This is a genomic window from Nocardioides sp. Z50_6 (assembly GCF_058215755.1).
Window position 1 is genome coordinate 1 of the sequence record NZ_JBZAJB010000003.1, and the last position, 57,671, is coordinate 57,671.

Consider the following 57,671-nt stretch of genomic DNA (forward strand, 5'->3'; position numbering starts at 1 on the left):
ACCGACGACGAGGTTGCCGAGGCGGAGGCCTGGATGGAGCTGCGGGAGTCGCTGTTCATGGGCAACACGCTGCGGGGCCTGCTCCTGTACGGGTACGCGTTCGCCACGATCGGCACCATCGCCGGGTACGCCGCGATCGCCGCCTTCGTGGGCGCTGCTCTCTTCCTGATCCTGGGCCTGCTCGGTCTCGCCCACTCGCGCAAGGTTGCCAGCGCGGAGGCCTGAGCGGTTCGGAAGGAACGGCTCGTCCCCTCGGGGACGGGCCGTTCTGCGTGTCCGGAGCCTCTAGACTCCCTCCTCATGCCGCTCCCCGTGAACAGGCGCAGGCTCCCACCGCTGCTCCCCGTGGTGCTCGTGCTGGCCGTCCTCCTCGCCGCCTGCAGCTCCCCGGGCCCGGCGACGCAGGAGCCCCGGGGGCGGGCGGACGAGGCCGTCCCCGAGGCGGGCGTCCTGGCCGCCGCGGAGCCCTCGGCCGCCGAGGCCCTCGGGCTCGCCGAGGGGTGGGGTCCTACGGCGGCCGAGCTGGACCACGCCGCCACCCTGGTGGCGGGGCTGAGTACCGCCGAGCTCGCCGGCCAGGTGATGGTGGTGCCCTGGTCGGGGGTCCGCGCGCCCACCCGGCTGCTGCGCCGCCACCATGTCGGTGGGTTCATCTGGTTCTCCGACAACGTCGTCTCCGTGGCGCAGGTGCGCCGGGTCAACCGGGCGCTGCGCCGGGCCTCTGGCCGGGAGTGGCCCCTGTTCCTCGGGATCGACCAGGAGGGGGGAGCCGTGGCCCGTCTCGAGCGCGGCGTGACCCGGCTGCCCAGCTTCATGACGGCCGGTGCGGCCCGCCGCCCCGGGCTGACCCGGGCGGCCGCGGCAGCCGGCGGGCGCGAGCTGAGGGCTTTGGGGTTCACCGCCAACTTCGCCCCGGTCGCCGACGTCACCGTGGGTCCCGCGGACCCCACCATCGGCGCCCGGTCGGCCTCGTCCTCGCCCGCCCAGGTCGCGGTGCAGGCGCTGGCCGCGGTCCGCGGGCTGGGTGACGCGGGCCTGGTGGCCCCGCTCAAGCACTTCCCCGGGCACGGGTCGGTGCGCGGCGACAGCCATCTCACCCTGCCCCGGCAGGAACGCCGCCTGGCGGCGCTGCGCCGCGCCGACCTGAGGCCCTTCGCCGAGGCGGTGCGCGCCGGCGCCCCCGCGGTGATGACCGGCCACCTCGACGTGCGGGCGGTGGACCCCGGCACCCCCGCCTCGCTGTCACGTCGCGTGGTGCACGGGCTGCTGCGCCAGCAGCTCGGCTTCGACGGCCTGGTCGTCACCGACTCGCTGAGCATGGCGGCGGTCACCCGCACCCGGTCGCCGGAACAGGCGGCGGTCCAGGCGCTGCGCGCGGGGTCCGACGTGCTGCTGATGCCGGCCGACGTGGGCCGGGCTCGCGCCGGGATCGTCCGGGCGGTGCGCCGGGGCCACCTCTCCCGCACCCGGCTGGAGCAGGCTGCGGCGCGTCAGGTCGCCCTGCTCCTGCACCACCGCCGGGCCACGGGCGCGCCGCCCGGGTCGGCCCGGTCCGCGGCCCTGGCCTGGTCCCGGGCCGCGGTGACGGTCGCCTCCGGGCCGTGCCACGGGCGGCTGGTGGGGCGCCGGGTGACGCCGGTGGGCGACCGGGGCGCGGTCCGGGCCTTCCTGCCCGCCGCCCGGGCCGCCGGGCTGCGGGTGGGACCGCGAGGAGCCCGGGTCGCCTTCCTGCGCCCCGGGGCCCCCGCGCTCCCCGCGGCCGTGACGGTGGCGGTCGACGCCCCCTGGGTGCTGGCCCGGGCCCGGTCGCGGGTCCGGGTGGCGGCCTACGGCGACACCCCGCTGGCGATGCGGGCGGTGGCCGACGTGCTGGTCGGCCGGCGGCCGGCTCCCGGACGGTTGCCGGTGCCGGTTCCCGGGTCGCAGCGACCCGGCTGCTGAGCCCAGGTCGGGCGGCTCAGAACGGGCGCACCAGCAGTGCCCGGCCGACGCCGTCGACCCGGGTCAGCACCACCGTCGCCTCCTCGTCGCCGGTGAGCGCCAGTCGCTTGCGCAGCTGCTCGGGCACCACCTCGACGCCACGCTTCTTGATCGTCAGCGGGCCGATGTTGCGCGCGACCAGCGCGGCCCGCAGCTGCTTCTCCCGGAAGGGCAGCTCGTCGATGACGTAGTAGGAGCGCATGAAGGGGCTGCGGAAGGACTTGTCCGAGGTGACGTAGGCGATGTGGGGGTCGAGCAGGCCGCCCTCGACCCCGGCCGCGACCGCGGTCACCAGTCCGGCCCGGATGACCGCGCCGTCCGGCTCGTAGAGGTGCTGGCCCAGCGGGCGCACCGGGCGCTCCTGCCCGTCGTAGGGGTCGTCCTCGGCCGTCAGGGAGGCGAGGCCCGCCCCGGAGATCACCGTCGCCCGGCGGCTGGTGGTGGCCAGCGAGGACGACCAGAGCGCCGCTTCCTTGACCTCGCCCTCGTCGCTGACCCACTCCGCCTCGACGCCCTCGGGGACCAGGTCGTGACCGATGCCGGGGGCCACCTTGACCACGGCGCTCGCCGCCCGCCCGCCGGTGAGGAGGTCGGCCACGAACGACCAGGGCGGGGTCCATCCCTCCCGGTCGAAGACACGGCCGCGCGCGCCTCGTCGGGCGGGATCGGCGAAGACCGCGCCGAAGGTGCCGAGGTCCAGGGCCGTGGCGTCGGCGGCCATCACCGCGCCCGCGAGCCCGAGAGCGGCCAGGTTGGCCTCCGCCATCGCCACCCGGACCGGGTCGAGGTCGACCCCGGCGCTGACCAGCCCGGCGCGGGAGAAGGCGGCCAGGTCGCCGCCGATCCCGCAGCCGAGGTCGACCACCGACGCGGGCCGCGCCGCGGCCAGCCGGGCGGCCCGGTGGTCGGCGACCCGGCGCCGGGTCGCCTGCTCCAGCGCGTCGGGGGTGAAGTACATCGAGACCGCGTCCTCGCCGAACTTGGGCACGGCGCGGACCCTCAGCCCGACGGTGGTCAGGGCCGCGGCGGCCCGGTCGGGGTCGTGACCCAGCCGGCGGACGGCGGCGGCGGCGCGCAGGGGATCGCCCTCGGCGTCGGCATAGGCATGGGTGGCCTGCTCCAGCAGTCGCTGGCCGTCGTCGGTGAGCAGCCAGCGGAAGGTCTCCAGGTCCACGGACGACATAGTGGCAGGAGGGGACCTCTCTGGCACTCGGTCAGGGGGAGTGCTAACGTTTCCACTGGCACTCTCACCCTGAGGCTGCCAACACTCGTGAACGGTCCGTGATCCCCGCGACGGCGCTGGCCAGCCACGAGAACCCAGACAGTCCGCGCCCCGCGGGCGCACGCTACGTGGAGAAAGTGGAGGTCGGCACTGTGTCGGTCAACATCAAGCCCCTCGAGGACCGCATCGTCGTCAAGCCGCTCGACGCCGAGCAGACCACGGCCTCTGGCCTGGTCATCCCGGACACCGCCAAGGAGAAGCCCCAGGAGGGCGAGGTCGTGGCCGTGGGTCCGGGTCGCTTCGGCGAGGGTGGCACCGAGCGCATTCCCATGGACATCTCCGTGGGCGACAAGGTCATCTACAGCAAGTACGGCGGCACCGAGGTGAAGTACTCCGGTGGCGAGTACCTCATCCTCTCCGGCCGCGACGTGCTGGCCATCGTTTCCTGATCGTTCCCCGGTCCCGGACGCCCCGGCCCACCGTGCACCTGTGCCGGTCGGCCGGGCGTCCGGGTCCGTCCATTTGAGGAGGAGTCCACATGCCCAAGATCCTGGAGTTCGACGAGAACGCTCGTCGTGCCCTCGAGCGCGGAGTCGACGCGCTCGCCAACACCGTCAAGGTGACGCTCGGCCCGAAGGGGCGCTACGTCGTCCTGGACAAGAAGTGGGGCGCCCCCACGATCACCAACGACGGTGTCACCGTCGCGCGTGAGATCGAGCTCGACGACCCGTTCGAGAACCTCGGCGCCCAGCTCACCAAGGAGGTCGCCACCAAGACCAACGACATCGCGGGTGACGGCACCACCACCGCGACCGTGCTGGCCCAGGCGATGGTCCACGAGGGCCTGCGCGCCGTCGCGGCCGGCGCGAACCCGATGGGTCTCAAGCGCGGCATGGACGCCGCCGCCGAGGCGGTCGGCGACGCGCTGCGCGAGGCGGCCCGCGAGGTGGAGTCCAAGGAGGACATGGCCTCGGTGGCCACCATCTCCAGCCGCGACGCCCACATCGGCGAGCTGCTCGCCGAGGCCTTCGACAAGGTCGGCAAGGACGGCGTGATCACCGTCGAGGAGTCCAACACCATGGGCACCGAGCTGGAGTTCACCGAGGGGATGCAGTTCGACAAGGGCTACATCTCGGCGTACTTCGTCTCCGACCCCGAGCGGATGGAGGCCGTCCTGGACGACCCCTACATCCTCCTGGTGCAGAGCAAGATCTCCTCGGTCGCCGAGCTGCTGCCCCTGCTGGAGAAGGTCATCGCCACCGGGAAGCCGCTCTTCATCCTCGCCGAGGACGTCGAGGGCGAGGCGCTCTCCACCCTGGTGGTCAACAAGATCCGCGGCACCTTCAACGCGGTGGCCGTCAAGAGCCCCGCCTTCGGTGACCGCCGCAAGGCGATGATGCAGGACATCGCGACCCTGACCGGTGGTCAGGTCATCGCCGCCGAGGTCGGCCTCAAGCTCGACCAGGTCGGGCTCGAGGTCCTGGGCCAGGCCCGCCGGGTCGTGGTCACCAAGGACGAGACCACCATCGTCGACGGCGCCGGCGACAAGGCCGAGGTCGAGGGCCGGGTCAACCAGATCAAGGCCGAGATCGAGAACACCGACTCCGACTGGGACCGGGAGAAGCTCCAGGAGCGGCTCGCGAAGCTGGCCGGCGGCGTGTGCGTCATCAAGGTCGGCGCCCACACCGAGGTCGAGCTCAAGGAGAAGAAGCACCGGATCGAGGACGCCGTCTCCGCGACGCGCGCCGCGATCGAGGAGGGCATCGTCGCCGGCGGCGGCTCCGCCCTGGTGCACGCCGTCTCCGTGCTCGAGGACAACCTCGGGCTGACCGGCGACGAGGCGATGGGTGTGCGCATCGTGCGTCGCTCCGCCGACGAGCCGCTGCGCTGGATCGCGGAGAACGGTGGGATCAACGGCTACGTCGTGACCACCAAGGTCCGTGAGCTGGGCGTCGGCAACGGCTACAACGCCGCCACCGACGAGTACGGCGACCTGGTCGCCCAGGGGGTGCTCGACCCGGTCAAGGTCACGCGCTCGGCCCTGGTCAACGCCACCTCGATCGCCGGCATGCTGCTGACGACCGAGACCCTGGTCGTGGAGAAGCCCGCCGACGAGGACGAGGCTCCGGCCGCCGGCCACGGCCACGGCCACTGACCGACGCCTCACCACACGCTGCGGCCCGCCGCCCCCCAGGGGGTGGCGGGCCGTCGCCATTTCGGCGACCGCCCGTACGGTGTGGGGGTGGAGAAGCGTCAGGTCGCGGTCGTCGACATCGACGGCGTGCTCGCCGACGTGCGCCACCGCGTGCGTCACGTGACGTCCTCGCCCAAGGACTGGGGCGCCTTCTTCGCCGCCGCCCGGCACGACCCGCCGCTCGCCGAGGGGATCGAGGTGGTCCGCCGGCTGGCCGAGGTCTACGACATCGTCTACCTCTCCGGGCGCCCGGAGCAGTGCCGGCGCGACACCGAGGAGTGGTTCCGCCGCCACCGGCTGCCGCCCGGCGAGCTGCTGCTGCGCGGGAGCCGGGACCGGCGACCGGCTCGGGTGATGAAGGTCGGCGAGCTGCGGCGGATCGCCACGGAGGCCGAGGTCGTGGTGCACGTCGACGACGACCCGGAGGTGGTCGCGGCCTCCCGCGCCGCCGGCTTCGACGTGCTCCCCGCGACCTGGATGCCGGAGCAGGCCGACGAGGCCGCCGCCCTGCACCACGCCCAGGAGGCGGAGGGCCGGAGCTGAGCGCAGCCTCAGCAGCGGGGCCGGGGGACCGCCCGGTCCGCGGTCTTGAGGCGCCAGATCCGCTTGGCCATCCCGCACTCGGGCACCGTGACGTCGTAGCGGCTCTCCACCGCCTTGCGGAGCCGGTGGCCGGCCTCGGCATTCCAGACCTCGAACGGGGCCACCTCCACCAGCCAGGTCGGGGCGTCGGGCCCCTCCACCAGCGAGACGAGCTCCTCGTAGTCGGGGTCCAGCGTGCGCATCGGGAGGCTCCACATGTACGGGTACGGCGAGGGGAGGCCGCTGCCGGCCTGCACGTCCGCGCGTCCGCCGAAGACGGTCAGCGTGTCACCGGGCTCGGCGACCTCGGCCACCGAGGAGCCGGTGTCGTCCTCACCGGTGCTGCCTATCCAGCCCGGGTCGACGACCAGCCAGGCCGTCACGCAGACCAGGCAGGAGACCGCGGCCGCGATCACCGGGCCCGGCACGAGCATCGCGCCGCGCTCCAGGGTGCCGCAGAGCGCCGCGAGGGCCAGCGCGGTGGCCGGGACGAGGGCGAAGAGGTAGTCGCGCCAGAAGCTCCCACTGGCGACGAGGGCGTAGAGCTCGTAGGCGACCATCGCGGTGATGGCCGCGGTCAGGGCGGGATGGGCACGGAACAGACGGGGGAGTCGCGCGACGAAGAGGCTGAGGACCACCGCTATCCCGGAGAGGAACGCCACCGCGAGCAGCCCCAGCGCCCGCAGGTGGTTGGCGGCGGAGGGGCGCGCCTCCAGGACGGCGTTGGCGTCGGCGCGGAAGCCGACGACGGCGTAGGCCAGGGTGTCGAGGTCGACACCGGCCCAGAGCGCCCAGAGCACGGTGGCGACGGGCTGGACGGCCGCGCCGACCAGCCCCGCGGCGGCGAGCCGGGCGAACGAGGCCCCGCTGATCCGGTCGGTCGCCCACGAGGCGATCAGCAGCACCGCGGCGAAGACCAGGGACCCCAGCAGGCTCTGCTTGAGCCCCGTGGCCAGCGAGCCGGTCAGCCCCGCCAGCAGGGCCAGCGCCCAGGCGCCGCGGGTCGCCTCGCGGCGCAGTGCCAGGAGGGCGAGCCAGCAGCTCCCCATCACGAGCGGGATGCCGAGCACCTCGCCCTTGACGTCGACGGGGTCGATGAGCGGGTTGCCGAGGATGGCCGCGGTGCAGATCGCCACCCAGACCGGCGCCCTCTCCCCGGCGATGCTCCGGGCCGCGCCGGCCGCGAGGAGGACGACGAGCGCGCAGCCGACCGCTCCCAGGATGCGGACCGCGGTGATGCCACCGAGGGCGTCGAGCACCCGGAAGACGAGGATCAGCAGGGGCGGACGGTCCACGAAGTAGGGGCCGTAGAGGGAGTCGGGCGCAGGGTCCCAGCTGCGGGCCACCAGTGTGAAACCCGCCTCGTCCGCGCCCGGGGACTGGCCGACGCCGAGGAGGCGCAGGACGAGCACGACGAGTGCGCATCCACCGACCACCCAGCGGTGGTGCTGCTTGAGCGGCATGTCCCCCCTCGGGTGTGGTCTGCCCTGAGCCAGCATGCGGCTCGGATCCTGTGTGGTCAAAGTAGGATGGAGAGGTGGAGATCCCTGAGAAGTTCGCAAGCCTCGGCCTCACCTACGACGACGTGCTGCTGCTGCCGGGGGAGTCCGACCTCGCGCCCGACGAGATCGACACCACGACGCGGCTGACCCGGGAGATCTCCCTGCGCGTGCCCCTGATCAGCGCCGCCATGGACACCGTCACCGAGTCGCGGATGGCGATCGCCATGGCCCGTGAGGGCGGCATGGGCGTGCTCCACCGCAACCTGTCGATCGAGGACCAGGCCTACCAGGTCGACCTGGTCAAGCGGACCCAGACCGGCATCATCTCCAACCCCGTGGTGATCGGGCCGGACGCCACCCTGGAGGACCTCGACCGCATCTGCGGGGAGTACCGGGTCTCCGGGCTCCCGGTGGTCGACGGCGACCAGCGGCTCCTGGGCATCATCACCAACCGCGACCTGCGCTTCACCCCCCTGGCCGAGTGGGCGACCACCAAGGTCGACGAGGTGATGACCCACATGCCGCTGGTCACCGGCGAGGTGGGCATCTCGCGGGAGGACGCCACCGCACTGCTGCGCCAGCACAAGCGCGAGCGACTCCCGCTGGTCGACGCCGACGGCCGCCTGGCCGGGCTGATCACGGTCAAGGACTTCGTGAAGTCCGAGCAGTTCCCCCGCGCCTCCAAGGACGCCGACGGGCGCCTGCTCGTGGGCGCGGCCATCGGCTACTTCGGCGACGCCTGGCAACGCGCCACCACCCTGGTCGAGGCCGGCGTCGACGTGCTGGTCGCCGACACCGCCCACGGTCACGTGCACCTGCTCCTGGAGATGGTCCGCCGGCTCAAGGCCGACCCGGCGACCCGCCACGTCCAGGTGATCGGCGGCAACGTCGCCACCCGCGCGGGCGCCCAGGCCTTCGTCGACGCCGGTGCCGACGCGGTCAAGGTCGGCGTCGGCCCCGGGTCGATCTGCACCACCCGGGTGGTCACCGGCGTCGGTGTCCCGCAGGTCAGCGCCATCTACGAGGCGTCGCTGGCGGCGCGGCCCGCCGGCGTCCCGGTGATCGCCGACGGCGGGATGAAGCACTCCGGCGAGATCGCCAAGGCGCTGGTCGCCGGCGCCGACTCGGTGATGCTGGGCTCGCTGCTCGCCGGCTGCGAGGAGTCCCCGGGCGAGCTGGTCTTCGTCAACGGCAAGCAGTTCAAGTCCTACCGCGGCATGGGATCGCTGGCCGCGATGTCGAGCCGGGGCAAGAAGTCCTACTCCAAGGACCGCTACTTCCAGGCCGAGGTCACCAGCGACGACCAGATCGTGCCCGAGGGCATCGAGGGTCAGGTGGCCTACCGCGGCCCGCTCGGGGCGGTCGCCCACCAGCTGATCGGCGGCCTCAACCAGTCCATGTTCTACGTCGGCGCCCGCACCGTGCCCGAGCTCCAGGAGAAGGGCCAGTTCGTCCGGATCACCTCGGCGTCGCTCAAGGAGAGCCACCCGCACGGCGTCCAGATGACCGTCGAGGCGCCCAACTACTCCGGCCTGTGAGGTCGTGCCCGCCCACACCCGTGACCCGCTCGTGAAAGGCTGCACCCCGTGACCGAGATCGAGATCGGCAAGAACAAGCGTGCCCGCCGGGCCTACGCCTTCGACGACGTGGCCATCGTGCCCTCGCGCCGCACCCGCGACCCCGAGGAGGTGAGCGTGGCGTGGCAGATCGACGCCTACCGCTTCGACCTCCCGGTGCTCGCGGCGCCGATGGACTCGGTGATGTCGCCGGAGACCGCGATCGCCTTCGGGCGGCTCGGCGGGCTGGGCGTGCTCAACCTCGAGGGCCTGTGGACCCGCTACGAGGACCCCTCGCCCCTGCTGGAGGAGGTCGCCTCGCTCTCCGGCGTCGACGCGACCGCGCGGATGCAGGAGATCTACGCCGAGCCGGTCAAGGCCGAGCTGATCAGCGCCCGGCTCCACCAGATGCGTGACGCGGGCGTCACGGTCGCCGGCTCGCTCTCCCCGCAGCGGACCAAGGAGTTCGCCAAGACGGTGGTCGACGCGGGCGTCGACATGTTCGTCATCCGCGGCACCACCGTCTCGGCCGAGCACGTCTCCAGCCAGTCCGAGCCGCTCAACCTCAAGGAGTTCATCTACGAGCTCGACGTGCCGGTGGTCGTCGGCGGCTGCGCGACCTACCAGGCCGCCCTGCACCTGATGCGGACCGGTGCGGCCGGCGTCCTGGTCGGCTTCGGCGGCGGCGCGGCGCACACCACCCGCACCGTGCTGGGGATCGCCGTGCCGATGGCCAGCGCGGTGGCCGACGTCGCCGCGGCCCGCCGCGACTACCTCGACGAGTCGGGCGGGCGCTACGTGCACGTGATCGCGGACGGCTCGATCGGTCGCTCCGGCGACGTGGCCAAGGCGATCGCCTGCGGCGCCGACGCGGTGATGGTCGGCTCGCCGCTGGCCCGGGCCTCGGACGCGCCGGGGCGTGGGTTCCACTGGGGCACCGAGGCGCACCACGCCGACCTGCCGCGCGGGCAGCGCGTCGGCTTCGAGCCCGTCGGGACGCTGGAGGAGATCCTCTTCGGCCCCTCGCACGTGGCCGACGGCACGATGAACCTGATCGGTGCGCTCAAGCGGTCGATGGCCACCACCGGCTACACCGAGCTCAAGGAGTTCCAGCGCGTCGAAGTGGTCCTTGGCTGAGCCCTCGCGACTGCGGGCGTGAGGGGACGCCCGGTCGGCCGGCACCGGCCGTCCGGCAAAATGGAGGCATGGCCACTCCCATCGCACTGAACCCGGCCTCCCGCGCCGCCGCGCTCGAGGCGATGCAGTCCACCGAGCTCGACGTCCTGGTCGTGGGCGGCGGGATCGTCGGCGTCGGCGCGGCGCTCGACGCCGTCACCCGGGGCCTGAGCACGGCGCTGGTCGAGCAGCGCGACCTCGCCAGCGGCACCAGCAGCCGCAGCTCCAAGCTGGTGCACGGCGGGCTGAGGTACCTGGAGATGTTCGACTTCGCGCTGGTCAAGGAGGCGCTGGAGGAGCGCGGCCTGCTGCTGACCCGGCTGGCCCCCCACCTGGTCCGCCCGGTGCCCTTCCTCTACCCGCTGGAGCACGCCTGGCAGCGCCCGTACGTCGGCGCCGGCGTCGCGCTCTACGACTCGATGGCCATGGCCGGCAAGTACGACATGGGCGTGCCGAAGCACAAGCACCTGTTCCGCAAGCAGCTGGCCCGGATGGCGCCCGACCTGCGCACCGACGACCTGCACGGCGCGATCCGCTACTACGACTGCCAGGTCGACGACGCCCGGCTGGTGATGACCGTGGCCCGCACGGCGGCCAACAACGGCGCGCACGTCGCGACCCGGACCAAGGTGACCGGCTTCCTGCGCGAGGGGGACCGGGTGGTCGGGGTGAGTGCCCGGGACCTGGAGAACGGCGTCGACCTGGAGGTGCGGGCCAAGGTCGTGATCAACGCGGCCGGCGTCTGGACCGACCAGATCCAGGAGATGATGGGCGGCGAGGGAGCGCTGGAGGTGGACGCCTCCAAGGGCATCCACCTGGTGGTGCCCCGCGACCGGATCCGCTCCGAGTGCGGCTTCATCACCAAGACCGAGAAGTCGGTGCTCTTCGTGATCCCGTGGGGCCCGCACTGGATCATCGGCACCACCGACACCCCCTGGGACCTCGACCTGGCCCACCCGGCGGCCAGTCGCACCGACATCACCTACCTGCTCGAGCACATCAACCGGCTGCTCAAGGTGCCGCTCGACCTCGAGGACGTGGTCGGGGTCTACGCCGGCCTGCGCCCGCTGCTCAAGCCGCTGCGCAAGGTCGGCGCCGAGGCGGAGACCACCAAGCTGTCGCGGGAGCACACCACGATCAGCCCGGTCCCCGGTCTGGTGCTGATCGCGGGCGGCAAGCTCACCACCTACCGGGTGATGGGCAAGGACGCGGTCGACGTCGCCTTCGACGGCGTCGGGTCGGTGCTGCCCAGCATCACCGACCGGGTCCCGCTGGTCGGGGCCTACGGGTTCGAGACGCGGACCAACCAGCGGGTGGCCCTGGCCCGGGCCGCCGGCCTGCAGGTCGGACGGATCGACCACCTGCTGGGCCGCTACGGCGGCCTGGTCGACGAGGTGCTGGCCCTGGTGGAGGCCCGGCCCGAGCTCGCGGCGCCGCTGACCGGTGCTCCGGACTACCTGGCCGCCGAGGTCGTCTACGCGGTGACCCACGAGGGCGCCCGGCACCTCGACGACGTGCTGACCCGGCGTACCCGGATCTCCATCGAGACCTTCGACCGCGGGGTGCTCGCGGCCCCCGAGGCGGCCCGGCTGATGGCCGGCGAGCTCGACTGGGACGAGGCGACCACCGACTCGGAGGTCGACCACTACCTGCGCCGGGTCGAGGCGGAGCGCCGCAGCCAGCTGATGGCCACCGACCAGGAGGCCGACGAGGCGCGGGTGCAGGCCCCGGAAATCGTGGGCGGTCCGCCCGCCTGACCGGTCGCGGACCCCTGGGAGGCCGGTGCCTACTGCGGGGTAGCAGCGGAGACGTGGGTCACATACTCTCAGTACATGACTGCCAGCTCCCCCCGCGGCCCGCTGACCGACGGTCCCCGTGACCCCGAGCACGACCCGAGCGCCAGCTGGGCGCTCGAGCCCGACTACGTGGCGCGGCTGACGGGCCGGGTCGTCGCCTCCGGGTCGCGGACCCACGAGGTGCGCTCCCCGCTGGACGACGCACCGCTGGCCCGCCTGCCCCAGAGCAGCCCCGAGGACGTCGAGCTCGCCCTGGCCCGGGCGCGCCGCGTCCAGGAGTCGTGGGCCCGGACCCCGGTCGCCGACCGGGCGCGGATGCTGCTGCGGCTGCACGACCTGGTGCTGGACCGGCAGGACGAGATCACCGAGCTCATCTGCCTGGAGTCGGGCAAGGCCCGCAAGGACGCCTTCCTGGAGGTGGCGCACGTCGCGATGACCGCGCGCTACTACGCCCGCACCGGCGCCGGCCACCTCGCCACCCACCGGGTCCCGGGCATGTTCCCGATGCTCACCCGGGTCGACGTCAACCGGATCCCCAAGGGCGTCGTCGGAATCATCTCGCCGTGGAACTACCCCTTCACCCTGGCCCTGTGCGACGGCCTCCCCGCCCTGATGGCCGGCAACGCGGTGGTCGCCAAGCCCGACTCCCAGACCACGCTCACGGCCCTGCTGGGCCTCGAGCTGCTCGAGGCGGCCGGGTTCCCGGTCGACCTGTGGCAGGTCGTGGCCGGCCAGGGGGCCGAGGTCGGCACCCCGCTGATCGCCGGCGTCGACTACCTCTGCTTCACCGGCTCCACCGCTACCGGCAGGGTGATCGCCCAGCAGTGCGCGGAGCGGCTCATCGGCTGCTCCCTGGAGCTGGGCGGCAAGAACCCGATGCTGGTGCTGCGCGACGCCCAGGTCGAGCGCGCGGCCGACGGCGCGGTGCGGGGCGCCTTCTCCAACTCCGGCCAGCTCTGCATCTCGATGGAGCGCCTCTACGTCGCCGACCAGGTCTACGACCGCTTCGTGGAGCGGTTCGTGGCCCGCACCGAGGCGATGGCCCTGGGGGCCAGCTCCGACTGGGAGGTCGACATGGGGACGCTGATCAGCGCCCGCCAGCTCGAGGCGGTCACCGCCCACGTCGACGACGCGGTGGCCAAGGGTGCCCGGGTGCTGACCGGGGGCCGGGCCCGGCCCGACCTCGGGCCCTACTACTACGAGCCGACCGTGCTCGAGGGCGTCACCCCCGACATGGCCTGCTTCGGCACCGAGACCTTCGGCCCGGTGATCTCCCTCTACCGCTTCCACGACGAGGCGGACGCCGTCTCCCGCGCCAACCAGGGCGGCTACGGGCTGAACGCCTCGGTCTACACCGCCGACGGGACCCGTGGCCGGGAGATCGCCCGGCAGCTGCGCTGCGGCACGGTCAACGTCAACGAGCCGTACGGCGCGGCCTTCGGCACGCTCGCGGCCCCGATGGGCGGGATGCGGGACTCCGGGCTCGGCCGCCGGCAGGGCGCCGAGGGCATCCTGCGCTACACCGAGACCCAGTCGGTGGGCACCCAGCGCGGCCTGCCGATCCGTCCGCCGGCGGGGATGTCGGAGGAGGCCTACGCCCGGATGATGACCGTCAGCCTGCGCCTGCTCAACCGGCTCGGCCGCGCCTGATGGCGCGCCCCCGCGCCGTGGCCGCGCACTACGACGTCCTGGTCATCGGGTCGGGCTTCGGCGGCTCGGTCAGCGCCCTGCGGCTCTCGGAGAAGGGCTACCGGGTCGGCGTGCTCGAGGCGGGCGCCCGGTTCGACGACGCCGACTTCGCCCCCACCTCGTTCGACCTCAAGCGCTACCTGTTCATGCCCGGGGCCGGGCTCTACGGCATCCAGCGCATCGACCTGCTCAAGGACTGCCTGATCCTCGCCGGAGCGGGTGTGGGCGGCGGCTCCCTGGTCTACGCCAACACGCTGTACGAGCCGCTGGACGCGTTCTACCGCGACCCGTCGTGGGCCCACATCACCGACTGGCGGGCCGAGCTGGCGCCCTACTACGACCAGGCCAAGCGGATGCTGGGCGTGGTGGAGAACCCGCTGCGCACCCCCTCGGACGACGTGATGGAGCGGGTCGCGGAGAGGATGGGGGTGGGGGAGACCTTCCACCCGACCCCGGTCGGCGTCTTCTTCGGCGGCCCGGGGCAGACGCCGGGCGAGACGGTGGAGGACCCCTACTTCGGGGGCGCCGGGCCCGCCCGCAACACCTGCCTGGGGTGTGGGGAGTGCATGACGGGCTGCCGTCACAACGCCAAGAACACCCTGGTCAAGAACTACCTCCACCTCGCCGAGCGGCTGGGCGCGGTCGTGCACCCGCTCACCACCGTGACCCGGGTGCGGCCGCGCCCGGAGGGCGGCTACACGGTGCAGGCGCGCTGGACCAAGGCCAAGCTGTCGCGGCGCAACGCGGTCAAGGAGTTCACCTGCGACCAGGTGGTCTTCTCCGCGGCCGCGCTGGGCACCCAGAAGCTGCTGCACAAGCTGAAGGGCGACGGCGACCTGCCGCACGTCTCGGACCGGCTGGGGATGCTGGCGCGGACCAACTCCGAGGCGATCCTCGGGGCGCTCGCGCCCGACCTGGCCACCGACTACAGCCAGGGCGTGGCCATCACCTCCTCCTTCCACCCCGACGAGCACACCCACATCGAGCCGGTCCGCTACGGCAAGGGCAGCAACGTGATGGCGCTGATGCAGACGGTGCTGGCCGACCCGGTGCCCGGACGGTCCCGGGTCCGGACCTGGCTGCGGGAGCTGTGGCGGGAGCGGGCCAACGCCCTGGACCTCTACGACTTCAAGCACTGGTCGGAGCGCTCGGTGATCGCGTTGGTGATGCAGACCCTGGACAACTCGATCACCACGATCCGGGTGCGGACGCCGTTCGGCTGGCGGATGTCGAGCAAGCAGGGGCACGGCGAGCCGAACCCGACGTACATCCCGCAGGCCTACGAGGCGGCCCGCCGGATGGCCGAGGAGATCGGGGGCACGCCGGGGGGCAACATCGGCGAGCCGTTCGAGCGGCCGCTGACGGCCCACTTCATCGGCGGGTGCACCATCGGCGACTCCCCCGAGAACGGGGTCATCGACCCCTACCAGCGACTCTTCGGCCACCCGGGGGTGCACGTCGTCGACGGGTCGGCCATCTCGGCCAACCTCGGCGTCAACCCGTCGCTGACGATCACCGCCCAGGCCGAGCGGGCGATGGCCCTGTGGCCCAACAAGGGAGAGGCGGACCCCAGGCCGGCGCTGGGCGAGGCCTACCGGCCGGTGCCGCCCGTCGAGCCGCGCAACCCGGCGGTGCCGCGGACCGCCCCGGCCGCGCTGCGGCTGCCGATCGTGCAGGTCACCGGGGCGCCACGGGAGCAGATCGGACACGAAATAGTCCGATAGACGGGCATAACTTGGAGTGGTAGGGCATCGTTGTCCTTGAAGTGCAGGCCCGGCACTCCCTCCCATGAAAGCCGGGTCGACGTCCAGGTCCTTTCTCAGCGACGTGGACGATCAGGGCTCGGCCAACCTCCCTCCCCGGTCGGGCCCTGGTGCATTTCCGGTGTCGTCCGCCTCGCTAGAGTGCTGGCATGACTGCGCCTGCTGAGCACGACCTGGTCCTGGTGGTCGACTTCGGGGCGCAGTACGCCCAGCTGATCGCCCGCCGGGTGCGCGAGGCACGGGTCTACTCCGAGATCGTGCCGCACACCATGCCGGTCGCCGAGATGCTCGCCCGCAAGCCCGCGGCCATCATCCTGTCCGGCGGCCCCTCCAGCGTCTACGCCGAGGGGGCGCCCGGCCTGGACTCCTCCCTCTTCGACGCCGGGGTCCCGACGTTCGGGATGTGCTACGGCTTCCAGCTGATGGCCAGCGGTCTCGGTGGCGAGGTGGCCCACACCGGGGCCCGCGAGTACGGCCGGACGCCGGTGCGGGTGGTCGAGCCCGGCACCCTGCTGGCCGAGATCCCCGCCGAGCACAACGTGTGGATGTCCCACGGCGACTCGGTGCGGGCCGCTCCGGACGGCTTCACCGTGCTGGCCTCGACCGACGTCACCCCGGTCGCGGCCTTCGAGCACACCGAGCGCCGGCTCGCCGGGGTCCAGTGGCACCCCGAGGTGCTGCACTCCGAGCACGGCCAGCGGGTGCTCGAGCACTTCCTGCACGAGATCGCGGGCTGCCGCCCCACCTGGACGATGGTCAACATCGTCGAGGAGCAGATCGAGCGGATCCGCAACCAGGTCGGCGAGGGCGGCCGCGCCATCTGCGGGCTCTCCGGCGGCGTCGACTCCGCGGTCGCCGCGGCGCTGGTCCAGCGCGCCATCGGCGACCGCCTCGACTGCGTCTTCGTCGACCACGGGCTGCTGCGCAAGGGCGAGGCCGAGCAGGTGGAGCGCGACTTCGTCGCCGCCACCGGGGTCAAGCTGCACGTGGTCGACGCCGAGGAGCGGTTCCTCTCGGCGCTGTCCGGGGTCACCGACCCCGAGGAGAAGCGCAAGATCATCGGACGCGAGTTCATCCGGGTCTTCGAGGCCGCCGAGGCCGACGTGCTCGGCGAGGCGATGGAGGCGGGCGACAAGGTCGCCTTCCTCGTCCAGGGGACGCTCTACCCCGACGTGGTCGAGTCCGGCGGCGGCGCCGGCACCTCCAACATCAAGTCCCACCACAACGTCGGCGGGCTCCCCGACGACCTCGAGTTCGAGCTGGTCGAGCCGTTGCGCACCCTCTTCAAGGACGAGGTCCGCCTCGTCGGGGAGCAGCTCGGCCTGCCGCCCGAGATCGTCTGGCGCCAGCCCTTCCCCGGTCCCGGGCTCGGGATCCGGATCATCGGCGAGGTCACCCGCGAGCGGCTCGACCTGCTCCGCGAGGCCGACGCCATCGCCCGCGAGGAGCTCACCCGGGCCGGGCTCGACCGCGACGTGTGGCAGATGCCCGTGGTGCTGCTGGCCGACGTCCGCTCCGTCGGCGTCCAGGGCGACGGCCGCACCTACGGGCACCCCGTCGTGCTGCGCCCGGTGACCTCGGAGGACGCGATGACGGCCGACTGGGCCCGGCTGCCTTACGAGGTGCTGGAGCGGATCTCGACGCGGATCACCAACGAGGTGGCCGAGGTCAACCGGGTCACGGTCGACATCACCTCGAAGCCGCCGGGCACCATCGAGTGGGAGTGAGTCACGACGGGGGGAGGACCATGACGAGGCATGCCATCACCTCGGCACTGCTGGCCGGACTGCTGCTGGCGGCCGGGTGCAGCGCGTCGTCCGAGGGCACCGAGGAGGGGGAGACGCAGGCCAGGGAGGCCTCCTGCGAGCTGGAGGGCTCCTCGCCCGGCCGGGTCACGGTGGCCGAGGACGACGACGCCTACACCGTGACCTGGGAGGGCTACCCGGTGCCGGCGCGGAGCGGCTTCGACTACTCCGTGGTGCTGGCCGACGACGAGCAGGCCCTGGTCCAGCTCGTCCTGAAGTACTTCGACGGCGAGGTGCGAGACCACAGCGTCTCCGTGCTCGGCCCGGAGTACGCGAGGACCACGGTCGAGACCGAGCCGGAGGTGGACGGCGACCGGCTGGTCGCGGTCTTCCCCAAGGCCGAGGGCACGCCCGCCGGCACGGACGTGACCCGGTGGAACGCCGCCGCGATGAGCAGCGACCTCCAGACCGCCGGGCACTGCCCGCCGGACGACGGCTTCCTGCCTCTCGGCGGGGGCGGCGCCGGGGAGGATCCGTCGCCGTGACCGCTCCCCGGCGACTGATCGCACTCGTGCTCGGCCTCCTCCTCGCCTCGACGCTCTCCGCCTGCGTGCGGCCGGACCGGGCGGTGGTGGCGCTGCTGCTGGCCGGCACCGGGGCCGACCGCTGGGAGGAGATCGACGAGCCGGTCTTCCGCGCCCGGGTGGCGGAGACCTGCCGGGGGTGCGACTACCTCTTCTACCAGGCCGACCAGGACGCCGCCCGCCAGGAGGAGCAGCTCGCCGAGGCGCTGGAGGCGGGGGCGGACGTCGTCGTCCTCAACGCGGTCGACTCCGAGTCCGGCGAGCGGATGGTGCTGGAGGCCGGCGACGTGGAGGTGGTCGCCTACGACCGCTACGTGGCCGGGGCGGACTGGTTCGTCTCGGTGGACCCGACCACGATCGGCACCCAGATGGCCGAAGCGGTGGTCGACGCCGTCGGTCGCCGGGCCGAGGTGGTGGTGATCAACGGCGGCGCCGGCGACTCCAACGCCGCGGCCCTCCGGCCGGCCCTGGGCAAGGTCTTCGACGCGGCCGGCATCCGCGTGGTCGACGAGCTCTCACCCGACACCTGGGACGCGGACGAGGCACAGGAATTCATCGAGTCCCAGGGCTCCCGGATGCGCCGGGTCGACGCGGTGGTGGCCGCCAACGACACCCAGGCGGGCGGGGTCGCCGCCGCGCTGGCGGACCTGGACCTCCCGGGTCCGGGGCCGTTCCTCACCGGCCAGGACGGCCAGCTGGACGCCGTGCACCGCCTGGTCGCGGGGGAGCAGGGGGTCACGATCTACAAGCCGATCCCCGCCCTGGCCAGGCAGGCGGCCGACCTCTCGGTCAGCCTGCTCTCGGGCACGGAGGTGACCGGCACCGCGGACTACGAGGGCGTTGCCTCCTTCCTGCTCGAGCCGCAGCCGGTGACGAGCGCGACGATCAGCCGCACCGTGGTGCGCGACCAGGTCTTCACGCTCGACGAGATCTGCACGCCCGAGCTGGCCTCGGCCTGCGAGAGGCTGGCCCTGCGTTGAGCTGAGCGAGCTCAGGCGCGGTGCGCCTCACGCCCACCGTCGACGTGCTGGTCCTCGCGCTCGCCGTCGACTCCGTCCCGTGGCGGGATCGCTCCGGCAGGGGTGACCGACGCCGTCGGCGGGGTGCCGGTCGGTTCGAGCCGGCTGGGCCACCAGATGCGGGGGCCGAGGTCGAGGTTGATGGCGGTGACCAGGACGGACCGCACGATCATGGTGTCGAGGATGACCCCCAGCGCCACGGCGAACCCGAGCTCGGCGAGGAAGACCACCGGGATGGTGCCCAGCACCCCGAAGGTGGCGGCCAGCACCAGGCCCGCGGAGGTGATCACCCCTCCGGTGGAGGTGAGCGCGGCCAGCGAGCCGGCCCGGGTGCCGAGCGTCTGGGACTCCTCGCGCACCCGGGTCATCAGGAAGATGTTGTAGTCGATGCCCAGGGCGACCAGGAAGACGAAGGCGAAGAGCGGGAACGACGAGTCGGAGCCTGCGAACCCCAGCACGTACTCGAAGACGAGCGCCGAGATGCCCAGGGCGGCGCCGAAGGAGAGGACCACCGTCGCCACCAGGATCAGCGGCGAGACGAGCGCCCGCAGCAGCAGCACCAGGATCAGGAAGACGACCAGCAGGATGGTCGGGATGATCACCTGGTTGTCGCGGGCGGAGGCCTCCCTGGTGTCGAGGAGGAAGGCGGTCCCTCCGCCCACCAGGGCGTCCGCGCCCGGCACCGCATGGGTGGCGGTCCGGACCTCCTCCACCACGTCGAACGCCTCCGGCGAGGAGATGTCGTGGGTGACCACGCCCTCCACGAAGGCCACCCCGTCCTTGACCACCGGCTCGGAGGGCTCCCTCAGCCCCTCGATGCCGGTCATCGCCTGCCGCACCGCGGCTGCCTGGTCGGCGTCGGCGACCACCTGGACCGTGTTGGACCGGTCGACCAGGCCGTGCTCCTCGAGCACCTGCTGGCCGGTGATCGAGGAGAACTCCTCGGTGTAGGAGTCCTCGGTCGACAGGCCGCCGGAGTCGAGCCGGAACAGGCCGAGGCAGGCGATCCCCAGCAGGGCGGCGGTGACCACCCACACCTGCCGCGGCCGCGGCGCGATCCAGGACCCGACCCTGGCCCAGAAGCCCGTCCGCGTCGGCTCGGGGGAGCCGTAGGTGGGGCGCTTGGGCCAGAAGACCCAGCGCCCGCAGACCACCAGCAGGGCCGGGAGCAGCGTGATCTGGACCAGGAAGGTGACCGCGATGCCGATGGCCGCCACCGGGCCCAGCCCTGCGGTGGAGTTCATCTGGGCGAGCATCAGGCAGAGCATCCCGATGGTGACGGTGGCCGCGCTGGCCAGGATCGCCGGCGCGGCGCGGTGCAGCGCGAAGGCCATCGCCTCGTGCCGGTCCTCGTGGCGGCGCAGCTCCTCGCGGTAGCGCGCCACGATCAGCAGGGCGTAGTCGGTGCCGGCGCCGATCACCAGGATGGTGAGGATGGCATAGCTCTGCCCGTTGACCGTGAGGTCGGCGTAGCGAGCCAGGAAGTAGATGAGCGCCTGGGCGCCGAAGAGCGCCACCCCGGCGCAGATGATCGGCAGCACCCACAGCACCGGGCTGCGGTAGGTCAGCAGCAGGATCACGACCACGATGCCGAGCGTGGAGAAGAGCAGGGTGGTGTCGATGCCCCCGAACGCCTCGGCCGCGTCGGCCGCCTGGCCGCCCGGGCCCGCGACGTAGACGTCACCGCCGTCGAGGGTCGCGATCTCGCGCAGGTCGTCGGCGACGTCCGGCATCTGGTTCCATCCCTCCGCGCCGAGGTCGAAGGTGACGATCGTCTGCGCCACCTCGCCGTCCTCCGACGGGATCGGGCCGACCACCTCGCCCTCGACGTCGTCGAGCGCGGCGAACTCGTCGGCGTCGGCGGCGGCGGCGGCCAGATCGGCCTCGGTCAGCCCCGAGGACTTGTCGTAGACCACCACGGTGGGGATGGCGTCCGGGTCCTGGAACGCCTCCAGCTTGCTCAGGGCGCGGGTGGCCTCGGCGCTCTCAGGGAGCCAGGAGCTCGCCTCGTTGTTCTGCTCGTCGACCAGCTTGGCGGCGAAGACGGAGGAGCCCATGGTGATGCCGAGCCACAGGGCCAGCACGACCCACTTGGCGACGGGGCCGGTGAGCCGGCCGGCGATCTGACGGTTCATCCGTCCAGTGCAGCACCGCAGGCCCCCAGGCGCATCGGGGTTTTCCCCTAGGGCGCTCCGGGCTACCTCATCTGAGGCAGTGCGCCCGCCTGCCCGCGCGCCGTCCGCCAGGCGTCGAACGCCTCCGCGGTGGTGCGCGACGGCACGTACCCGAGCACCGTCTTGAGCCTGGTGTTGTCCAGGACCGGGCGGTGGGCCAGGAAGACGGTCTGCTCCGGACCGTAGGCGGTGAGGCCGAGCCGCTTGCCCACCGCCAGGACGGCGCGCAGCAACGGCTCGGGGATCGCCAGGGTGCTCTTGCCCAGCGCGGCCGCGATCTCGTCGATGGTCATCGCCCCGTCGCCGGCCACGTTGAAGACGCCGGTCACCTCACCGGTCGCGGCCCGCTCGATCGCGCCGACCACGTCGGTGTCCCAGATGAAGACGAACGGGGAGGCGCTGCCCCGGATCTTCAGCAGCCGCTTCTTCTCGAAGAGGGCGGTGATCTGGTTGTCGACCCGCTCGCCGAGGATCGTGCCGATCCGCAGCACCACCTGCTCCAGCTGCGGGTCGCTGACCCGCAGCCCGGCGAGCATCTCCTCCACCAGCCGCTTGTGGTGGCTGTAGGCGAACTCCTCGTTGCCGCGCACCGGGTCGTCCTCGGTGAGCCAGCCGCCGTGGGCGGCGCCGTTGTCGGGGTGGTAGCCGTAGGCGGCCCCGGAGGAGGAGACGACGACCCGGCGGACGCCGTGGGCCAGGCAGGCCTCCAGCACGTGCTGGGTGCCGGTGACGTCGACGGCGTGCTCGAGCTCGCGGGAGCTGTCCTTGCCGGGAGTGACGATCGAGGCCAGGTGGACGACCACCTCGACGTCGCGGCCGGCGAAGACGGCCTCGACGGCGCTCGGGTCGGTGACGTCCATGACCAGGTGCTCCACGCCCCCAGCGGGCTCCGGCGGCGTGCGCAGGTCGGCGCTGAGGACCCGGTGGCCGGCCTCGGCGAGCCCGCGCACCACCGAGGTGCCGAGGAAGCCGCTGCCCCCGGTGACCAGGATCGTGGTCATACCGCTGCCTCCTGGTTCCGCGGTGCCGTCGACCTGGACCGCCACCACTGGGCGACGGCCAGCCCGGCGATGATGTCCCAGATGCCCCACCAGGCGGCGACGAGCGCCATGCCGCCCAGCCCGTCGAAGTAGGAGAAGACCAGCAGCAGGCCGAGTCCGGCGTTGCGGATGCCGACCTCGAAGGTCATCGCCCGGGTGCTGGGGTCGGGGAGCCGGGTGGCCTTGGCGATGCCGTAGCCGAGCAGCAGGGCGAGCGCGTCGTGCAGGAAGACCGCGATCACCACCACGCCGATGTAGTCGACGAAGATCGACCAGTTGTTGGCGACGCCGACCACGATCACCGCGCCCAGGCCCAGGAAGGCGAGCGGCCCCACGACCTTGCCCGCCTTCGCGGCGACGACCGGCCAGAACCGGGCGATCGTGAGGCCCGCGACGAACGGCAGGCCGATCACCAGCGCGATCTCGGAGAGCATGTCCCAGGCGGAGAGCTCGATCTCCTCCAGCACCGCCTTGCCGGTGGGGTGCAGGGCGCCCCAGAACGCGACGTTGAGCGGCATCGCGAAGATCGCCAGCACGTTGCCCACCGCGGTCATCGAGACCGAGAGCGCCACGTCGCCGCGGGCCCGGTGGGTCAGGATGTTGGAGACGTTGCCGGGTGGGCAGCAGGCCACCAGGATCATCCCGAGCGCGACGGACCCGCGGACGTCGAGCAGCAGGGTCAGCCCGAAGGTCAGCGCCGGCAGCAGCAGGAACTGCGCCACCACGCCGATGGCGATCGTGCCCGGGCGCCGGGCCGCGAGCTTGAAGTCCTCCAGCGTGGTGTCCAGGGCGATGCCGAACAGGATCGCCCCGATGACGATCTTGAGGGTGGTCAGCGAGCCTTCCTCGAAGGCGATCCTGATGCTGTCCACGTCCGCGACGAGCGGGGTGAACTGGGCGATCACGAGGCTTGCTCCTTCTGCTGGAGGGTGGCGAGGGCCTCGCGGACCGCGGACCGGTAGGCGTCCTTGTTGACGTAGTAGCTCATCCGCTCCAGCCCGAGGTACTTGTAGCCGCCGGTGAGGTCGGGCGCCGGGCCGTGGACCTGCTCGCGCTCGAAGCGGGTCGCGCGCACCGGGTCGTCGCGCCGGGCGGCCAGGTAGGCGGCGACCAGGTCGGCCTGCTCGTAGCGGCCCTGCCAGCCCAGCCCGGATGCCTCGACCATCCCGAGGACGAACAGGCCGGGGGAGTTCCTGGCGAAGATGTTGAGGTGCAGGTCCGGGGAGGTGCCGCTGCCCGGGCCGGCCCAGTCGAGGAGCGCCGGGTCCAGGAAGGGGTAGTGCAGCCGGTAGCCGGTGGCCAGGACCACCAGGTCGTAGGCCGCGCGCTCGCCGTCCACGAACCGCACGCCGTCCCCGTCGAAGCAGTCCACGTCGCGGCGCACCGTGATGTCGCCGTGACCGAGGTGGTGCAGGACCAGCGAGTTCACCACCGGGTGGGACTCGTAGATCTTGTAGTCCGGCTCGGGCAGGCCGAACCGCGCCGGGTCGCCGGTGAACGCCTTGAGCACCCGGGTGTCGATCGCCTGCTTGATCCGCGGGGGGAGGGGCTTGCCCTGGTTGAGGGTGTCGGAGGGACGGCCGAAGAGGTACTTGGGGACGAAGTAGTAGCCGCGGCGCACGCTGAGGTCGACCGACGCGGCGTGGTGCACGGCGTCCACGGCGATGTCGCAGCCGGAGTTTCCGGCCCCGATCACCAGCACCCGCTTGCCGGCGAAGACCTGCGCCCGCTTGTAGGCGCTGGTGTGCAGCACCTCGCCGTCGAAGCTGCCGCGGAAGCTGGGCACGGCCGGCTCGCTGAGGGTGCCGTTGGCCACCAGGACGCCGGCGTGGCGCTCGGTCCGGGTGCCGTCGGGGCCGGTGACGGTCACCAGCCAGGCCTCGCCGTCCGGCTCCACCCGGGTCACCGTGGTCCGGAACCGGAAGCCCTCGCGGAGCCCGAAGCGGTCGGCGAAGGCGTTGAAGTAGGCCAGCAGCTCGCGGTGCCCGGGATAGTCGGCGACCGCGTCGTCCATCGGGAACTCGGCGAACTGCGTGGTGGTCTTCGACGAGATCAGGTGGGCCGACTCGTAGACGGTGCTGTGCTCGGCGTCGATGTCCCACAGGCCGCCGACGCCGTCGGCGCGCTCGTAGCCGGTCCACGCCAGCCCTCGGCGCTGGAGGGATCGGGCGGCGGCCAGTCCGCTGGGGCCGGCGCCGATCACCGCGTAGGTCGGTGCCTGCGCCCGTTCCTGCTTCACGTGCTGTGTCTCCGTTCTCGTTCCCGCTTGACGTGGAACGCCGGACCGCAGTAAATCACTCGATCTACTACGGTCCGGCGCCCGGGTGGTGCTGCCGACTAGCTGTAGAGCCGGTCGACCAGGTCGGAGTACTTGCGGTTGACCACGCGGCGCTTCAGCTTGAGCGTGGGGGTGAGCTCCTCGGACTCCGCGGTCCACTCGGTGCCGAGCAGCTCGAACGCCTTGACCTGCTCGGGCCGCGAGAGCCGCTCGTTGGCCTTGTCGACCGCAGCCTGTGCCATCGCCCGGATCTCCGGGCGGGAGGCGAGGTCGGCCAGGTCGGTGAACTCCAGGCCCAGCTGCTGGGCCACCACCGGGGCGACCTCGCCGTCCAGCGTCAGCACCGCCACGACGTAGGGGCGGCCGTCGCCGATCGCCATGGCGTGGCCGATGATCGGCGACTCCTTGAGGTAGTTCTCGATGTTGGAGGGCGCGATGTTCTTGCCCTGCGAGGTGATGATCAGCTCCTTCTTGCGGTCCACGATCGAGACGAAGCCGTCCTCGTCGATGGTGCCGATGTCCCCGGTGTGCAGCCAGCCCTCGGCGTCGATCAGGGCCCGGGTGGCGTCCTCCTGCTTGTGGTAGCCCGGCGTGTTGACCGGCCCGCGCACCAGCACCTCGCCGTCCTCGCCCAGCGTGACCTCCATGCCCGGGGTCGCCCGGCCGACGGTGCCCATCCGGAAGCCGCCCGGCCCGTTGGCGGTGACCGCGCCGCAGGTCTCCGTCATCCCGTACACGTCGAAGACCTTCAGGCCCAGGCCCGCCATGAAGCGGGTGGTCTCCAGCGGCATCGGGGCCGACGCGGAGCCGGCCCAGCGCACCTGGTCGAGGCCCAGGAGCAGCTTGAGGAAGCCCAGGATGGCCTCGTCGGCCTTGCGGTAGGCCTCCTCGACCTCGGGCGTCATCGTGCCCCCGACCTCCTGCGCCTCGACCCAGGCGAGACCGGCGGCCATCGACTCCTGGACCATCCGGACGTTGTCGGGGTTCGGGTCGGCCGCGAGCTTGGCCGCGATGCCGGTCTGGATCTTCTCCCAGACCCGCGGGACGCCGAAGAACGCGGTGGGGTGGACCTCGCCGAGGGTGGCGAGCAGCATCGACGGGTCGGCGATGCAGTACTGGTGGCTGCCCTGCATCTGGGGTCCGTAGACGCCGAGGATCCGCTCGGCGATGTGGGCCAGCGGGAGGTAGCTGATCTGGGTCTGCCGGTCGTCGACCAGGCCGGCCGCCTCCAGGGTGCTCACGGCCTCGAAGGCGACGTTGTGGTGGGTGAGCACCACGCCCTTGGGGTTGCCGGTGGTCCCCGAGGTGTAGAGGATCGTCGCCGGGCTGTCGGGGGTCAGCGCGCGGTGCCGCTCCTCGAGCTCGCCCGGGCGCTCGGCGCGCCTGGCCCGCCCGGACTCGACGAGCTCGTCCCAGGTGGAGAAGCGGTCGCCGCCGGGGGAGCCGGCGTCGATCAGCACGACCCGGATCTCGCCGTCGGCGTCCAGGGCCGACTTCCAGCGGGCGAGGTGGTCCTCGTGCTCCAGGATCGCGACCTTCGTGCCGGAGTGCTCGGCGACGTAGGCGACCTGCTCGGGGGAGAGGGTCTGGTAGATCGACATCGGGACCGCGGCGGCGTGCACCGCGCCCATGTCGGCGACCACGTGCTCGATCCGGTTGCTGGACATCACCGCGACGGGGTCGCCCGGCGCGACGCCCATCGCCGCCAGGCCCGCGGCGACGTCGAGGGCGAGCTCCCGGGTCTCGCGCCAGGAGAGGGTCCGCCACCCCTCCTCGACGCGGTGGCGGTCGGAGTACGCCGGCTCGTCGCCGTGCCTGTCGACGGTGTCGGCCAGCGCGTCGATCAGCGTCCGGCCCTCCACCTGCTGCTGGATCCGGTCGCGCTCGGCAAGGACGTCGGTCATTCAGATGCTCCCTCGGGTTGAGTGTGACGCGAGTCTCACCTACCGGGGGTATGTCCGCAAGCGGTTCGGCGCAGCGTCCGAACGTTTGTGGGCGCTGCGCGCAAGGTACGGGGGGCGCATGAGCCAGACACCGAACGAGCAGACCCCAGCCCCGGCCGACCACGACGACGTGGACCGGCGAGCCGAGCTGCTGCCCGAGGAGCGGGCGGCCGGCAGCGAGGACCCGGCCGGGCAGGCGCGGGTGATCCTCGAGGAGTCCGCGGGTCGCACCGAGGACCCCTCCCGCAGCCGCGCCGAGTCCAGCCAGACGCTGGGGACCGACGACCACGACGACGCGGGGGAGTAGCCGCGTCGTCGGGCCCGGGCCGGGTCAGATGCCGAGGCTGCGCCCGATGATCTCCTTCTGGATCTCGGTGGTGCCGCCGTAGATGGTGGAGATCCGGCTGTCGATGAACGCCCGGGCGATCGGGTACTCCATCATGTAGCCGTAGCCGCCGTGCAGCTGGACGCCCTGGGTGACCAGCTTGTTCTGCAGCTCGGTGGCCCACCACTTGATCATCGCGGCGTCGACGGCGGTCAGCTCCTTGGCCAGGTGCTTGCGCATGCAGTCGTCGAGGAACGCCCGGGCCACCCGGGCCTCGGTGGCCATCTCGGCCAGGAGGAACCGGGTGTGCTGGAACTTGCCGATCGGGCGGCCGAAGGCCTCCCGCTCCTTGGCGTAGGACAGGCACAGCTCCACGACGTGCTCGGCGGCGGCCACCGCCTGGGCGCCGATGATCAGCCGCTCCTGCGGCAGGTTCATCATCAGGTAGATGAACCCCTGGCCGGCCTCGCCGAGCAGGTTCTCCTTGGGCACCCGGACGTCGGTGAACGACAGCTCGGCGGTGTCCTGGGCGTGCATGCCGATCTTGTCCAGGTTGCGGCCGCGCTCGAAGCCCTCCATCCCGCGTTCGACCACCAGCAGGCTGATGCCCTGGTGGCCGGCCTCGGGGTCGGTGCGCGCCACCACGATGACCAGGTCGGCGTTGATGCCGTTGGAGATGAACGTCTTCGACCCGTTGAGCACGTAGTGGTCACCGGCGTCGACCGCCGTGGTCCTGATGCCCTGCAGGTCCGAGCCGGCGCCCGGCTCGGTCATCGCGATCGCGGTGATGATCTCGCCGGAGACGCAGCCGGGCAGCCAGCGCCGCTTCTGCTCCTCGTCGGCCAGGCTGACCAGGTAGGGGACGATGATGTCGGTGTGCACCGAGAAGCCGGGGCCGCTCGCGCCGACCCGGGTCGCCTCCTCGGAGACGATGACGTTGAACCGGAAGTCGTCGATCCCGGGGCCGCCGTACTCCTCGGGGACGTCGAAGCAGAGCAGGCCGGCCTGGCCGGCCTTGGCCCAGAGCTCGCGCGGCACGATGCCGTCGGCGTCCCACTGCTTGTGGTGCGGCACGACCTCCTTCTCCAAGAAGGTGCGCACGGTCGCGCGGAAGTCCTCGTGCTCGGCCTCGAAGACGGTGCTGGTGCTCATCAGGAGACCATCTCCTTGACCTGGGCCATCGTGGCCGTCGGGTCGGCGCCGACCGGGGTGATGTTGAGGTGGGTGACCCCGGCCTCCTCGAAGGCGGCGATCCGCTCCTTGACGTAGGAGGCCGGTCCGACCAGGTTGGCGGCCTCCAGCCAGTCGAGCGGGATCCGCGCCTCGGCCTCCTTCTTCTTGCCCGAGAGGTAGAGGTCCTGGATCTCCTCGGCCTCCTGCTCGTAGCCGTAGGCCTTGGCCACGTCGTTGTAGAAGTTCTTGCCCTTCGCGCCCATGCCCCCGACGTAGAGGGCGAACATCGGCCGCACGAAGTCGAGCAGCGCCTTGGTCTCCGGGCCCTCGCCGATGGCGACCATGCCCCCGGCGGTGATCTGGAGCGGGTCGAGGCCGGGCAGCCGCTTGGCCTTGCCGGCCTCCAGGGCGTCGCCCCAGACCAGGTGGGCCTTCTCGGGGTGGAAGAGGTGCGGGATCCAGCCGTCGGCGATCTCGGCGGTCTGGGCGACGCTCTTCTCGCCGAGCGCCGCGATCCAGATCGGGATCGAGGCCCGCTCGGGACGGGTCAGCAGCTTGAGGGCCTTGCCGAGCCCCGTGACCGCGCCGTGCTCCTTGTCCAGCGGCAGGTGGAAGAGGCCCTCGGAGGTGAGCGGCTGGCGCTCGAGGCCCCGCCGGACGAGGTCGATCACCTCGGCGGTCCGGGCCAGCGGCTTGCTGTAGGGCACGCCGTGGAAGCCCTCGATCACCTGGGGGCCAGAGGCGCCCAGGCCCAGGATCGCCCGGCCGCCGGAGACGTTGTCCAGGCCGGCGGCGGTCTGCAGCAGCGCGCCGGGAGTGCGGGAGTAGATGTTGAGGATGGCCGAGCCGATCTGCACGGTCTCGGTCTTGGCGGCGAGGTAGCCCATCAGGGTGGGCGAGTCGAAGCCGTAGGCCTCGGCCACCCAGACGACGTCGAGGCCCGCCTTCTCCCACCCCACCACCGTGTCGGCGGTGTCGCGCGGGTTGCCGTCGTACATCAGCTGCGTGGCGAGCTTCATCGGGTTCCTACTCCTCTGCGGACGAGACTGTGACAGCAACACTGTCACAGTTTGTCGCGGCCGGTGAAGACCCGCGCCCGAAATCTGTGAGCCTTGCGGTGCTCAGTCGCGCCCGTGCCAGGACTCCCAGAGGGCGGCGTAGGACCCGCCCGCGGCGACCAGCTCGTCGTGGGAGCCGAACTCGGTGATCACGCCGTCCTCCACCACCGCGACCCGGTCGGCGTCGTGGGCGCTGAAGAGCCGGTGCGCGATCGCCACCACGGTGCGCCCGTGCAGCACCGCGGCCAGCGAGCGCTCCAGGTGGCGGGCCGCGCGCGGGTCGATCAGCGACGTCGCCTCGTCCAGCACCAGGGTGTGCGGGTCGGCCAGCACCAGCCTGGCCAGCGCGACCTGCTGGGCCTGCGGCGCGCTGAGCGCCAGGCCGCCGGAGCCCACCTCGGTGTCGAGCCCGTCGGGCAGCGCCTCGACCCAGTCGAGGGCGTCCACCGCGTCGAGGGCGGCGCGCACGTCGTCGTCGGTGGCGGTGCGCCCCTCGGGCACCGCCAGCGCCAGGTTGTCGCGCAGCGAGCCGACGAAGACGTGGTGCTCCTGGGTCACCAGCGCCACGTGGCCGCGCAGGTCGGCCAGCGGGAGCTCGGTCAGCCCGACCCCGCCGACGGTCACCGAGCCGGTGCGCGGCGGGTGGATGCCGGCCAGCAGGCGGCCCAGCGTGGACTTCCCGGCCCCCGACGGCCCGACCATCGCGATCCGCTCGCCCACGCCGATGTCCATCGAGACACCGTGCAGCACGTCGCGGCCCTCGACGTAGGCGAACCGGACGTCCTCGGCCCGCAGCCGCTCGTCCACCGGTCGGGCGTCGGTCGCCTCGCGGTCGTCGGGGACCTGGGCGACGCCGAGGAGCCGGGCCAGGGAGGCGGCGCCCATCTGGAGCTCGTCGAGGATCGCCACGATCCGGTCCACCGGGTCGATGAGCATCTGCACGTAGAGGGTGGCCGCGGTGACCTCGCCCAGGCTGACGCTGCCCCGGGTGTAGAGCCAGCCGCCGAAGAGCAGCGTCGCGACGGTGGGCAGCAGGTAGGAGATCTCCATGCTGGGGAAGAAGCGGGTGCGCAGCGAGAGGGTGTAGCGCTCGGCGTCGAAGGAGTCCTTGCAGTCCGCGTCGATCCGGGCGACCCGCTCCTCGGCCAGGCCCAGGGCCTCGACGGTCCGGGCGCCCTCGACGGTCTCGGTGAGGGTGGAGTTGATCTGGGAGTACGTCGCGGACTCGCGCAGGTAGCCGTCCTTGGCCCGGGCCAGGTACCACCGCAGCCCGATCACCAGGGGTGGCAGCGCCAGCAGGCAGGGGAGCGCCACCCACCACCCGACGCTGATCGCCGCGGCCAGGGTGAGCACCGCGGTCACGGCCGCGATCGTCCACTCCGGCAGCGCCCAGCGCACCGACCAGCCGAGCTGCTCGACGTCGCGGCTGGTCCGGGTCATCAGGTCGCCCGAGCCCGCCGACTCCACGGTGCCGATCGGCAGCGCCAGGGCGTTGTCGACGAAGTCCTCACGCAGCTCGGCCAGCACCTGCTCGCCGAGGATCTGGCTCACCAGGCGGGCGTAGCGGGTCATCACCGTCTGCACGAGCAGGAAGCCGGCGAGCAGCAGGATGATCCGGTCGACGTGACCCACGGTGGTCCCGTTCTCGACCGCCTCCACCAGGTCGCCGAGCAGCCGGGGAGCGGCCAGCGCCGCGACCGCGGCGAGCACGTGCAGGGTCAGCGCCCCGACCAGGAGCCGGGGATGGCGGCGCAGGACCGAGACGGCATAGCGCCCGACCTCGCCGCTCTGCGCCACCGGCAGGGTGGTGCCCGCGCTCATCGGGTGGGCTCCGTCTCGGACTCGCGGGTGACCACGGCCCGGTAGTCCGGGCACGAGTCGAGCAGCTCGGCGTGCGTGCCGGTGGCCACCACGCGGCCGTCGGCCAGCAGCACCACCTCGTCGGCGGCGTCCAGCATCAGCGGGCTGGTGGTGGTGACCACGGTGGTCCGCCCGGCGCGGTGCCTGCGCAGTCGCGCCGCGATCCGCGCCTCGGTGTGGGCGTCGACCGCCGAGGTGGGCTCGACCAGGACCAGGACCTCCGGGTCGCCGGTCAGCGCCCGGGCCAGCACCAGCCGCTGGCGCTGCCCGCCGGAGAAGCTGCGCCCGCGCTCGGCGACCACCGTGTCCAGCCCGTCGGGCAGCGCTTCGAGCACGTCCTCGGCGCTGGCCGTGGCCAGGGCGGCGCGCACGGCCTGCTCCCCGCCCTGCCCACTGACGTCGAGCCGGTCGGCCAGCCGGCCGGAGAAGAGGGTCGCCCCGGTGTCGGAGACCACGATCCGCTCCCGGACCTCCCGGCGGCTCAGGGCGGGCAGCGGCACCCCGCCGAGGGTGACGTCGTGGTCGAGCTCCGCGGCCGCCATCCCCAGCCGGTCGGCCAGGAGCGCCGACTCGTCGGGGCGCTCGGAGACGACCGCGAGCAGCCGGCCGGGGCGGACCCGCAGGCCGCTGCGGGCGTCGTACAGCTCCGAGCCCGGGGGCGGGGAGGGGGCGGGGGTCTGCGGGTCGGTGTGCTCCGGTGTCAGGGCCAGCACGGTGCAGACCCGTCGGGCGGAGACGCGGGCCCGGATGAACTTGTTGGCGTACTCGGTGACCGTGCGCAGCGGGATCATCAGGAACGCCGCGTAGCCGTAGAAGGCGACGAGCTCGCCGACGGTGATGTCACCGGCGACCGCGGAGCGGGCACCCAGCCAGACCACCAGCACCACGAAGAACCCGGGCAGGAAGACCTGCAGCGCATCGAGGACCGACTGGACCCGGGCCACCTGGACGCCGGCCTGCCGGGTCTCCTGCGACTGCCGCCGGTAGCGGGACAGGAAGACCTGCTCGCCGCCGATCCCGCGCAGCACCCGCAGCCCGCTGACGATGTCGGTGGCGGTGTTGGACAGCTCGCCCATCAGGTGACGCTGGTGGGCGCTGCGGCGCTGCAGGGGGCTCAGCAGCGGACCGACCAGCAGCATCAGCAGCGGGACGCCGATCAGCACCACCAGGCCCAGCGTCACCGAGGTGCTGAGCAGGATCGCGGAGACCAGGGCGAAGGAGACGATCGCCCCGGCGAAGCGGGCGGTCACGTCCATCACCTGGCCCAGGTGGGAGATGTCGCTCGTGCCGATCGCGATCACCTCGCCGGCCGAGACCTTGCGGGGCAGGGTGCCGCCCAGGTGCACCGTGTGCCGGCCCACCAGCTGCACCGTGCGGTAGGCGGCGATCAGCCAGTTGGTCACCGCGAAACGGTGCCGCATGATCCCGCTGAAGGCCTGGACGAGGCCGATCGCGAGCATCACCCCGGCCCAGAGGAGCAGCTGGTCGCCGTCGCGGGCGGCGACACCGCGGTCGATGGCCCGGCCCAGCACCGCGGGCATCACGGCCTGCGCGCCCATCCAGACGATGCCGAAGGCCATCCCCCCGGCCAGCGTCTGCCACTGGCCCTTGGCCATCCACCAGAGGAAGCGTCCCGGGGACCGGTGGTCGGCGGTTCCCGGGTCGGTCAGAGGCAGTTGGCGCACTCGCTCGATTCTACGGAGTGGCGGCCGCCGGGACGAATCATTTGCGCCCCGCCCGGGCCGCCCGTGCGGGGCGGAACTGGCGAGATGATGCGCCGTCCGGCCCGCTCGTCGTCACCAACCCACCACTTCCCGGACGACTCCACACGCACGGGACGGCCACGAGGCACGACGTCGGCTCGACCACCAGGCTGATCGCCGTGGCGGAGACCAAGCGGACCACGAGCGGGACCCGAGCCGGCGCCGGATGGACGGCGGTGACCCGAGGCGTGCACCGGCGGGTGGAGACGCCGGACCCGTTCCTGGCCGACCTGCGGGCCTGGAGCCTGGTGCTCCCGCCGGCTGCGCGCTTCACCCACCTCACCGCCGCGGTGCTCCACGGGCTCTGGCTGCCACCCCTCCCCGCCGGGATCCCGGTCTTCGTGGCGATGCCGCCGGAGGGGAGCCGGCCGGTGCGGCCGGGGCTCGCCGTGCAGCGCCCGAGCCGGCTCGAGGAGCCCGTGGTGATCGCGGGAGTGCCGGTGGATCCGCCAGGGCCCACCCTGCTGAGCCTCGGTCGCCACCTGTTCGACCTGGACCTCACCGTGCTGGTCGACTCCGCGCTCCACCTCGCCGTCACCGATCGTGCCGGGCTGGAGGAGTGCGCACGCGTGCGCTGCCGCGGCGCACCGCGGCTGCGCCGGGTGCTCGCACTGGCCGACGGCCGGTCGGAGTCCGCGTGGGAGACGGTGCTGCGACGGCTCCACCAGGTCTGTGGCGTCGAGGTGGAGCCGCAGGCCGACGTCCGTGACGACGACGGGCTCTTCGTGGCGCGCGGCGATCTCCGGCTGGCCGGCACCCGGGTGCTCCACGAGTACGACGGCGGCCACCACCTCGAGGTGTCCCGGCAGCGGGCCGACCTGCGGCGGGCCAGGGCGCTGGTGCGTGCCGGCTGGATCCGGAGGGGCTACACCGCGGACGACCTGGTGCACCGGGCGGTCGGCGTCCTGCGCGACGCGGACGACAGCCTCGCTCGCGCCCACGACCCGAGGCGCATCGACGCCTGGTACCACCTGCTGCGCCACTCCTGCTTCATCCCCGCGGGGCGGTCGGCGTTCGCCGCGCGGCTCGGCCTCGGGCCGGGCCGGGTCCGCTGAGCAGAAGTGGTGGGGGGTGACGTGTCAGGTCGTACGGCGGCTGCCGAAGGCGACCGCGAGCAGCCCGCCGAGACCCGCCAGTACCCACGGCACCGGCAGCAGCCAGCGCAGGTCGTCGACGTGGACCAGGTCGGAGACGATCGCCGCCCACACCGCCACGAACCCGAGGAAGGCGATGCCCATCACCAGGTGGGTGATGTTGAGCGGGTGCCGGCCCCCCGGCTCCTGGACCGGCCCCTCGGGGGCGAAGGGGTCGGTGGACACGTCGGTGCCTGCGTCGTACCCGTGCTCGGTCATCGGATCGCTCCTTCGCTGGTGACCACGATCTCGCCGACGCCGATGCCGACGTCGAGGCTGATCCTGGGCTGGTCGTCGTCGTTGCTGCTGGAGGCCGAGGCGCTGGCGCCGATCCCGCCGCGGTCCACGGAGTCGAAGAGCTCCACCCGGCCCGGGCCTCCGACGCTGGCGTCGACGTCGGCGGCCAGGCCGTCCGGCAGCAGCACCTCGATGCGTCCCACGCCACCGGAGACGTCCACGTCGCGGCCGTCCAGGGCGTCGAGGTCGTCGACCTCACGCAGGTCCAGGAGCAGCTCGCCGGTGTTCATCTCGTAGGTGCGCTGCAGCTCGGTCGGGGTGATCGGGACGATCTCGAGGCGATCGCCGCGGAACTCCTCGGTGGCCATGCTCCCGGCCATCCAGCCGGCCGCCACCAGGCCCAGCGCGATGAGCCCGCCGGCCCGGCCGTAGAAGGCGCCGACCACGAGCATGGTGGCGACGATCCCCAGGGCCAGCGCCGGGTAGGCGCTCTCCACGACCTGCGCACCGGCCAGGTCGACGATGCCGAGCACGCCGAGACAGAGGGCGATCAGCGCGCAGGTGAGCCAGAAGAGCAGGGGGCCGCGCTTGTGCGGGTCCCTGGGCCTGGTCAGCGGGGGCCGCGCCGGGAGCGGGGGTCCGCCGTAGGTCTCGGCATAGCTCGGGGCGTAGCCCACGGCCGGGTCCACCGGGTCCACCGGGTCCACCGGGTCCACCGGGGAGGCCGGCGCGACCGGATCGAGCGGCGCCGTGCCCGGCGCCGGGCCCGCGGTCGGCGGGGGAGTGCCGGCGTACGGCGTGGGCGCGGGCCGCCGCGTCTGGTCGCGGAAGAAGAAGTACCAGACCGCGAGCGCGACCAGGGCCAGCGGCCACGGGAACCAGTAGAGGTTCCAGGTGTCGCCGAGCAGCAGGACGGCGGCCAGCACTCCGGCCCCGATCACGGCGATCCCGCGACTGCGCTCGTCGAGATGCAGGGGCGCCTCGCTCGCGCCGTCCTCGGGGAGAAGGAGCCACAGGGCGCCGTAGAGCACCAGGCCGGAACCGCCGAAGAAGACCAGCACCACGAAGGCGATGCGGACCAGCAGCGGGTCGATGTCGAGGTGCCGGGCGAGTCCGGCGGCGACGCCGGCGATCTTGCGGTCGACCGGGCGACGGAGGCGGTTGACGTCTCGCACCTGCTCGCTGGTCACGCGTGGCCCGGGGGCGTTCGACGGCTCACCGCGCGGGGGTGTCGGTCCGGTGGCCCGGGTGTCGGGTCCTGAGGTCTCGTCCATGTGCTCCACCCTGCTCTGCTCCACGCGTGCCCGCCATCGGGGGAGACCCTGGCCCGGCCCGGACCCGACCCGACCGATCTCGGGGTCGTGTCGGGGGCTGACCTCATGGTCGCCGGGGTGCCGGCCTGAGACGATGGTGCTCTCATGACCACCTCCGGCATCCTCCCACCCGGCCCCGAGACGTGGCCGGAGCCCCGGCGCGCCACCCGGGACTCCGAGGAGCTCGTCCTCGGCGGGGTCGCCTCGGGGCTCGCGCGCCATCTCGCCGTGCCCGTGCTCTGGGTCCGGGCCGCCTTCGTGGCGGCGACCGCGCTCGGTGGTCTGGGCGTCGCCATGTATGCCGCGATGTGGCTCTTCCTGCCCTCGGACGCCCGGTTCGAGACCGCCGCGCCCGGGGTGGAGGGCGCCACCCGGACGGGCCGGCGTCCGGGCCGGGTGGCCCGGTTCACCGACGTCGGACCGGCGATCGCGCTGGGGGCGCTGGGCCTCGGCATGGTGCTGGTGCTCCAGGCGTTCGTCGGGACGGGCGGCGCCCTGTGGCCCTTGGTGCTCGCCGTCGCGGGGGTGGCCCTGCTGTGGCGGCAGGCCGACGAGGCGCAGCGCGAGCGCTGGCTCGACACCACCGGCCGGCTCGGACCGGTGCGGGCGGTCTTCGGCCGGGGGACCCTGGCCTCCTACCTGCGCCTGGTGGCCGGGGCGGGCCTGGTGGCCGGGGCGATCACCCTGTTCGCGGTGAGCAACGACGGCTTCGCCCAGGTGCGCGAGGTGGGCCTGGCAGCGCTCCTGGGCATCGTCGGGCTCGCGGTGGTGCTCGGGCCCTGGATCCTCCGGCTCGCCTCCGACCTGGGGGCGGAGCGGGCCGAGCGGATCCGTACCCAGGAGCGCGCCGACATGGCCGCCCACCTGCACGACTCGGTGCTGCAGACGCTCGCGCTGATCCAGAAGAACGCCGACGACGGGGCCACCGTGGCCCGGCTCGCCCGGGCCCAGGAGCGAGAGCTGCGGGCCTGGCTCTACGCCGGGGAGGCGACCGACGCCGACACCCTGCTGGGTTCGATCCGTCAGGCGGCCGCCCGGGTGGAGGACGAGCACGGCGCGGTCGTCGACGTGGTGACCGTCGGTGAGGACGTGACACTGACCGAGGCTCTCCGGCCGCTGGTGCTGGCGATGCGCGAGGCGGTGGTCAACGCCGCCCGGCACGCCGGCACCGGCCGGGTCGACGTCTACGCCGAGGTCGGGCCGGAGGCCGTGGAGGTCTTCGTGCGCGACCGCGGCGCCGGCTTCGACCTCACGGGGGTGCCGGAGGACCGCCTCGGCGTGCGAGGGAGCATCATGGACCGGATGGAGCGGCACGGCGGCACCGCCGAGGTGCGGTCCGCGCCCGGCGACGGCACCGAGGTGCGGCTGCGGATGCCGCTCGAGGAGGCATAGGTGGAGCAGAGCAGGACCAGGGTCGTGGTCGTCGACGACCATGCGATGTTCCGGGCCGGGGTGCGCGCCGAGCTCGCCTCCGCGGGGGCCGCGACGGTCGACGTGGTCGCCGAGGCGGCGGACGTGGACCAGGCGGTCCTGGCGATCCAGGAGCACCGGCCCGACGTCGTCCTCCTCGACGTCCACCTGCCCGGCGGTGGGGGAGTCCAGGTGATGCGCCGGATCGCGGCGGCGCCCGTGGCGGCCCCGGCCACCCAGTTCCTGGCGCTGAGCGTGAGCGACGCGGCCGAGGACGTGATCGGCACCATCCGTGGCGGGGCCCGGGGCTACGTGACCAAGACGATCACCGGCCCCGAGCTGGTCGACGCGATCCGCCGGATCGCGGAGGGCGACGCGGTCTTCTCCCCGCGCCTGGCCGGCTTCGTGCTGGACGCCTTCGCCGGGTCGATCGAGGTTGCGGCGGTCGACGAGGACCTGGACCGGCTCACCGAGCGCGAGCGCGAGGTGATGCGGCTGATCGCCCGGGGCTACGCCTACAAGGAGGTGGCCCGCGAGCTCTTCATCTCGATCAAGACGGTGGAGACCCACATGTCCTCGGTGCTGCGCAAGCTCCAGCTCTCCTCGCGCCACGAGCTGACCCGCTGGGCCTCCGAGCGACGCCTGCTCTGAGCGCCCGCGTCACGTTTCGCGGCGGCGGTGAGGGGGAACGCCAGGCAGGTGAACGACTCAGGGACGACGAGCCCGCCGGCGGCCGACCAGGACGACGACTCCGGGCTCAAGCGGTCCATCACCGGCCGCCTGCTCTTCTTCTACGTCCTCGGCGACGTCCTCGGCTCCGGCATCTACGTCCTCATCGGACAGGTCGCCGGCGTGGTGGGCGGTGCGTTCTGGATCGCCTTCGCGGTGGGCGTCTCGGTCGCCGCGATCACCGGGCTCGCCTACGCCGAGCTCGCCACGAAGTACCCCCAGGCGGCGGGCGCCGCGCTCTACGTCAACAAGGCCTTCGGCAACCGGGCGCTGACCTTCCTCATCACGGTCAGCTTCCTCTCCGCCAGCTTCGCCGCCGCCGGCTCGCTGGCCACCGGCTTCGCGCAGTACTTCGGCGAGCTCTGGGCGTTCCCGCCCACGCTGGTCGTCGCGCTCGTCTTCCTGCTGGTGCTCACGGTCATCAACTTCCTGGGCATCACCGAGTCGGTGGTCGCCAACATGGTCATGACCTTCATCGAGGTCGCCGGGCTGATCATCATCGTCGGCATCGGGATCTGGTACGTCGCCCAGGGCGACGCGGACTTCGGGGTGCTCACCGAGTTCGACACCCGGGACGGCGACAACGCGATCTTCGCGATCGTGGCGGGCGTCGCGCTGGCCTTCTTCTCCATGACGGGCTTCGAGAACGCCGTCAACGTCGCCGAGGAGACGGTGGCGCCGGAGAAGTCCTTCCCCCGCGCGCTGATCGGGGGCATGGTGGCCGCCGGTGTGATCTACGTGCTCGTCTCGATCGCCGCCGCGCTGACCGTGGGGGCCTCCACCCTCGCGGACTCCGAGGTGGCTCTTCTCGAGGTGGTGGAAGCCGACCTGGTCCCGGTCCCCGTCGGCTTCCTGACGGTGCTGTTCACCATCATCGCGTGCATCGCGATCACCAACACCACGCTCGTCGCGGTCGTCACGCAGCCGCGCATCCTCTACGGGATGGCCAACGAGGACGTCGTGCCCCGGGTCTTCGGCCGCATCCACGCCGCGCGCCGAAGCCCCTGGGTCGGTCTCATCTTCTCGGCGCTCGTCCTGGTGCTGCTGCTGGTGATCGGCACCTGGGTCACCGAGGTGACCGACGGCGGGCTCGACCTCGTCGGCCGCCTGGCCACGGTGACGGTCGTCTTCCTGCTCTTCATCTACGCCCTGGTCATCACCGCCGCCCTCAAGCTCGGCGACCAGGACGCCCACGAGCGCACCTTCCACGCCAACCGCCCCCTGCTGGTGGTCGGGCTGGTCGGCAACCTGGTGCTGCTCGTCTACGTGATCTGGGACGATCCCTCCTCGCTGCTGTGGTGTGCGGCACTCGTGGCGGTGGGCTTCGTCCTCTATGTGGTGCAGTATGTGGTCAGCCGGAGAAAGGCAGCCTGAGATGCATGTTGTCGTCGCCACCGACGGGTCCAAGCAGTCGCTGGCTGCGGCCCGCCACCTGAAGTCGTTCGCCGACCCGGCCAAGATCACGGTCATCACCGTGGTCGCCGTGGTCCGTCCCCTGGCGGCGGTGCCGTTCGCCGACGACCTGCACGGCCCCGAGCGGGTCGGGGCCGTGGAGTCCGCGTCCTTCCGGACGGCCGCCGAGCGCGCGGTCGCCGCGGTCGCGGAGGTCTTCGACGGCTGGGGCCCCAAGGTGCAGCGCCGGATCCGCAGCGGCTCCCCGGCCAACGAGATCCTCAAGCTGGCCAAGCAGGTCGACGCCGGCCTGGTCGTGGTGGCCAGCGGCAGCCGCGGGATCAGCGACACCGTGCTGGTGGGCAGCACCGCGCAGCGCGTCCAGCAGTACGCGCCCTGCCCGGTGCTCGTGGTGCGTCCGGCGCCGCGGCCGCGGCGCGCCCGGAAGGCCTGAGGCCGCCGTCCGCGCTGGGCCCGCCCACGGCGTGGGCGGCCTGAGGCCGCCGTCCGCGCTGGGCCCGCCCAAGGCGTGGGCGGCCTGAGGCACTACCCTTCGCCGCATGGAGATCCTGCGTCTGGTCCTGCTCCTCATCCACATCCTGGGCTTCGCCGCTCTGCTCGGCGGGCTGCTGGTGCAGCTCTCCGACGGGGAGAAGCGCGTCAACAGGCTGATGCGCGACGGGATCGGCACCGCCTTCGTCAGCGGCGTGCTCCTGGTCGGCGTCCTGGAGTCGGTGGGTGACCCCGACCACATGAAGATCGGCGTCAAGTTCGCGATCACCCTCCTGCTCCTGGTGCTGGTGATGGCCAACATGCGCAAGCCCCGCATCCCGGACGGCCTCTTCTACGGGCTGCTCGCGCTCACGGTGATCAACATCGCGGTGGCGATCTTCTGGAGCCCGGTGCACGCGGCCTGACCCGTCGGTGCCGCCACGTAGGGTGGCACCGAGATGAGCAGCCCCTTCACCCTTCCCGGACTCGAACACCCCCAGCAGCCCGAGCGCCCCGCGGGCGGTCCGCCCGGCGGCCGCCGCGGCCCCAGTGCCGAAGAGCTGCTGGAGGGCCTCAACGAGCCCCAGCGCCAGGCCGTCGTGCACGAGGGCGCGCCCCTGCTGGTGGTGGCCGGGGCGGGCTCGGGCAAGACCCGGGTGCTGGCCAGGCGGATCGCCTGGCTGGTGGCCCAGCGCGGGGTGCACCCCGGCTCGATCCTGGCGATCACCTTTACCAACAAGGCCGCCGCCGAGATGAAGGAGCGGGTCGAGGACCTGGTCGGCAAGCGCGCCCGGATGATGTGGGTCTCCACCTTCCACTCCGCCTGCGTCCGGATCCTGCGCAAGGAGATCGAGCGCATCGGCTACAAGTCCGGCTTCTCGATCTACGACGCGGCCGACTCCAAGCGCCTGGTCACCCTGGTGCTGCGCGACCTCGAGCTCGACCCGAAGCGGTACCAGCCGGGCGCGGTCCTCAACTGGATCTCCGACCAGAAGAACGACCTGCGCGACCCCGACGAGGCGGCGAAGGAGACGCGGAACGGCTTCGAGGAGACCTATGCCTCGATCTACGCGCTCTACCAGCGTCGGCTGAGCGAGGCCAACGCGCTGGACTTCGACGACATCCTGATGCTCACCGTCCACATCCTCCAGGCCTTCCCGGAGGTGCGGGAGACCTACCGGCGGCGGTTCCGGCACGTGCTCGTCGATGAGTACCAGGACACCAACCACGCGCAGTACGCGCTGATCCACCAGCTCTGCGCCCACGACCCCGAGGAGATCGGCAGCACCCCCGCCGCCGAGCGGGTGGAGCCGGCGGAGCTGATGGTGGTCGGCGACGCCGACCAGTCGATCTACGCCTTCCGGGGCGCCAACATCCGCAACATCCTCGACTTCGAGCAGGACTTCCCCGACGCCACCTCGATCCTGCTCGAGCAGAACTACCGCTCCACCCAGACGATCCTGACCACCGCCAACGCGGTCATCGGCAACAACAAGGGACGCAAGCCCAAGCGCCTGTGGACCGACGCCGGCGAGGGGGAGCGGATCGTCGGCTACGTGGCCGACGACGAGCACGACGAGGCCCGGTTCGTCTCCGACGAGATCGACCGGCTGGTCGACGGCGGCCTGCGGGCCGGCGACGTCGCGGTCTTCTACCGCACCAACGCCCAGTCGCGGGTCTTCGAGGAGATCTTCATCCGCACCGGGCAGCCCTACAAGGTGGTCGGGGGAGTGCGCTTCTACGAGCGCAAGGAGGTGCGCGACGCGCTGGCCTACCTGCGGCTGCTGGTCAACCCCGCCGACGAGATCTCGCTGCGCCGCATCCTCAACACCCCCAAGCGCGGCATCGGTGACCGCGCCGAGGCGTGTGTCGCGGCGCTGGCCCAACGTGACGGGCTCACCTTCTGGGAGGCGCTGACCCGGGCCGACGAAGCGCCCGGCCTGGCGACTCGCTCCCTGCGTAGCATCACCTCCTTCGTGGGCGTGATCGAGGAGCTGATGTCGATGGTCGACGCCGGCGAGCGGGCCGACGTGGTGCTCGAGTCGGTGCTGGAGCGCTCGGGCTACCTCGCCGAGCTGGAGGCCTCCGACGACCCCCAGGACGCCACCCGGGTGGAGAACCTCGCCGAGCTCGTGGCCGTGGCCCGGGAGTTCGCCGAGGACCCGGTGGCCGCGCCGTCCGCCGATCCCACCGACGTGGAGGCGGGCACCGTCGCCCCCGGGCTCGCTGACTTCCTCGAGCGCGTCGCCCTGGTCGCCGACAGCGACCAGATCCCCGAGAGCCCCGAGGAGCAGGAGCAGGGAGTGGTGACGCTGATGACCCTGCACACCGCCAAGGGCCTGGAGTTTCCGGTGGTCTTCCTCACCGGCATGGAGGACGGCGTCTTCCCGCACATGCGCTCCCTCGGCGACCAGACCGAGCTCGAGGAGGAGCGCCGGCTGGCCTACGTCGGCATCACCCGGGCCCGGGAGCGGCTCTACATCTCACGCGCCGTCGTCCGCTCGGCCTGGGGAGCGCCCTCGCACAACCCGGCCTCCCGGTTCCTCGACGAGCTCCCCGTCGACCTGGTCGACTGGCGCCGCACCGAGGCGGCCCAGACCAGGTGGTCGCGTCCGGACTTGGCGTCGGGGTCCCCGGCCGGCCTGGGAGCGCCCACGGCCGCGGGTCGCCGCAACTTCTCCTCGGCAGCGTTGCGTGCCGACGCGGCCTCGAAGGCCCGGCCCTCGCGGCCGATCCCGTCCCTGTCGCCGGGCGACCGGGTGGCACACGACTCGTTCGGCCTGGGCACCGTGGTGAGCGTCGAGGGCGCGGCCGAGAAGTCGGTGGCGTCGATCGACTTCGGGTCCGAGGGCGTCAAGCGGCTGCTGCTGCGCTACGCCCCGGTGGAGAAGCTCTAGCCGAGGGCGGCCGGCCGGGGGGCCGAGCCCGCGGGCCGAGGGTCCGTCCGCCGCGGCGTCAGGGACGCAGGCCGTGCTCGAGCAGGCTCGAGTACGGGTCGACCGGGTTCGAGCCGCCGGGGCGGATCTCCAGGTGGAGGTGCGGACCGGTCGAGTTGCCGGTGCTGCCGACGGTGCCGATGACCTGGCCGCCGGTGACCTTGGTGCCGACGCTGACGTTCATGCTGGTCTGGTGGCAGTACCAGACCTCGGTGCCGTCCTCCAGGGTGAGCACGGTCTTGTTGCCGTAGGAGCCGTCGTAGCCGACCTCGGTGATCGTCCCGTTGGCGACCGCGCGCAGCGGCGTGCCGGAGGGAGCGGCGAAGTCGAGGCCGGTGTGGGTGGTCGACCACAGGCTGCTCGACATCCCGAAGGTGGCGGAGAGGCGGTAGCCCTCCACCGGCATGACCCACTGGTTGGCCTCGATCTTGGCCGCCTGCCGGTCGGCCTGGACCGAGAGGCTCTCCAGCGTCTTCGAGCGCTGGGCGGCGGCCTTCTCGGCCTTGGCGACCAGCTTGGCCTCGACGCGCTCGGCGGCCTCGAGCCGGTTGGAGTCGCGGCTCACGACACCGGTGCGCTCCTCGAGGATCTCCTCGTCGACCGCGAAGCCGGCGGCGGAGGCCGCGGCGGCGACCTCGGAGGTGGTGCTGTGCGAGGCCTCGGTCAGCGACGGACCGGCGGTGAGGGCACCGCCGGCCGAGACGGCCAGCGCGGCCACCCCGGCCAGGATCGGCGCGGAGGGCAGGGCCTTGAGGAAGGAGCCGCGGGTGTCGGCGGCGCTGGAGCGGGCGGCCCGGCGCTTCCCGGTGGCGGGGCTCAGGATCTCGGTCGAGCTGGAGGCGGAGGCGACGCGGACCGGCCCGGGCCGGCTGGCGGCGACGGCGGGGGTGCGCTCGACCTCGCTGCGCGAGACACGCGCCCGGCGGGCGGGCTTGGCGGCGGAGAGGGACCGGGGTGCCCGGGCGGCGCGCTTGGGCTCGGGTCGTGCGGCGCGCTTGCCGGCGACGGGCGTCGAGCCGGTGCGCGGCTCCGAGGTCGGGACCTCGGAGCGGAGCGGCGTGCTCGCCTGGGGTGCGGGGGCCGAGTGGCGGGTGACAAGGGGCTTGCGCGGTGCGCGAACCTCCGAGGTTGCGCGGCGGGAGCCGCGCTCAGCTCGGTGGTTTCCCATCTAGGTTTACCTCGCAAAGTAGGGGGTACAACTGGCCAGTAGGCCGGACAACTCGGGCGACTGTACCGGATCTTCGGCCCCTGCCGGAATGCCCAGGTCTCCCAGTGTGGAACAACTTTGCTGGGCGCGCGGCATAACCGCAGGACAGGGCGGGTTCGCCGGTCCAGACCAGCCCGTGGCGGTGGGGACAATCACACCCGGCGCCCGCTCAGCGGGCCTCCGCGTAGCGCCGCAGAGCCTCCTCGCGCTCGGCCGCGTGGTCGACGATCCGGAGCGGGTAGCCGTGGTCGAGGCCACCCTCGTGACGCCACGGCTCGTGCGCGGCGGCGCCGGGCAGGTGGGCCAGCTCGGGCACCCATCGGCGCACGTAGACGCCGTCCGGGTCGAAGCGGAGCCCCTGGGCGACGGGGTTGAATACCCGGAAGTAGGGGGAGGCATCGGTGCCGGTGCCCGCCACCCACTGCCACCCGTGGTTGTTGGAGGCGAGGTCGGCGTCGGCGAGGTGGTCCAGGAAGAACCGGGCGCCGACCGGCCACCACACGTGCAGGTCCTTGGTCAGGAAGCTGGCGGTCACCATCCGCAGCCGGTTGTGCATCCACCCCTCCTCGCGCAGCTGGCGCATGCCGGCGTCGACGAAGGGGAAGCCGGTGGTGCCGGTGCGCCAGGCCTCGACCGCGTCCTCCTCGTGGGAGTAGCGCAGGCCGCTCAGCGCCGGGCGGAGGTCCGCCCAGGCCGAGTCGGGCCGGTGGTGGAGCACGTCGGCGTAGAACTCCCGCCACCCCAGCTCGGTGACGAAGCGCTGGGCGCCGGGCCCGCCCTGACCCGCGAGGTCGGCGAGCAGCGAGCGCGGATGCAGGGCGCCCACGCTCAGCCACGGGGAGAGGCGCGAGGTGGCGTCGCGGTCGGGGCGGTCGCGGTCGTAGTCCTCGAGCAGGTCGTCGCGGAACCGGCGCCACCGGCGCCAGGCGGCCTCCTCCCCGGCGGTGGGCAGCCGGGCCAGTGCCGCGGCGGCCTCACGCAGCAGGCGCAGCGCCTCCGGGTCGGAGGGTGCCGCCACCAGTTGCGGTGCCCGGGGTGTCGGCGCCGGGTCGGGCCGGGGCGCCGCGCGCCACGCGCGCGCCCAGGGGGTGAAGACCTGGTAGGGGCTCCCCGCCTGGTTGCGCACCAGGCCCGGCCCCACCAGGTAGGGGGAGCCCGAGGGGCGCCACTGCGCCACACCCTGCTCGGCCAGCGCCCGCTCCACCGCGCGGTCCCGGCGGGCGCCGTACGGCGTGGTCTCGGCCGAGACGTGCACCGAGGTCGCCGCCACCTCCTCGACCAGCCGGGGCAGCACCACGGCGGGGTCCCCGAGGCGGACCACCAGGCCGCCGCCCAGTCGCTCGTCCAGGGCCCGGAGACTGCGGGCCAGCCACGCGCGGCGCAGCGGCGAGGCCTGTGCCCACAGGCGGGGGTCGACCACGAAGGCGGGAAGGGTTGGCCCGGCCGTCGTGGAGGCCAGGAGCGCGGGGTGGTCGCGGGTGCGGAGGTCCCGCCGGAACCACGTCACTGCGCCCATGCGCCCACGCTATCGACGGGTCGGCTGGCCGGGGCCTGATCACTGTGCGTCCATGGCCGGACCCGGACTCGGGCGTGAGCGGTGCTGAGGTCTATGGTGCCCGAAGGAATCCCCGGACTGTCAATGAGAAAAAAAGGACTGGGTGGATGTCAGACCTGATGGAGTACCAGGCGAAGGAGCTCTTCGCCAAGCACGGTGTCACCACGACCCTCGGTGTCGTCGTGGAGTCGGCCGACGAGGCCAGGGCCGCTGCTGAGCAGATGGGTGGCGTCACCGTCATCAAGGCCCAGGTCAAGGCCGGCGGCCGTGGCAAGGCCGGCGGGGTGAAGCTGGCCAAGACCCCCGACGAGGCGCAGCAGCACGCCGCCAACATCCTCGGGATGGAGATCAAGGGCCTCACGGTCAACCGGGTCCTGGTGACCCCGGCGACCCCGCCGGTGGAGGAGTACTACTTCTCCTTCCTGCTGGACCGCGCCAACCGCTCGCACCTGTGCATCGCGTCCGTCGAGGGTGGTGTGGAGATCGAGGAGGTCGCCAAGACCAACCCCGAGGCCGTGCGCCAGATCCCGATCGACGCCCTGGAGGGCGTGACCCCGGAGAAGGCCGCCGCGATCGTCGACGAGGCGAAGTTCCCCGCCGAGCTGCGCGACCAGGCCATCGAGATGGTCCAGGCGCTGTGGAAGGTCTACGTCGAGGAGGACGCGACGCTGGTCGAGGTCAACCCGCTGGCCCGCCTCGAGGGCGACAAGCTCGAGGCGCTCGACGGCAAGGTCTCGCTCGACGAGAACGCCGAGTTCCGCCACGAGGACCACGCCGCGTTCACCATCCGCGACGAGGAGGACCCGCTCGAGGCGAAGGCCAAGGACAAGGGCCTCAACTACGTCAAGCTCGACGGCCAGGTCGGCATCATCGGCAACGGCGCGGGCCTGGTCATGTCGACCCTCGACGTGGTCGCCTACGCCGGCGAGGCCCACGGCAACGTGACCCCGGCCAACTTCCTCGACATCGGGGGCGGCGCCAACGCCCAGGTGATGGCCGACGGCCTCGACGTGATCCTCCACGACCCCCAGGTCAAGAGCGTCTTCGTCAACGTCTTCGGCGGCATCACCGCGTGCGACGAGGTCGCCAACGGGATCGTCGGCGCCCTGGAGATCCTCGGTGACGAGGCCACCAAGCCGCTGGTCGTCCGTCTCGACGGCAACAACGTCGAGGAGGGGCGCCGCATCCTCAACGAGGCGAACCACCCGCTGGTGACCCTCGTCGACACCATGGACGGCGCGGCCGACAAGGCCGCCGAGCTGGCCAACACCGACAAGCACAGCGCCTGAGACGGAGCACGAACACATGTCTATCTACCTGAACAAGGACTCCAAGATCATCGTCCAGGGCATGACGGGCGGGATGGGCTCCAAGCACACCACCCTCATGGTCGAGGCCGGGTCCAACATCGTGGGCGGTGTCAACGCCCGCAAGGCCGGCACCTCCGTCGAGCTGGCCGGCAAGGAGCTGCCCGTCTTCGGCAGCGTCGCGGAGGCCATGAAGGAGACCGGCGCCGACGTGTCGGTCGTCTTCGTCCCCCCGGCCTTCACCAAGGACGCCTGCATCGAGGCCATCGACGCCGGCATCGGCCTGCTGGTCGTCATCACCGAGGGCGTCCCGGTGCAGGACACCGCGGAGGTCTTCGCCTACCTCGAGGGCAAGTCCACCCGGATGATCGGCCCCAACTGCCCCGGCATCATCACGCCGGAGGAGTCGCTGGCCGGCATCACGCCGCACACCATCGCGGGCAAGGGTCCGATCGGTCTCGTCTCGAAGTCCGGCACCCTGACCTACCAGATGATGTACGAGCTCAAGGACTACGGCTTCACCACCGCGATCGGCATCGGTGGCGACCCGATCATCGGCACCACCCACATCGACGCCCTCGAGGCCTTCGAGAACGACCCGGAGACCAAGGCGATCGTGATGATCGGCGAGATCGGCGGCGACGCCGAGGAGCGGGCGGCCGCCTACATCAAGGAGCACGTCACCAAGCCGGTCGTCGGCTACGTGGCCGGCTTCACCGCCCCGGAGGGCAAGACGATGGGCCACGCCGGCGCCATCGTCTCCGGCTCCTCGGGCACCGCCCAGGCCAAGAAGGAGGCCCTGGAGGCTGCCGGAGTCAAGGTCGGCAAGACCCCCTCGGAGACCGCCGCGCTGATGCGGGAGATCCTCAAGAGCCTCTGAGGCCCCGCGCGCACGCGCACCGCGAGACGCCCCGACCACCCACCGGTGGTCGGGGCGTCTCGTCGTCAGCCCTGCTTCTCGAAGCGGGGCAGCCGCTCCAGCGCTCGCTTGGCGAGCCAGACGAAGTCGTCACGCGCCATGGTGCGGTCCCGCGCGGGGGTGAAGCCCACCTGGGCGACCTTGTCGCCGTGGCGCATGACCGCCATCAGGAACTCCACCGACTGCGCGTCGGAGATCGCCAGCTCCAGGCGCCACACCGTGAGGTCGACCTTCTTCCCGTCGCGGTTGTAGAGGCGGGAGACCTCGGTCCCGAAGCCCTCCTGGGCGCACCGGGCCAACCGGGAGCGGACCTGGTCGACGAAGGCCCGGCCCACCTTCGGCGACCGCGCCGTCGCGGCCGTCTCGGTGAGCCCGAACTCGTCGGTCCGGTTGCCCCGCGGGAAGAGGAAGGTACGGGTCTGGCTGTCCCGCAGTCCCTTGGCCTGGAAGTCGGCGCGGTCGCAGCGGGTGGAGGCCGCGTTGCTCCCGGCCGGCTTCGGGGTGGTGCCGACCCAGGGGCCGACGGCGCCGGAGACCGGGGGGAGGTCGGACTCGGTGAGCATCCCCGGGGCCACCGCCGAGACGGGGACCTTGGCGGGGCGGGCCCGTGGCGGGGAGGCGCAGGCGCCGGTGCCGGGCAGGCCGCACCCGGCGTTCACCGCGGCCGCGAGCAGCTGGGCGGTCGGGCGGGTGGCGCGGCGCACCCCAGGGACCCGGGTGGCGACGGTGGTCAACACCTGGCCGGAGCGGGCGACGCCGACCTGCAGGGTGCGGGTCGGGCCCGACCACTGGCGCAGGGTGTAGAGGCGGGCCTCGTCACCGACCCGGCGCAGGTCGTGGACGGCGAGCAGCTGGGTCCGCGGCGCCGTGCAGGCACCCATCCATCCCTGGACGGTGCGGAAGGCCTCGGCGGCCGCCTCGGGGGTGGCCGAGAGGTCGACCACCTCGGTGGCGGTGGCGGTGACCTTCGGCTCGGCGCGCTTCTTCCGGTTCTTCTTGCCGCGGGCCGCCTTGGGCCGGGTGCTGCCCTCGAAGGACCGGACCAGGGTGCCGAGGCCCTCGGGGTCGGCGTACCGGGCCCCCTGGCACGGCAGCACCAGCCCGTCGCCGTCCCGGTTGTCGTGGGTGGAGGTCTCGGTCCACTTCAGTCCCCGGCTGACCCGCCGGACCTGCTCGGGCCGCAGCAGCACCTCCTCGGTCAGGGTGGGAGCGACCTCCTCGGCCTGGACCTGGGTGGCCCGGCGCTCGAAGCCCTGGTCGCCGAGGCTGGCGCCGACCGTGTCGCCCTGGGCCACGACCACCCCGCTGGCCACCACCGCGACAACGGTGGCGGCCACCCCGACCAGGGTGTGGGTACGGCGCCGGGCGGTCCCGGCCCGCCGCAACGCGGTGCTGCGCGGCCAGCGTCCGCCCGCGGTGAAGGTCGCCAGCGCCTCGAGGTGCCCCTCGACCTCCGGCCCCCGGCAGTCCCGGGCCTCGGCGAAGGCCGCGGTGCCCTCGGTCAGGAGCCGGCGCGCGGTGTCCTGGGGGACGCCGACCTCGCGGGCGATCTCCGGCATCGGCAGGCCCGGCAGGTCGGCCAGCACCAGGACCTTGCGCTGGGCCGTGGAGAGCGTGGACAGCGCATCGAGGGTCGCGGCGACCTCGGCGGGCACGTCCTTCTCCTTGTGCCACAGTCGGGCGGTGTGCCGGTGCCGGGCCCGGCGCCAGACCAGCGGCCGCAGCCACGCCTCCTTGTCGGCCAGCGTGCGAACCTTGTGCCAGTGGTGCCAGGCGACGGCGAAGGCGTCGCGGACGGCGGTCCGCGACACGTGCAGGTCGCCGGTCAGTGCGTAGGCCTCGGCAAGGAGGCGGTCGCGCACGTCCTTGTAGAGGTCGTCGAAGTCGTTCGCTTGCGTCATGGCGGTTCCAAGGTACGTGAGGGGTGGAGGCCACGCAGCGGTCTCCGGCATTCGTCGCGCTCGCCGCCGCGGGCCGCGCGGTGCCCAGGTGCGGGGACGGCGTGCCTGCGCCCGGGGGCAGGTCGCGGGGGAGATGATGGCAGCGCCATGACCTCGTTGCTGTCCTCCACCGCGTCCGGGGCACGAGCGGCCTCCCAGGAGACGCCGCCCGGGCCGCGCCGCCGACCGGTCCTGGTGCTCGCGCTGCTCGCGGGGGTGCTGGCCGCCGGGCTGGTCCTGGCCGCCTGCGTCGTGCTGGCCCTGCTCGGCTGGTTCCTGAGCGACCTCGGTGCCCACGGGGAGCCGCGGGCCGCCCTGGCCGTCGGCGCCGGCGGCTGGCTGGTCGCCCACGGCTCCGGCGTCGTCGTGCGCGGCGCCCCGGTGACGCTGGTCCCGCTGGGGCTGACGCTGCTGGCGCTGTGGAGCGTCTGGCGCAGCGGGTACCGGCTCGGCGAGCGGCTGTGGGGCCACGGTCCCGACGCCCACGGCATCGACGACGGACAGCGCGACTGGACCGTCCCGGTCGCGGTCCTCGGCTTCGGCCTCGGGTACTCCGCGGTCGCCCTCGGGCTGGGCGGCGTCCTCGGCGAGGAGCTCGCCTCCGCCCAGGGCCCGGTGCTGACGTGGGTGGCCGGCCTCACCGTGCTCGTCGCCGCGCCGGCGGTGGCCGCCGGCTCCGGCCGGGCCGCGGTCTGGGGCTCGGCGCTCTCCCCGGTGCTGCGCCACACCCTCATCACCGCCAGGTCGGCGGTGCTGCTGCACCTGCTGGTCGCCGCACTGCTGCTGCTCGCCGCGCTCGCCCTGGGCCTCGGCGAGGCGGCCAACATGGTCGAGCAGCTGGGCACGTCGCCGGGCGAGACCGTGCTGCTGGTCCTGGCCTGTCTCGCCCTGCTGCCCAACGCCGTGCTCTGCGCGAGCGCCTTCCTGGCCGGCCCCGGCTTCGCGGTGGGCGGCGGCACCCTGGTCTCCCCGGCGGCGGTGGCGCTGGGGCCCCTGCCGATCCTGCCGCTCCTGGCCGCCCTGCCCGACGAGGGCACCGTGCTGCCGGGGGCCGCGGCGATCATGCTCGTCCCGGCCGCCGTGGCGGCGGCCGCCGCCGTGCGCACCCAGCGCCGGCGTCCCGCCCTGCGCTGGGACCACGGTGCGCTGCGCGGCTGCGGCGGTGGCCTGCTCGCCGGCGTCGTGCTCACCGCCCTGACGTCGCTGGCCGGGGGAGCGGCGGGCCCGGGCCGGATGCGGTTCGTGGGGCCGTTCACCTCCGAGGTGCTCGTCCACCTGGTCACCGCGATGGGCGTCGGCGGCCTGGTCGGGGGGCTGGCGATCACCTGGTGGCAGCGGCACACCTCGGTGCCGGCTGACGATGCGGACGAGGCCGACCGGGGTCACTAGACTCCCCGCGTGTCCAGCCTCCCCGCTCCCGCCCGGCTCGTCGTCCTCGTCTCCGGCGCGGGGACCAACCTGCAGGCCCTCCTCGACGCCTGCGCCGACCCGTCCTTCGGGGCCCGGGTCGTCGGCGTCGGCTCCGACCGCCCGGACGCCGAGGGGCTCGCCCGCGCCGAGCGCCACGGGGTGCCGACCTTCGTCAAGGAGCTGAGCCGGTTCGAGTCCCGCGAGACCTGGGACCACGCCATGGCCCGGGCGGTGGCCGGCTTCGAGCCCGACCTGGTGGTGCTGGCCGGCTTCATGCGGCTGCTGAGCGAGGAGTTCCTGGCCCTCTTCCCCGGGCGGGTCGTCAACACCCACCCCGCTCTCTCCCCGTCGTTCCCGGGCGTCCGTGGCCCGGCCGACGCCCTCGAGTACGGCGTCAAGGTGACCGGCTGCACCCTCTTCGTGGTCGACGGCGGGGTCGACACCGGCCCGATCATCGCCCAGCGGGTGGTCCCGGTCGAGGACGGCGACGACCCGGCGTCGCTGCACGAGCGGATCAAGACCGCCGAGCGCGCGATGCTCGTCGAGGCCGTGGGCCGGATCGCCCGCGAGGGTCTGTCCGTGCAGGGGCGCAAGGTGCGCTTCGGCTCCCCGGCGTCGTAGGGTTGGGCCACACGACTGGCGCAGGTGGGACACCACCAGGGAGTGACGTCGCGCGGCATCGAACGCCTGGGTGCCCCGGAGGATCGTCCGTCCCCTGCCGAGGAGAGTCACCGTGTCCGACCGCATCCCGCTCCGCCGAGCGCTCGTCTCCGTCTATGACAAGACCGGCCTGGAGGCCCTCGTCCGGGGCCTGCACGACGCCGGCGTCGCCCTGGTCTCCACGGGCGGCTCGGCCGCGCTGATCGAGGGCCTCGGCCTGCCGGTCACCCGCGTCGAGGACCTGACCGGCTTCCCCGAGTGCCTGGACGGCCGGGTCAAGACCCTGCACCCCCGGGTGCACGCCGGGATCCTCGCCGACCGCCGGCTCGAGAGCCACGTCGCCCAGCTCGAGGAGCTGGAGGTCGAGCCCTTCGACCTGGTCGTCTGCAACCTCTACCCCTTCGCCCAGACGGTCGCCTCCGGTGCCGGCCCCGACGAGTGCGTGGAGCAGATCGACATCGGCGGGCCCTCGATGGTCCGGGCCGCGGCCAAGAACCACCCCTCGGTGGCCATCGTGACCTCCCCGGACCGCTACGACGAGGTCCTCACCGCGGCCTCGGAGGGCGGCTTCACCCTCGCGCAGCGGCAGCGCCTCGCCGCGGAGGCCTTCGTGCACACCGCCTCCTACGACGTCGCGGTCGCCTCCTGGATGGGCAACGTGCTGACCGACACCAGCGACGGCACCGGCTTCCCCGCGTGGACCGGGGCGACCTGGCAGAAGCAGGCGGTGCTGCGCTACGGCGAGAACCCGCACCAGGCGGCCGCGCTCTACGCCGACGGCCACGTGGTCGAGCCCGGGCTGGCACAGGCCCGGCAGCTGCACGGCAAGGAGATGTCCTACAACAACTACGTCGACGCGGACGCCGCGCGCCGCGCCGCCTACGACTTCGCCGGTCCGGCCGTGGCGATCATCAAGCACGCCAACCCCTGCGGCCTCGCGGTCGGGGACGACGTGGCCGCCGCACACCGCAAGGCCCACGCCTGCGACCCGGTCTCCGCCTTCGGGGGGGTGATCGCCACCAACGTGCCGGTCTCGGTCGAGATGGCGCGCCAGGTCTCCGAGGTCTTCACCGAGGTCGTGGTGGCGCCCGGCTACGAGGAGGGCGCGGTGGAGCTGCTGAGCACCAAGCGCAACATCCGTCTTCTCGAGTGCGACCCGCCCGGCCGCACGGGCGTGGAGAGCCGGCCCATCTCCGGCGGGCTCCTGGTGCAGCACCGCGACCTGGTCGACGCCGTCGTCGAGGGCGGCGGGGACGACCCGTCCGACTGGCGCCTGGTCGCCGGCGAGCCCGCGACGCCGGAGATGCTCGCCGACCTGGAGTTCGCCTGGCGGGCCTGCCGCTCGGTGAAGTCCAACGCGATCCTGCTGGCCGCCGGTGGCGCCTCGGTCGGGGTGGGGATGGGCCAGGTCAACCGGGTCGACTCCTGCAAGCTGGCCGTCGAGCGCGCCGGCGACCGGGCCGCGGGCTCCGTGGCGGCCTCCGACGCCTTCTTCCCCTTCGCCGACGGACCGCAGATCCTGGTCGAGGCCGGGGTGCGGGCGATCGTGGCCCCGGGGGGCTCGGTCCGCGACCCGGAGGTGGTGGAGGCGCTCGCCGCAGCAGGGGTGACGACGTACTTCACCGGCACCCGCCACTTCTTCCACTGACCGGGGCGCGGTGAAGGTGCTCGGGGCTCCTAGACTGCCTCACGTGACTGCACTCAGGCTCGACGGCACGGCGACCGCAGCGGCGATCAAGCAGGAGCTCACGGTGCGGGTCGCCGCGCTCAAGGAGCGCGGCATCCACCCGGGCCTCGGCACGGTCCTGGTCGGCGACGACCCCGGCTCGCGGTGGTACGTCAACGGCAAGCACAAGGACTGCGCCGAGGTCGGGATCGAGTCGATCCGCGTCGACCTGCCCGAGACCGCCTCCCAGGAGGAGATCGAGGAGGCCGTCCGGGGGCTCAACGCCGACCCGGCCTGCACCGGCTACATCGTCCAGCTGCCCCTGCCGCGGGGCCGCGACGAGAACCGGGTGCTCGGCCTCATCGACCCCGCCAAGGACGCCGACGGCCTGCACCCCACCAACCTCGGCTGGCTGGTCCTGGGCCACGAGGCGCCGCTGCCGTGCACGCCGTTCGGGATCGTGGAGCTGCTGCGCCGCCACGACGTGCCGATCGCGGGCGCCGAGGTCGTGGTGGTGGGGCGCGGCGTGACCGTGGGCCGGCCGCTGGGGCTGCTCCTCACCCGCCGCTCCGAGAACGCGACCGTCACCCTGTGCCACACCGGCACGGTCGACCTGGCCGCGCACGTGCGCCGGGCCGACATCGTGGTGGCGGCCGCCGGCGTCCCGGGGATCATCACCGCCGACATGGTCAAGCCGGGTGCGGCGGTGCTCGACGTCGGGGTCTCCCGGGTCGACGGCCGGCTCGCCGGCGACGTGGCGCCCGAGGTGTGGGACGTCGCCGGCTGGGTCTCGCCCAACCCCGGGGGAGTGGGCCCGATGACCCGCGCCATGCTGCTGTCCAACATCGTGACCCTCGCCGAGCAGCAGGCGGCGGAGCGCTCGCAGTGAGCGACGGCGAGATCGTGCCGCCCGAGGACGTCCCCCCGGTCTCGGCGGAGTCGCTGGTCGACGGCGAGGTGCGCGAGCCCGAGGAGCACGAGCCGGGGGAGCGGACCTACCCCTCGACCATCGGTGGCGCCTTCTACCTGCTCTTCCTGGGGATCACCGCCGGTGCCCTGGTGGTCGTGGTCCTCGGGTCCTGGCGGACCGGGATCCGGATCTTCGGCGGGGTCCTCCTGGTGGCCGCCGTCGTCCGGGTGCTGCTCGGCAGCCGCGACGCCGGGATGCTGGCGGTGCGGAGCAAGGCCGTGGACGCCGGCCTGCTCTCTGCGGTGGGCCTGGCCCTGGTGGTCCTCGCCAGCTCCATCCCGGACCAGCCGGACTAAAGGGACGACGACGGCGCCGACCCGGTGGGTCGACGCCGTCGTGCGGGGGAGCGTGGCTCAGATCAGGCCGAGCTCGGTGACCGCCTTGCGCTCGTCCTCGAGCTCGGCGACCGAGGCGTCGATCCGGGCGCGGGAGAAGTCGTTGACCTCCAGGCCCTGGACGATCTCCCAGTTGCCGTCCTTGGTGGTGACCGGGAACGACGAGATGAGACCCTCGGGCACGCCGTAGGAGCCGTCGGAGGCGACGGCCATGGAGACCCAGTCACCCTCGGGGCTGCCGAGCAGCCAGTCGCGGGCGGCGTCGATGGTGGCCGACGCGGCGGAGGCGGCCGACGACGAGCCCCGGGCCTCGATGATCGCCGCACCACGCTTGGCGACGGTGGGGATGAAGGTGTTCTCCAGCCAGTCCTGGTCGTCCACCGCGGCGGCGGCGTTCTGGCCGTTGACCTCGGCGTTGAAGAGGTCCGGGTACTGGGTGGCCGAGTGGTTGCCCCAGATGGTCATCTTCTTGATGTCGGTGACCTTCGCGCCGGTCCGGGCCGCGAGCTGGGAGATGGCCCGGTTGTGGTCCAGCCGGGTCAGGGCCGAGAAGCGGTCGTTGGGGATGTCGGGCGCGTTGGTCGCGGCGATCAGCGCGTTGGTGTTGGCGGGGTTGCCGGTGACGCCGATGCGCACGTCGTCCGCGGCGACCTTGTTGAGCGCCTTGCCCTGGGCGGTGAAGATCGCGCCGTTGGCCGACAGCAGGTCGCCACGCTCCATGCCGGGCCCACGGGGCCGGGCGCCGACGAGCAGGGCGAGGTTGACGCCGTCGAAGATCTTCTCGGGGTCGGCACCGATCTCGACGCCGGCCAGCGTCGGGAAGGCGCAGTCGTCGAGCTCCATGACGACGCCCTCGAGCGCCTTGAGCGCGGGCTCGATCTCGAGGAGCTGCAGCTGGATCGGGCGGTCGGCGCCGAGCAGGGAGCCGCTGGCGAGACGGAAGAGGAGGCTGTAGCCGATCTGACCGGCGGCACCGGTCACGGCCACCTTGAGCGGGGCGCTGGTTGACACGAGGACTCCTGGAGTGGTGACTCGACGAAAAGGATGAGCGACTCGACTCTAGTCCCGGGCATGCGCCGGGCGGGCGCGGGGTCGCACGCTGGCATCATGGCTCCCCATGACCGACTCACCCACACCCGGCCGGGTGCTGAGCGCGGGGGGCCGGCGGCGCGGCGTCGTGGCCGCGGTGCTGCTGGCCTGCCTGGGCGCCGGCTGCGGTGCCGCGCCCCCGCAGAGCCCGCCCTCGGGCGTCGACGAGCTGGTGGTCCCGACGCCGTCGCCGGACCCCGCGGACTTCGTCGCCGGGATCGACAACCCCTGGCTGCCGCTGCGGGCCGGTGCGGTCTGGACCCGCGAGCTGGACACCGCGTCGGGGGCCGTCACCGAGACCACCCGGGTGCTGCCGCAGTCGCGGACCGTGGCCGGCGTGGCCGCGACCCAGGTGCTCACCGAGCGCGAGGGGCCCGAGGACGACGCGGGTGTGGCGACGCGGGAGGTCGCGTGGTTCGCCCAGGACCTCCGCGGCAACGTCTGGGCGATGGGGGTGCAGGGCGAGTGGGAGGCCGGCACCGACGGCGCGCAGGCCGGACTGGCGATGCCGGCCGCCCCGCGTCGCGGTGACGGGTTCGCCCGCTGGGCGCTGGACGGCGAGCCCAGGGGGGTGGTCCAGGTGGGGGAGCGCGAGGTCTCCGCCACCGTGCCGGCCGGGCGGTTCGCCGACCTGCTCGAGACGACCCTGACCGCGCCGGACGGGACGGAGTGGACCGCCTACCACGCCGAGGGCGTCGGCGAGGTGCTGCGCGAGCGCCTCGCCGGCACCGAGCGTGCCGAGCTGGTCGACTACCGCCCGGGCGGCTGAGGGGTCAGCCGCCGGGACGGATCTGGGTGCGACCGTCCTCCTCGTCGGGGGGCGGGGCTCCCCATCCCTGCTGCTGGGGCGGAGCACCCCACTGGCCGCCCGGCGCGGGAGGCTGGCCCTGCTCCGGCGGGTAGGGCTGGCGGGTCTGGGTGGGAGCCGCCTGGCCCCAGGACGGGTCCTGGGGCGCGCCCCACTGGCCGCTCTGGGGCTGCTGGCCCGGAGGTGCCTGCGGTGCCTGCGGGGGCGCGCCCCACTGGCCGGGCTGGGGCTGCGGCTGGCCGGGGTGCGGCTGGCCGGCGACGCCCGCCCAGGGTGCGCCGGGGGCCGGCTGGCCGTAGCCGGGGGGCTGCTGGCCCGCCGGGGCCTTGGGGCCGGAGAGGTGCAGCCCGGAGCCGGGGACCGGAGGGGCGCCCTGGCCGAAGAGCAGCGGGTAGGTGGCCCCGGCGAGCGCGGCGCCGAGCAGCGGGGCGAGCACGAAGACCCACAGCTGGGCCATCGCGTCGGTGTCGGTGAAGAGCGCGACGCCGATGGACCGGGCCGGGTTGACCGAGGTGCCGGTGGCCGACATGGAGGCGAAGTGGATGGCGGCCAGCGCCAGGCCGATGGCGATCGGCGCCAGGGCGGCGAGGGTGGAGTTGCGGGCGTCGGTGACCCCGAGGACCACGAAGACGAAGATCATCGTCATCAGCAGCTCGAGGAGGAGTGCGGCCCACCAGGCGTAGTTGCCCCGGCTCTCGTCGCCGAAGACGTTCTGGCCCAGCGAGTCGCCGGTCGAGAAGACCTCGAAGCCGTGCATCAGGCCGAAGAGGCAGGCGCCCGCGAGGATGGCGCCGAGCAGCTGGGCGGCCATGTAGCCCGGGGCGAGGCGCCAGGCGAGGCGGCCGCCCAGGGCGGCGCCGAGGGTGACCGCGGGGTTGAAGTGACCGCCGGAGATCCGGCCGAAGGCGGCGATCATGACCAGGACGGCGAGGCCGAAGGCCAGGCCCGTCGCCACGAAGTCACCGCTCATCGCGGCTGTACCGCACCCGAACAGCACCAGGACGAAGGTCCCGAGCACCTCGGCTGCCAGCTTCTGTGCGGTGGTCGGCGAATCCTGCTGCATGGGCGCCGTCTCGGGCGCAGTTCCCCCAGTCATGGGGCCTAGCCTCCCATGTCCACGGGTGCGAGGCTAGAGATACCCCTCCGTCGGGTATCTTGACGTCAAGCAATCCATCCGGACAGTTCCGACAAGGAGTCGCTGCCACATGGCAAAGATCATCTACACCCTCACCGACGAGGCGCCGCTCCTGGCGACGTACTCCTTCCTCCCGATCGTCTCGGCCTACGCCAGGACCGCGGGTGTGGAGGTGGAGACGCGCGACATCTCGCTCGCCGGCCGGATCCTGGCCCAGTTCCCCGAGCGGCTGACCGCCGAGCAGCGGGTCCACGACGCGCTCGCCGAGCTGGGCGAGCTGGCCACCCGGCCCGAGGCCAACATCATCAAGCTGCCCAACATCTCGGCCTCGATCCCGCAGCTCAAGGCGGCGGTCAAGGAGCTGCGCGAGCAGGGCTTCGACCTGCCCGACTACCCCGAGAACCCGCAGACCGACGAGGAGCGCGAGGTCCGCGCCAAGTACGACCGGGTCAAGGGCTCGGCCGTCAACCCGGTCCTGCGCGAGGGCAACTCCGACCGCCGTGCGCCGGCGTCGGTGAAGAACTACGCCAAGGCGCACCCGCACCGCATGGGTGCCTGGTCGAGCGACTCCAAGACCAACGTGGCCACGATGGGCAAGGACGACTT

The 57,671-nt window shown here is 72.9% G+C and carries 47 protein-coding genes, 1 pseudogene and 1 riboswitch (1 of these 49 running past the window's edge); of the genes and pseudogenes, 30 read left to right on the forward strand and 18 right to left on the reverse strand.

What is annotated here, in order from left to right:
• Both AC4BGE_RS09070 and AC4BGE_RS09075 read left to right on the forward strand, forming a co-directional pair.
• Positions 1-225 (forward strand): annotated as a pseudogene (locus AC4BGE_RS09070) (hypothetical protein); the annotation flags it as partial.
• A gap of 75 nt (positions 226-300) precedes the next feature.
• Positions 301-1,941 carry a glycoside hydrolase family 3 N-terminal domain-containing protein gene (locus AC4BGE_RS09075; RefSeq protein ID WP_490575076.1) on the forward strand — a complete coding sequence of 547 codons (1,641 nt, stop codon included), beginning with the start codon at positions 301-303 and terminating at the stop codon, positions 1,939-1,941.
• Between the two features lie 16 nt (positions 1,942-1,957).
• Here AC4BGE_RS09075 and AC4BGE_RS09080 read toward each other — a convergent pair whose 3' ends face one another.
• Positions 1,958-3,154, reverse strand: coding sequence for a class I SAM-dependent methyltransferase (locus tag AC4BGE_RS09080; RefSeq protein WP_490575077.1), 1,197 nt, complete (start codon positions 3,152-3,154; stop codon positions 1,958-1,960).
• 200 nt (positions 3,155-3,354) lie between these two features.
• Between AC4BGE_RS09080 and groES the strand changes: the two genes are divergently transcribed.
• From groES to AC4BGE_RS09095, 3 genes are all read left to right on the forward strand, one after another.
• Positions 3,355-3,651, forward strand: coding sequence for a co-chaperone GroES (gene groES, locus AC4BGE_RS09085; RefSeq protein ID WP_489965135.1), 297 nt, complete (start codon positions 3,355-3,357; stop codon positions 3,649-3,651).
• An 89-nt stretch (positions 3,652-3,740) separates the two neighbouring features.
• The gene (groL, locus tag AC4BGE_RS09090; RefSeq protein WP_490569373.1) at positions 3,741-5,357 is read left to right on the forward strand and encodes a chaperonin GroEL; all 1,617 of its coding nucleotides are present in this window, start codon (positions 3,741-3,743) and stop codon (positions 5,355-5,357) included.
• An 87-nt stretch (positions 5,358-5,444) separates the two neighbouring features.
• The gene (locus AC4BGE_RS09095) at positions 5,445-5,939 is read left to right on the forward strand and encodes a phosphatase domain-containing protein (RefSeq protein WP_490569372.1); all 495 of its coding nucleotides are present in this window, start codon (positions 5,445-5,447) and stop codon (positions 5,937-5,939) included.
• Positions 5,940-5,947: 8 nt separating this feature from the next.
• Here AC4BGE_RS09095 and AC4BGE_RS09100 read toward each other — a convergent pair whose 3' ends face one another.
• The gene (locus tag AC4BGE_RS09100; protein ID WP_490575078.1) at positions 5,948-7,441 is read right to left on the reverse strand and encodes a hypothetical protein; all 1,494 of its coding nucleotides are present in this window, start codon (positions 7,439-7,441) and stop codon (positions 5,948-5,950) included.
• A gap of 74 nt (positions 7,442-7,515) precedes the next feature.
• On the opposite strand from AC4BGE_RS09100, the gene guaB reads away from it, so the two are divergent.
• The 8 genes from guaB (at position 7,516) to AC4BGE_RS09140 (ending at position 18,769) form a co-directional block, all read left to right on the forward strand.
• A complete protein-coding gene (gene guaB, locus AC4BGE_RS09105; RefSeq protein ID WP_490575079.1) occupies positions 7,516-9,018 on the forward strand; it encodes an IMP dehydrogenase in 1,503 nt (500 codons plus the stop codon).
• Between the two features lie 48 nt (positions 9,019-9,066).
• A complete protein-coding gene (locus tag AC4BGE_RS09110; RefSeq protein ID WP_490575080.1) occupies positions 9,067-10,173 on the forward strand; it encodes a GuaB3 family IMP dehydrogenase-related protein in 1,107 nt (368 codons plus the stop codon).
• Between the two features lie 68 nt (positions 10,174-10,241).
• Positions 10,242-11,969 (forward strand): glycerol-3-phosphate dehydrogenase/oxidase, encoded by a 1,728-nt coding sequence (locus AC4BGE_RS09115; protein WP_490575081.1) that lies wholly within the window; start codon positions 10,242-10,244, stop codon positions 11,967-11,969.
• A 75-nt stretch (positions 11,970-12,044) separates the two neighbouring features.
• Complete coding sequence (locus AC4BGE_RS09120) at positions 12,045-13,658, forward strand: succinic semialdehyde dehydrogenase (protein WP_490575082.1); 1,614 nt, start codon at positions 12,045-12,047, stop codon at positions 13,656-13,658.
• A complete protein-coding gene (locus tag AC4BGE_RS09125) occupies positions 13,658-15,421 on the forward strand; it encodes a GMC oxidoreductase (protein WP_490575083.1) in 1,764 nt (587 codons plus the stop codon). Before AC4BGE_RS09120 ends, AC4BGE_RS09125 begins: the two co-directional genes overlap by 1 nt.
• 188 nt (positions 15,422-15,609) lie before the next feature.
• Complete coding sequence (gene guaA / locus AC4BGE_RS09130) at positions 15,610-17,187, forward strand: glutamine-hydrolyzing GMP synthase (RefSeq protein WP_490569365.1); 1,578 nt, start codon at positions 15,610-15,612, stop codon at positions 17,185-17,187.
• Positions 17,188-17,207: 20 nt separating this feature from the next.
• Positions 17,208-17,750, forward strand: coding sequence for a hypothetical protein (locus AC4BGE_RS09135; RefSeq protein WP_490575084.1), 543 nt, complete (start codon positions 17,208-17,210; stop codon positions 17,748-17,750).
• Positions 17,747-18,769 (forward strand): substrate-binding domain-containing protein, encoded by a 1,023-nt coding sequence (locus AC4BGE_RS09140; RefSeq protein WP_490575085.1) that lies wholly within the window; start codon positions 17,747-17,749, stop codon positions 18,767-18,769. Before AC4BGE_RS09135 ends, AC4BGE_RS09140 begins: the two co-directional genes overlap by 4 nt.
• Positions 18,770-18,780: 11 nt before the next feature.
• On the opposite strand, the gene AC4BGE_RS09145 is transcribed toward AC4BGE_RS09140, so the two are convergent.
• The 5 genes from AC4BGE_RS09145 to AC4BGE_RS09165 form a co-directional block, all read right to left on the reverse strand.
• Entirely contained in the window at positions 18,781-20,943 is a 2,163-nt protein-coding gene (locus AC4BGE_RS09145) for an MMPL family transporter (protein WP_490575086.1), read from the reverse strand.
• A 62-nt stretch (positions 20,944-21,005) separates the two neighbouring features.
• Positions 21,006-21,983, reverse strand: coding sequence for an SDR family oxidoreductase (locus AC4BGE_RS09150; RefSeq protein WP_490575087.1), 978 nt, complete (start codon positions 21,981-21,983; stop codon positions 21,006-21,008).
• Positions 21,980-22,927, reverse strand: coding sequence for a bile acid:sodium symporter family protein (locus tag AC4BGE_RS09155; RefSeq protein ID WP_490575088.1), 948 nt, complete (start codon positions 22,925-22,927; stop codon positions 21,980-21,982). Before AC4BGE_RS09155 ends, AC4BGE_RS09150 begins: the two co-directional genes overlap by 4 nt.
• Positions 22,924-24,261, reverse strand: a complete 1,338-nt coding sequence (locus AC4BGE_RS09160; RefSeq protein WP_490575089.1) for a flavin-containing monooxygenase — start codon at positions 24,259-24,261, stop codon at positions 22,924-22,926. The genes AC4BGE_RS09155 and AC4BGE_RS09160 overlap by 4 nt, the downstream gene beginning before the upstream one ends.
• 98 nt (positions 24,262-24,359) lie before the next feature.
• A complete protein-coding gene (locus AC4BGE_RS09165) occupies positions 24,360-26,204 on the reverse strand; it encodes an AMP-dependent synthetase/ligase (protein WP_490575090.1) in 1,845 nt (614 codons plus the stop codon).
• A 118-nt stretch (positions 26,205-26,322) separates the two neighbouring features.
• On the opposite strand from AC4BGE_RS09165, the gene AC4BGE_RS09170 reads away from it, so the two are divergent.
• The gene (locus AC4BGE_RS09170) at positions 26,323-26,550 is read left to right on the forward strand and encodes a hypothetical protein (protein WP_490569357.1); all 228 of its coding nucleotides are present in this window, start codon (positions 26,323-26,325) and stop codon (positions 26,548-26,550) included.
• A gap of 24 nt (positions 26,551-26,574) precedes the next feature.
• Here AC4BGE_RS09170 and AC4BGE_RS09175 read toward each other — a convergent pair whose 3' ends face one another.
• From AC4BGE_RS09175 to AC4BGE_RS09190, 4 genes are all read right to left on the reverse strand, one after another.
• Positions 26,575-27,720, reverse strand: a complete 1,146-nt coding sequence (locus AC4BGE_RS09175) for an acyl-CoA dehydrogenase family protein (RefSeq protein WP_490575091.1) — start codon at positions 27,718-27,720, stop codon at positions 26,575-26,577.
• A complete protein-coding gene (locus tag AC4BGE_RS09180; protein ID WP_490569355.1) occupies positions 27,720-28,760 on the reverse strand; it encodes an LLM class F420-dependent oxidoreductase in 1,041 nt (346 codons plus the stop codon). Before AC4BGE_RS09180 ends, AC4BGE_RS09175 begins: the two co-directional genes overlap by 1 nt.
• A 102-nt stretch (positions 28,761-28,862) precedes the next feature.
• On the reverse strand, positions 28,863-30,620 hold the full coding sequence (locus tag AC4BGE_RS09185; RefSeq protein ID WP_490569354.1) for an ABC transporter ATP-binding protein: 1,758 nt from the start codon (positions 30,618-30,620) through the stop codon (positions 28,863-28,865).
• Positions 30,617-32,344 (reverse strand): ABC transporter ATP-binding protein, encoded by a 1,728-nt coding sequence (locus AC4BGE_RS09190; protein WP_490569353.1) that lies wholly within the window; start codon positions 32,342-32,344, stop codon positions 30,617-30,619. Before AC4BGE_RS09190 ends, AC4BGE_RS09185 begins: the two co-directional genes overlap by 4 nt.
• 197 nt (positions 32,345-32,541) lie before the next feature.
• Between AC4BGE_RS09190 and AC4BGE_RS09195 the strand changes: the two genes are divergently transcribed.
• Positions 32,542-33,477: a hypothetical protein gene (locus tag AC4BGE_RS09195; RefSeq protein WP_490575092.1), complete on the forward strand. Its 936-nt coding sequence runs from the start codon at positions 32,542-32,544 to the stop codon at positions 33,475-33,477.
• Positions 33,478-33,501: 24 nt separating this feature from the next.
• Here AC4BGE_RS09195 and AC4BGE_RS09200 read toward each other — a convergent pair whose 3' ends face one another.
• Positions 33,502-33,774 carry a hypothetical protein gene (locus AC4BGE_RS09200; protein WP_490569351.1) on the reverse strand — a complete coding sequence of 91 codons (273 nt, stop codon included), beginning with the start codon at positions 33,772-33,774 and terminating at the stop codon, positions 33,502-33,504.
• A complete protein-coding gene (locus tag AC4BGE_RS09205) occupies positions 33,771-35,066 on the reverse strand; it encodes a PspC domain-containing protein (protein WP_490569350.1) in 1,296 nt (431 codons plus the stop codon). The genes AC4BGE_RS09200 and AC4BGE_RS09205 overlap by 4 nt, the downstream gene beginning before the upstream one ends.
• 144 nt (positions 35,067-35,210) lie before the next feature.
• On the opposite strand from AC4BGE_RS09205, the gene AC4BGE_RS09210 reads away from it, so the two are divergent.
• The 6 genes from AC4BGE_RS09210 to pcrA all read left to right on the forward strand — a co-directional run bounded on the left by AC4BGE_RS09210 (position 35,211) and on the right by pcrA (position 42,025).
• Entirely contained in the window at positions 35,211-36,497 is a 1,287-nt protein-coding gene (locus AC4BGE_RS09210) for an ATP-binding protein (RefSeq protein WP_490575093.1), read from the forward strand.
• Entirely contained in the window at positions 36,498-37,166 is a 669-nt protein-coding gene (locus AC4BGE_RS09215; protein WP_490575094.1) for a response regulator, read from the forward strand.
• 48 nt (positions 37,167-37,214) lie between these two features.
• Positions 37,215-38,618, forward strand: coding sequence for an APC family permease (locus AC4BGE_RS09220; RefSeq protein ID WP_490569347.1), 1,404 nt, complete (start codon positions 37,215-37,217; stop codon positions 38,616-38,618).
• 1 nt (position 38,619) lies between these two features.
• Positions 38,620-39,090, forward strand: a complete 471-nt coding sequence (locus AC4BGE_RS09225; protein WP_490575095.1) for a universal stress protein — start codon at positions 38,620-38,622, stop codon at positions 39,088-39,090.
• A 106-nt stretch (positions 39,091-39,196) separates the two neighbouring features.
• Positions 39,197-39,553, forward strand: coding sequence for a hypothetical protein (locus AC4BGE_RS09230; protein WP_490569345.1), 357 nt, complete (start codon positions 39,197-39,199; stop codon positions 39,551-39,553).
• A 33-nt stretch (positions 39,554-39,586) separates the two neighbouring features.
• Positions 39,587-42,025 (forward strand): DNA helicase PcrA, encoded by a 2,439-nt coding sequence (gene pcrA, locus AC4BGE_RS09235; RefSeq protein WP_490569344.1) that lies wholly within the window; start codon positions 39,587-39,589, stop codon positions 42,023-42,025.
• A 58-nt stretch (positions 42,026-42,083) separates the two neighbouring features.
• Here the strand turns inward: pcrA and AC4BGE_RS09240 are convergent, their stop codons facing one another.
• A complete protein-coding gene (locus tag AC4BGE_RS09240) occupies positions 42,084-43,232 on the reverse strand; it encodes a M23 family metallopeptidase (RefSeq protein WP_490575096.1) in 1,149 nt (382 codons plus the stop codon).
• Positions 43,233-43,440: 208 nt separating this feature from the next.
• The gene (locus AC4BGE_RS09245) at positions 43,441-44,787 is read right to left on the reverse strand and encodes a cryptochrome/photolyase family protein (RefSeq protein WP_490575097.1); all 1,347 of its coding nucleotides are present in this window, start codon (positions 44,785-44,787) and stop codon (positions 43,441-43,443) included.
• A gap of 146 nt (positions 44,788-44,933) precedes the next feature.
• On the opposite strand from AC4BGE_RS09245, the gene sucC reads away from it, so the two are divergent.
• Both sucC and sucD read left to right on the forward strand, forming a co-directional pair.
• On the forward strand, positions 44,934-46,115 hold the full coding sequence (gene sucC / locus AC4BGE_RS09250; protein WP_490575098.1) for an ADP-forming succinate--CoA ligase subunit beta: 1,182 nt from the start codon (positions 44,934-44,936) through the stop codon (positions 46,113-46,115).
• A gap of 16 nt (positions 46,116-46,131) precedes the next feature.
• The gene (sucD, locus tag AC4BGE_RS09255; RefSeq protein ID WP_490569340.1) at positions 46,132-47,013 is read left to right on the forward strand and encodes a succinate--CoA ligase subunit alpha; all 882 of its coding nucleotides are present in this window, start codon (positions 46,132-46,134) and stop codon (positions 47,011-47,013) included.
• Positions 47,014-47,078: 65 nt separating this feature from the next.
• On the opposite strand, the gene AC4BGE_RS09260 is transcribed toward sucD, so the two are convergent.
• Entirely contained in the window at positions 47,079-48,953 is a 1,875-nt protein-coding gene (locus AC4BGE_RS09260; RefSeq protein WP_490575099.1) for an RNA polymerase sigma factor, read from the reverse strand.
• A gap of 147 nt (positions 48,954-49,100) precedes the next feature.
• Here AC4BGE_RS09260 and AC4BGE_RS09265 point away from each other — a divergent pair, with 147 nt between their 5' ends.
• From AC4BGE_RS09265 to AC4BGE_RS09285, 5 genes are all read left to right on the forward strand, one after another.
• Positions 49,101-50,381: a cell division protein PerM gene (locus tag AC4BGE_RS09265; RefSeq protein WP_490575100.1), complete on the forward strand. Its 1,281-nt coding sequence runs from the start codon at positions 49,101-49,103 to the stop codon at positions 50,379-50,381.
• 9 nt (positions 50,382-50,390) lie between these two features.
• Positions 50,391-51,023: a phosphoribosylglycinamide formyltransferase gene (gene purN / locus AC4BGE_RS09270; protein WP_490575101.1), complete on the forward strand. Its 633-nt coding sequence runs from the start codon at positions 50,391-50,393 to the stop codon at positions 51,021-51,023.
• Between the two features lies 1 nt (position 51,024).
• Positions 51,025-51,102, forward strand: a riboswitch (ZMP/ZTP riboswitch).
• Between the two features lie 33 nt (positions 51,103-51,135).
• Entirely contained in the window at positions 51,136-52,710 is a 1,575-nt protein-coding gene (gene purH, locus AC4BGE_RS09275) for a bifunctional phosphoribosylaminoimidazolecarboxamide formyltransferase/IMP cyclohydrolase (protein ID WP_490575102.1), read from the forward strand.
• Between the two features lie 43 nt (positions 52,711-52,753).
• Entirely contained in the window at positions 52,754-53,617 is an 864-nt protein-coding gene (locus AC4BGE_RS09280; RefSeq protein WP_490575103.1) for a bifunctional methylenetetrahydrofolate dehydrogenase/methenyltetrahydrofolate cyclohydrolase, read from the forward strand.
• Entirely contained in the window at positions 53,614-53,994 is a 381-nt protein-coding gene (locus AC4BGE_RS09285; protein ID WP_490569334.1) for a DUF3017 domain-containing protein, read from the forward strand. The genes AC4BGE_RS09280 and AC4BGE_RS09285 overlap by 4 nt, the downstream gene beginning before the upstream one ends.
• Before the next feature lie 57 nt (positions 53,995-54,051).
• Here the strand turns inward: AC4BGE_RS09285 and AC4BGE_RS09290 are convergent, their stop codons facing one another.
• Positions 54,052-55,044 (reverse strand): malate dehydrogenase, encoded by a 993-nt coding sequence (locus tag AC4BGE_RS09290; RefSeq protein ID WP_490569333.1) that lies wholly within the window; start codon positions 55,042-55,044, stop codon positions 54,052-54,054.
• Positions 55,045-55,150: 106 nt separating this feature from the next.
• Here AC4BGE_RS09290 and AC4BGE_RS09295 point away from each other — a divergent pair, with 106 nt between their 5' ends.
• Entirely contained in the window at positions 55,151-55,891 is a 741-nt protein-coding gene (locus tag AC4BGE_RS09295) for a hypothetical protein (RefSeq protein ID WP_490569332.1), read from the forward strand.
• 4 nt (positions 55,892-55,895) lie between these two features.
• Here AC4BGE_RS09295 and AC4BGE_RS09300 read toward each other — a convergent pair whose 3' ends face one another.
• Positions 55,896-56,993 (reverse strand): aquaporin, encoded by a 1,098-nt coding sequence (locus tag AC4BGE_RS09300; RefSeq protein WP_490575104.1) that lies wholly within the window; start codon positions 56,991-56,993, stop codon positions 55,896-55,898.
• A gap of 142 nt (positions 56,994-57,135) precedes the next feature.
• On the opposite strand from AC4BGE_RS09300, the gene AC4BGE_RS09305 reads away from it, so the two are divergent.
• A protein-coding gene (locus AC4BGE_RS09305; protein WP_490575105.1) for an NADP-dependent isocitrate dehydrogenase crosses the window boundary here: on the forward strand, positions 57,136-57,671 show its beginning. 1,678 nt of this gene lie beyond the right edge of the window; the window shows 536 of its 2,214 coding nt (coding positions 1-536); the start codon lies at positions 57,136-57,138; the stop codon falls past the right edge of the window.

Excerpts from the sequence above, each read along its gene's own strand:
- AC4BGE_RS09075 (WP_490575076.1), top strand. The coding sequence starts at position 301 with ATGCCGCTCCCCGTGAACAGGCGCAGGCTCCCACCGCTGCTCCCCGTG.
- groL (WP_490569373.1), top strand. The coding sequence starts at position 3,741 with ATGCCCAAGATCCTGGAGTTCGACGAGAACGCTCGTCGTGCCCTCGAG.
- AC4BGE_RS09100 (WP_490575078.1), bottom strand. The coding sequence starts at position 7,441 with ATGCCGCTCAAGCAGCACCACCGCTGGGTGGTCGGTGGATGCGCACTC.
- AC4BGE_RS09115 (WP_490575081.1), top strand. The coding sequence starts at position 10,242 with ATGGCCACTCCCATCGCACTGAACCCGGCCTCCCGCGCCGCCGCGCTC.
- AC4BGE_RS09120 (WP_490575082.1), top strand. The coding sequence starts at position 12,045 with ATGACTGCCAGCTCCCCCCGCGGCCCGCTGACCGACGGTCCCCGTGAC.
- AC4BGE_RS09125 (WP_490575083.1), top strand. The coding sequence starts at position 13,658 with ATGGCGCGCCCCCGCGCCGTGGCCGCGCACTACGACGTCCTGGTCATC.
- guaA (WP_490569365.1), top strand. The coding sequence starts at position 15,610 with ATGACTGCGCCTGCTGAGCACGACCTGGTCCTGGTGGTCGACTTCGGG.
- AC4BGE_RS09135 (WP_490575084.1), top strand. The coding sequence starts at position 17,208 with ATGACGAGGCATGCCATCACCTCGGCACTGCTGGCCGGACTGCTGCTG.
- AC4BGE_RS09145 (WP_490575086.1), bottom strand. The coding sequence starts at position 20,943 with ATGAACCGTCAGATCGCCGGCCGGCTCACCGGCCCCGTCGCCAAGTGG.
- AC4BGE_RS09150 (WP_490575087.1), bottom strand. The coding sequence starts at position 21,983 with ATGACCACGATCCTGGTCACCGGGGGCAGCGGCTTCCTCGGCACCTCG.
- AC4BGE_RS09165 (WP_490575090.1), bottom strand. The coding sequence starts at position 26,204 with ATGACCGACGTCCTTGCCGAGCGCGACCGGATCCAGCAGCAGGTGGAG.
- AC4BGE_RS09170 (WP_490569357.1), top strand. The coding sequence starts at position 26,323 with ATGAGCCAGACACCGAACGAGCAGACCCCAGCCCCGGCCGACCACGAC.
- AC4BGE_RS09175 (WP_490575091.1), bottom strand. The coding sequence starts at position 27,720 with ATGAGCACCAGCACCGTCTTCGAGGCCGAGCACGAGGACTTCCGCGCG.
- AC4BGE_RS09180 (WP_490569355.1), bottom strand. The coding sequence starts at position 28,760 with ATGAAGCTCGCCACGCAGCTGATGTACGACGGCAACCCGCGCGACACC.
- AC4BGE_RS09185 (WP_490569354.1), bottom strand. The coding sequence starts at position 30,620 with ATGAGCGCGGGCACCACCCTGCCGGTGGCGCAGAGCGGCGAGGTCGGG.
- AC4BGE_RS09200 (WP_490569351.1), bottom strand. The coding sequence starts at position 33,774 with ATGACCGAGCACGGGTACGACGCAGGCACCGACGTGTCCACCGACCCC.
- AC4BGE_RS09205 (WP_490569350.1), bottom strand. The coding sequence starts at position 35,066 with ATGGACGAGACCTCAGGACCCGACACCCGGGCCACCGGACCGACACCC.
- AC4BGE_RS09210 (WP_490575093.1), top strand. The coding sequence starts at position 35,211 with ATGACCACCTCCGGCATCCTCCCACCCGGCCCCGAGACGTGGCCGGAG.
- AC4BGE_RS09225 (WP_490575095.1), top strand. The coding sequence starts at position 38,620 with ATGCATGTTGTCGTCGCCACCGACGGGTCCAAGCAGTCGCTGGCTGCG.
- AC4BGE_RS09230 (WP_490569345.1), top strand. The coding sequence starts at position 39,197 with ATGGAGATCCTGCGTCTGGTCCTGCTCCTCATCCACATCCTGGGCTTC.
- pcrA (WP_490569344.1), top strand. The coding sequence starts at position 39,587 with ATGAGCAGCCCCTTCACCCTTCCCGGACTCGAACACCCCCAGCAGCCC.
- AC4BGE_RS09240 (WP_490575096.1), bottom strand. The coding sequence starts at position 43,232 with ATGGGAAACCACCGAGCTGAGCGCGGCTCCCGCCGCGCAACCTCGGAG.
- AC4BGE_RS09245 (WP_490575097.1), bottom strand. The coding sequence starts at position 44,787 with ATGGGCGCAGTGACGTGGTTCCGGCGGGACCTCCGCACCCGCGACCAC.
- sucC (WP_490575098.1), top strand. The coding sequence starts at position 44,934 with ATGTCAGACCTGATGGAGTACCAGGCGAAGGAGCTCTTCGCCAAGCAC.
- sucD (WP_490569340.1), top strand. The coding sequence starts at position 46,132 with ATGTCTATCTACCTGAACAAGGACTCCAAGATCATCGTCCAGGGCATG.
- AC4BGE_RS09260 (WP_490575099.1), bottom strand. The coding sequence starts at position 48,953 with ATGACGCAAGCGAACGACTTCGACGACCTCTACAAGGACGTGCGCGAC.
- AC4BGE_RS09265 (WP_490575100.1), top strand. The coding sequence starts at position 49,101 with ATGACCTCGTTGCTGTCCTCCACCGCGTCCGGGGCACGAGCGGCCTCC.
- AC4BGE_RS09295 (WP_490569332.1), top strand. The coding sequence starts at position 55,151 with ATGACCGACTCACCCACACCCGGCCGGGTGCTGAGCGCGGGGGGCCGG.
- AC4BGE_RS09300 (WP_490575104.1), bottom strand. The coding sequence starts at position 56,993 with ATGCAGCAGGATTCGCCGACCACCGCACAGAAGCTGGCAGCCGAGGTG.